This is a genomic window from Bacillus sp. ATD, from assembly GCF_050585765.1.
Lineage (GTDB): Bacteria > Bacillota > Bacilli > Bacillales > Bacillaceae > Bacillus > Bacillus stercoris.
The window spans coordinates 230,687-288,357 of the sequence record NZ_JBOBQH010000003.1 but is presented as its reverse complement, the minus strand read 5'-3'; the positions used below and the strand labels follow the sequence as shown (position 1 = coordinate 288,357).

The window sequence follows — 57,671 nt, the reverse complement described above, 5'->3', positions numbered from 1 at the left end:
CATCGATTTGTGAACCATATCTCGAACCATTCAGAAAAATCATCCCTCCGATTGCAATGCTGGATATTTCACCAATCGTAGCAATCCTTGTGCTTCGATTTGCGACTACCGGCTTGTGGGGACTTTATCGCATGATTGCGTTTTAATGTGACAGTTTGATAGGGGCTTGGCAGCAGCCAAGCCTCTTTACATAGAAGGGAAAGACGATGAGCGATATCTATCAGCACTTCAGAAAAGACGAGCGGGCCTTTATTGATCAGGCGCTCGAATGGAAAAGAATTGTCCAGGAGCAGTACAGAATGAAGCTGACCGACTTTTTAGACCCTCGAGAGCAGGTCATCCTCACTGCTGTTACGGGACAGACAGACGTTGGGCTTGCTTTTTCCGGCGGCTATGACAGAGCGGAGCGGAAACGGGCGATTCTGTATCCAGAATACATTACTCCAGAAGAATCGGATTTTGAACTGCAGGCGTTTCACGTCCGTTATGCTGACAAGTTTGTCTCAGTAGATCACCGTTCTCTGCTTGGTGCATTAATGGGCATAGGATTAAAGCGGCAAAAATTCGGTGACATCGTGTTTTCTGAATCAGCTGTGCAATTGATTGTATCAGCCGATACCGCTGATTTTGTGGCCGCACAGCTGACTCAAGCAGGCAAAGCGACGGTCAGCCTTGAGAAAATTGGCTTGTCAGACCTTAACATTCCGGCTATTGATGTCGAAATAAGAGATGACACGGTTTCTTCTTTAAGGCTTGACGCTGTCTGCGCCTCTATGAGCAGGCAATCCCGCCAGAAATCACAGACACTTGTGAAAAACGGGCTCGTAAAAGTGAACTGGAAGGTGGTTGAAGATCCTTCCTACATAGTGGCAGAAGGGGACATGCTGTCTATCAGAGGCTTTGGCCGCTGCAGTTTATCCAAAATCGAAGGAAAAACCAAAAAAGACAAATGGAGAGTTACGTTTGAACGACAAAAATAGTCGGTTTTTCAGTTTTTTTCTCCATCTGTGCGAAATTTGTTTTATAATGTGAACTAGATAACCGTACTGAAATGTAAAAATGGAGGTGGCATCATGCCATTAACGCCAAATGATATTCACAACAAGACGTTTACAAAAAGTTTTCGCGGATATGATGAAGATGAAGTAAATGAATTTCTAGCGCAAGTCAGAAAAGATTACGAAATTGTTCTCCGTAAGAAAACGGAACTAGAAGCGAAAGTCAATGAGCTTGATGAAAGAATCGGACACTTTGCCAATATTGAAGAAACATTGAATAAATCCATTTTAGTTGCCCAAGAAGCAGCTGAAGACGTAAAACGCAATTCTCAAAAAGAGGCAAAGCTGATCGTACGGGAAGCGGAGAAAAATGCTGATCGCATTATCAACGAATCGTTATCAAAATCAAGAAAAATCGCCATGGAAATCGAAGAGCTGAAAAAACAGTCTAAAGTGTTCAGAACACGTTTCCAAATGCTGATTGAGGCTCAGCTCGATCTTCTGAAAAATGACGATTGGGATCATCTCCTTGAGTATGAAGTCGACGCTGTATTTGAGGAAAAGGAATAAATTCTCTGATTATCTTGACATTTTCTTAGCTTGTCGAATATAATACGTTCATAAATTCAGATGAAAAAACGGTTGAAAGGGACAGTCATGTTTCCTTCAGGCCTTCATAGCGACCCGGAGATGGTGAGAGTCCGGGATGGCCGGAATCATGTAGATCAGCCCTTAAGTTTCCTTTCTGAACTCACAGTAGGTTAGGACGTTCATCACGTTACGATGCTCAAGAGGAAAAAGCGTATGATGGCTTTTTCTAAAAGGGTGGTACCGCGAGATAAGCTTTCTCGTCCCTTATGGGATGAGAGGGCTTTTTTTATTTTCTGAAAAAATGCAGTGGAGGAATGAAAATGGATTTTAAAGACACGCTCTTAATGCCAAAAACAGATTTCCCGATGCGTGGAAATTTGCCAAACCGTGAGCCTGACATTCAAAAGAAATGGGAGGAAGAGGATATCTATCGTCTTGTGCAGGAACGGACGAAAGACCGCCCGAAATTTGTTTTACATGACGGACCTCCGTATGCTAACGGCGACATCCATATGGGCCACGCGCTTAACAAGATTTTGAAGGATTTCATTGTCCGCTTTAAATCAATGAGCGGCTATAACGCACCGTATGTACCAGGCTGGGATACACACGGATTGCCAATTGAAACAGCTCTGACAAAAAACAAAAAAGTCAACCGCAAAGAAATATCCGTAGCGGAATTCCGCAAACTGTGCGAAGAGTACGCTTGGAAGCAAATCGAGGGACAGCGTGAGCAATTTAAACGTCTTGGTGTCCGCGGCGATTGGGAAAACCCATATGTGACATTAAAACCGGAATACGAAGCGCAGCAAATCCGCGTATTTGGTGAGATGGCAAAACGAGGCTACATTTACAAAGGTCTTAAACCGGTTAACTGGTCACCTTCAAGTGAGTCTGCTTTGGCTGAAGCCGAGATCGAATATCAAGACAAACGTTCAGCATCTATTTATGTCGCTTTTGGTGTAAAAGACGGAAAAGGCGTTCTTGAAAATGGAGAACGTATCATCATCTGGACAACAACACCTTGGACAATTCCGGCGAACCTCGGAATCTCAGTGCACCCTGATCTTGAGTACAGTGTGATTGCAGTAGGCGAAGACCGCTTTGTCGTAGCAAGTGCTTTAGTCGAAAATGTTGCGTCTGCATGCGGATTTGATCAGTATGAAGTGACAAGAACGGTCAAAGGGAAAGACCTTGAGAACATTATCGCTGAACACCCGCTATATGGCAGAGATTCTCTCGTTATGCTTGGTGAACACGTAACAACTGATGCCGGAACGGGCTGTGTTCATACAGCGCCAGGACATGGGGAGGATGACTTTATCATCGGCCAAAAATACGGCTTAGACGTGCTTTGCCCAGTTGATGCAAAAGGTGTCATGACAAGCGAAGCTCCTGGCTTTGAAGGCATGTTCTATGATGATGCAAACAAAGCGATCACACAGCAGCTTGATGAAAAAGGCGCTCTTGTGAAGCTTGAATTCATTACTCATTCTTATCCGCACGATTGGAGAACAAAAAAACCAACCATTTTCAGAGCGACAGCGCAATGGTTTGCTTCAATTAAAGATTTCAGATCAGACCTGCTGGACGCCATCAAAGAAACCAAATGGGTTCCTGAATGGGGCGAGCAGCGTTTGCACAACATGGTTCGGGACCGCGGAGACTGGTGTATTTCCAGACAGCGTGCGTGGGGTGTGCCGATTCCGGTCTTTTATGCCGAAAATGGAGAACCGGTTATTACGGATGAAACCATTGAACATGTTTCTGAATTGTTCAGACAGCACGGATCAAACATTTGGTTTGAAAAAGAAGCAAAGGATCTTCTTCCGGAAGGTTTTACACATCCTGGAAGCCCGAACGGCACATTTACAAAAGAACAGGATATCATGGATGTTTGGTTTGATTCAGGCTCTTCACATCAAGCAGTACTTGAAGAACGTGATGATCTCGTTCGTCCGGCTGATTTATACCTAGAGGGATCTGACCAATATCGCGGCTGGTTTAACTCTTCTCTTTCTACAGCAGTAGCCGTAACAGGAAAAGCGCCGTATAAAGGTGTGCTCAGCCATGGGTTCGCACTGGATGGAGAAGGACGCAAGATGAGTAAATCAATCGGTAACGTTGTTGTTCCGGCTAAAGTTATGAAACAGCTTGGTGCGGACATCTTAAGATTATGGGTATCTTCAGTGGATTATCAGGCGGATGTTCGCGTGTCTGACGCCATTCTGAAGCAGGTTGCGGAAGTATATCGTAAAATCCGTAACACGTTCCGTTTCCTTCACGGCAACCTTTTCGATTTTGATCCAAAAACAAATGCGGTGGCTGTTGAAGAACTTCGTGAAGTGGATCAGTATATGCTGATTAAGCTGAACAAACTGATTGATAAAGTGAAAAAAGCGTATGATGAGTACGAATTTGCGGTTGTGTATCACAGCATCCATAATTTCTGCACAATCGAATTAAGCTCATTCTATCTCGATTTTGCAAAGGATATTGTTTACATCGAGCATGCTGATCATCCGGATAGACGCAGCATGCAGACAGTATTCTACGAAACGCTTCTTGCATTAGTGAAGCTTTCAGCGCCTATCCTTCCGCATACGGCTGACGAATTATGGTCTCATTTAACATTTGTTGAAGAGCAGAGCGTTCAGCTGACAGATATGCCGGAAACAATCGCAGTTCCAAACAGTGAAGCGACTGAAGAAAAATTTGACCGCTTTATGGCTCTTCGTGATGACGTGCTAAAAGCATTAGAAACTGCGCGGAATGAAAAAATTATCGGTAAATCATTGGAAGCTAACCTGAAATTGTATCCAAATAAAGAAAACAAAGAGCTCTTGGCTTCCATTAAAGAAAATCTTTCTCAGCTGTTTATTGTGTCAGAACTGACAATCAGTGAAGAACAGGAAGCGCCGAACGATGCGCAAAGCTTTCCGACGGGTAAAATCGCTGTCGAGAAAGCGGAAGGCGAAATGTGTGAGAGATCACGCGTGATTTCAAAAGATGTAGGGGCAAATCCGAAATATCCAACACTTTCATTACGCAACGCTGAAATCGTTGAAAAATATTATGAAAAATAATGCAAAAGGGGCCCGGCGTAAAAGCCGGGCTTTTTTTGTGCCAAGAGTGACATCCTTTAGAACGGCAGGAAAAATCTTATGGGCTTTAGATCATCATTCATAGGCAACAATAAAGGTACTACGTTAAGAGCAGGAGTTGTGAAGAATGAATGATCAACTGACCGCAATTTACACGGAACTTCTTCTGATGAAAGAAGAATTACAGTCGAGATTATTTGAGTATTCTTGCTTTCAGGTTTCTACAAGCCCGCAAGCAGCAATCAATCATAAACAAAAAGCAACTCTGATCTATCACATTAAAGAAGAGCTTCAAGACGTTCTCCTTGCATTGTCGAAAATCGAAAACGGCACATTCGGATACTGTGAAGAAACCGGGGCCCCCATTCCTCTTTCAAAGCTGGCGGTGCTGCCGACGGCCCGAACAGCAAACGATTTTCTTTATTCTGTCCAATTCGAAAAAAAAACGCTTCCGATATGGAAATCAACGGATATCGAATATGGTCAGGCACTGTATGAATAAACAGTGTCTGACCAGTTAATATGCCTGATATTTCTTTACTCCAGTGCTTTTTATTGATAAAATGCATAATGGATTAAAGTAACCGTAAACTGGAGGAACGTTTGTGCTGTATTATATAATTGCACTACTTATTATTGCAGCCGATCAATTGACAAAATGGCTAGTCGTTAAGAACATGGAACTTGGCCAAAGCATTCCGATCATTGATCAGGTATTCTATATCACCTCCCATCGCAATACGGGTGCTGCATGGGGGATATTAGCGGGTCAGATGTGGTTTTTCTACCTCATAACAACCGCTGTTATTATTGGTATTGTTTATTACATACAGCGTTACACAAAAGGACAAAGGCTTCTTGGCGTTGCCCTCGGGCTTATGCTTGGCGGTGCCATCGGCAACTTTATCGATCGGGCTGTCAGACAAGAAGTTGTGGATTTTATCCATGTTATAATTGTGAATTACAATTACCCGATTTTTAACATCGCGGACTCTTCACTATGTGTCGGCGTAATGCTTTTATTTATACAAATGCTGTTGGACAGCGGGAAAAAGAAAAAGGAGCAATAGCATGAATCAAATTGATATAACCGCTTCAGAAGAACAAAAAAGTGAGCGGATTGATAAATTTTTGGCATCAACTGAGAATGATTGGTCAAGAACCCAGGTTCAGCAATGGGTAAAAGACGGACAGGTTGTCGTGAACGGGAGCGCGGTGAAAGCAAATTATAAAATTCAGCCGGGTGATCAGGTGACCGTCACTGTACCCGAACCGGAAGCGCTCGACGTCCTGGCAGAACCTATGGATCTTGATATTTATTATGAAGATCAGGATGTGCTGGTTGTCAATAAGCCTCGCGGAATGGTTGTACACCCAGCACCCGGTCATCTTACGGGCACACTTGTAAACGGTCTTATGGCTCATTGCACAGACCTTTCCGGAATCAATGGTGTGATGCGTCCGGGGATTGTTCACAGAATCGATAAGGACACGTCCGGCTTATTAATGGTGGCGAAAAATGATATGGCACACGAGTCACTTGTAAACCAATTGGTCAACAAAACGGTCACGCGAAAGTATACGGCTGTTGTCCACGGGCTTATTTCTCATGATGACGGCACAATTGACGCGCCGATCGGGCGGGATAAAAAAGACCGTCAAAGCATGACTGTGACACGTGATGGCAAAAACGCTGTCACTCATTTTCATGTGCTTGAGCGTTTTCAGGACTTTACGTTAGTGGAATGCCAGCTTGAAACAGGGAGAACCCATCAAATTCGTGTTCATATGAAATATATCGGATTCCCATTAGCGGGCGACCCGAAATATGGTCCGAGAAAAACAATCGACTTTAACGGCCAGGCGCTTCACGCGGGCGTTTTAGGTTTTGACCACCCGCGAACAGGAGAATATGTCGAATTTGAAGCGCCGCTCCCTGAGGATATGGCAGAATTAATCGAAACCCTCAGAAAAAACGGTTGACAGAGTGTTTCTTTTCTGAAATAATAAACGAAGCTGAATAGATTCTTTAAAACAGTCCAGAGAGGCTGAGAAGGATAACGGATAGACGGGATGCGTGTATAGTGCGCACCTTGTCCTAAAACCCCTCTATGCTCTGGCAGGAGGGGTTTTTTCTTCTATATAAACTGTGAGGTGTCACACATTGAATCAAAAAGCTGTCATTCTCGACGAACAGGCAATCAGACGGGCCTTGACCAGGATTGCGCACGAAATGATCGAACGCAATAAAGGGATGAATAACTGCATTCTTGTCGGCATTAAGACAAGAGGGATTTACCTGGCAAAACGCCTTGCGGAACGAATTGAACAGATTGAAGGAAATCCTGTTACAGTTGGTGAAATTGATATTACCCTTTACAGAGACGATCTTTCTAAAAAAACGAGCAACGAAGAACCGCTTGTGAAAGGTGCAGATATTCCGGTAGATATCACAGATCAAAAAGTCATTCTTGTTGATGATGTCCTGTATACCGGAAGAACAGTCAGAGCAGGTATGGATGCGCTTGTTGATGTAGGCAGACCTTCCTCCATTCAGCTGGCTGTGCTTGTTGACAGGGGACACCGGGAGCTGCCGATACGAGCGGATTATATTGGGAAAAACATCCCGACATCAAAGGCTGAAAAGGTTATGGTTCAGCTTGATGAGGTAGATCAAAACGATCTCGTCGCCATTTATGAAAATGAATAATAGATCACCTTTTTAAGGGCAATCCAGAGAGGTTGCAAAGAGGTGCACAACAAAGACCCAAAAAGTATTCGGCAGGTCTTTGTATGCCTCTTTGCGTAAAAATAGCAAAGAGGTTTTTTTATACAGCCATTGAGTCATCCTAAAATGAAAGTCAACAATCAGGGGGAAATCATCATGAGTAAGAAAAAAGTAAATTTAGGGGTCAGGGATGTCCCGACACCTTTCTCTTGGGTTTCATTCAGCCTTCAGCATTTGTTTGCCATGTTCGGCTCAACCATTTTGGTTCCGAAGCTCGTCGGAATGAGTCCTGCTGTGGCGTTGGTGACAAGCGGCATCGGAACACTGGCGTACCTTCTTATTACGAAAGGGCAAATTCCGGCGTATCTCGGTTCATCCTTCGCCTTTATTTCTCCGATCATACTGGTAAAAGCGACCGGTGGGCCGGGAGCGGCAATGGTCGGGGCGTTTCTTGCAGGGCTGGTATACGGGCTGATTGCCTTATTGATCAGGCAGCTTGGCACAGGATGGCTGATGAAGATTCTCCCGCCTGTAGTCGTAGGACCTGTTATTATCGTCATCGGGCTGGGACTTGCAAGCACTGCGGTAAACATGGCGATGTATGCTGATCCAAATGCGAGTGAATTGGTTTACAGCTTAAAGCACTTCAGTGTTGCAGGCGTTACGCTGGCCATCACGATTATTTGCGCGATTTTCTTGCGAGGATTCTTAAGCCTGATTCCGGTTTTGATCGGAATCATCGGCGGATACCTGTTCGCCCTTACTCAAGGGATTGTCAACTTCCAGCCGGTGCTTGACGCGAAATGGTTCGCAGTGCCTGAATTTATCATCCCGTTCAAAGACTATTCACCGTCAGTAACACTCGGCATCGCGGCCGCAATGGTACCGGTCGCGTTTGTGACAATGTCGGAGCATATCGGCCACCAAATGGTGCTGAGTAAGGTTGTTGGACAAGATTTCATTAAAAAGCCGGGACTGCATCGCTCCATTATGGGTGACAGCGTGGCGACAATTCTTGCTTCCCTGATCGGCGGCCCGCCGACGACGACTTACGGAGAAAACATTGGCGTGCTGGCCATCACAAGAGTATTCAGCGTCTTTGTCATCGGAGGCGCGGCAGTGATTGCCCTTTGCTTCGGCTTTATCGGCAAAATTTCAGCGCTGATCAGTTCAGTGCCGTCAGCGGTCATGGGAGGCGTCTCCTTCCTGCTGTTCGGAATCATTGCTTCAAGCGGCCTGAGAATGCTGATTGACAACAAAATTGATTATGAAAATAACCGAAACCTCATTATCACATCGGTGATCCTTGTGATCGGTGTAGGAGGCGCATTTATCCAAGTGTCTCAAGGCGGATTCCAAGTGTCAGGGATGGCGCTTGCCGCAATTGTCGGTGTCATCTTAAACCTGATTCTTCCGGAAGCGAAGGAAGAGCACGCAGACACATCTGAACAACATCATATTTAAAACCTTTTAATGAAAGTCCAGAGAGGCTTGGAAGGGTTATGAAGAGAAGGAAGCTTCAATGCTGCCCTCTATTTAACCATACCCCGAGTCTATCTTAGACCCGGGGTTTTTTTCAGCCTTAAGTTGAAATGAGAGGGGAAAGAACATGAAGCATTTAACGACGATGAGTGAACTCAGCACTGAGGAAATCAAAGATTTGCTTCACACAGCACAAGACCTCAAAAACGGAAAAACAGACAATCAGCTTACAGGAAAGTTTGCAGCAAACCTGTTTTTCGAACCGAGCACGAGAACGCGGTTCAGCTTCGAGGTCGCAGAAAAAAAGCTGGGCATGAATGTGCTGAACCTTGATGGAACAAGCACAAGCGTACAAAAAGGCGAAACCTTGTATGACACGATTCGGACGCTTGAATCAATCGGTGTGGACGTGTGTGTCATCAGGCACAGTGAAGATGAGTATTATCAAGAGCTTGTCAGCCAGGTGAGCATTCCGATTCTGAATGCGGGAGACGGATGCGGCCAGCATCCGACACAATCACTGCTTGATTTAATGACGATTTATGAAGAGTTCAATACGTTCAAAGGGCTTACCGTCTCCATTCACGGTGACATCAAGCATAGCAGAGTGGCAAGGTCAAATGCGGAAGTGTTGACAAGGTTGGGTGCCCGGGTCCTGTTTTCCGGTCCTGCGGAATGGCAGGATGAAGAAAATACATTCGGCACGTATGTCTCAATGGATGAAGCAGTTGAGTCTTCCGATGTCGTCATGCTGCTGCGCATTCAAAATGAACGGCATCAGTCCGCTGTCAGCCAGGAAGGCTATTTAAACAAATACGGCTTGACCGTAGAACGGGCTGAGCGTATGAAGCAGCATGCGATCATCATGCATCCTGCTCCGGTAAACAGAGGAGTGGAGATTGATGACAGCTTAGTAGAAAGCGAAAAATCAAGAATCTTCAAGCAAATGCAAAATGGCGTATTTATCAGAATGGCAGTGATACAGCGTGCCTTACAAACCAATGTGAAAAGAGGAGAAGCAGCGTATGTCATATCTCATTAAAAACGGCTGGATACTTAACGAAAATGGTGAAAAAACAGAAGCGGATATCCGAGTGACTGGAGAAACCATTACTGCAATCGGCAAGCTTGATGCAACGGATAATGAAACTGTAATTGATGCGAAAGGTTTGCTCGTTTCACCTGGGTTTGTTGATCTCCACGTCCATTTCAGAGAGCCAGGCGGAGAGAAAAAAGAAACAATTGAAACCGGGGCGAAAGCAGCGGCGCGCGGCGGCTATACAACAGTAGCAGCAATGCCGAATACGCGGCCGGTTCCCGATACAAAGGAGCAGATGGAATGGGTGCAAAACAGAATTAAAGAAACATCATGTGTCAGAGTTCTTCCATATGCATCCATTACGATCAGGCAAATCGGCGATGAAATGACAAACTTTGAAGCGTTAAAAGAAGCCGGGGCATTTGCCTTTACAGATGACGGCGTTGGGATACAGACAGCAGGCATGATGTATGAAGCGATGAAACGGGCAGCCGCAATTGACAAAGCGATTGTTGCACATTGCGAGGACAACTCCTTAATTTACGGAGGAAGCGTACATGAGGGGACATTCTCCAAAGCGAACGGGCTCAACGGCATACCTTCTGTCTGTGAATCGGTTCATATTGCCCGCGATGTGCTGCTGGCTGAGGCGGCAAACTGCCATTATCATGTATGCCATATCAGCACGAAAGAATCTGTCAGGGTTGTACGCGATGCGAAAAAAGCGGGAATCAGAGTGACAGCAGAAGTGTCGCCGCATCATTTGCTGCTTTGTGATGAGGACATCCCGGGGCTGGACACAAACTATAAAATGAATCCTCCGCTCCGCAGCGCAGAAGACAGGGCTGCTTTAATTGAAGGTCTTTTAGACGGAACAATTGATTTTATCGCAACAGACCATGCACCGCATACGGAAGAAGAGAAAAACACGGAAATGAAGCTGGCGCCATTCGGAATTGTCGGCTTAGAAACAGCATTCCCGCTTCTTTACACACACTTTGTCAAAAATGGCAGCTGGTCATTGAAGCAGCTCATTGACTACATGACAATCAAGCCATGCAAAGCGTTCGGTCTCCCATATGGAACATTACAAACGGGGCAAGTTGCTGACATGACATTAATTGATTTAGAAAAAGAAGCAGTTATAGACAAAGAGACATTTTTATCAAAAGGAAAAAATACACCATTCAATGGCATCAGCTGCACTGGCTGGCCGGTCGCTACAATTGCAGCAGGGAAGCTTGCTTATGAAGAAGGGAGACTTGTCAAATGAAGAGACGATTAGTACTGGAAAACGGAGCGGTATTCGAAGGAGAAGCCTTCGGGAGCTTAGAACACAACATGGGAGAAGTCGTTTTTAATACTGGGATGACAGGCTATCAGGAAATTTTATCTGACCCTTCTTACTGCGGGCAAATCGTAACATTGACATACCCGCTTATCGGAAATTACGGCATTAACCGTGATGATTTTGAATCCATTACCCCTTTTGTCAAAGGGCTGATCATCAAAGAATTGTGTGAACTGCCTTCCAACTGGCGTTCAGCATACACATTAGACGAGTATTTAAAAATGAAAAACATTCCCGGACTCCAGGGGATTGATACAAGGAAGCTGACAAGAATGATCCGCACGGCAGGCGCGCTAAAAGGAACATTCGCTTCATCTGATGAAGACATCGAAGCTGTGCTGAAAAGACTGAACGAAACGGAATTGCCAAGAAATCAAGTATCACAAGTATCAGCCAAAACAGCATATCCGAGCCCGGGAAGAGGCAAACGCATTGTCTTGGTTGACTTCGGCATGAAGCACGGGATTCTAAGGGAGCTCAACAAACGGAAATGTGACGTCATCGTTGTGCCTTACAACATTACAGCAGAAGAAGTGCTTCAGCTGAAACCGGACGGCATCATGCTTTCTAACGGACCTGGAGACCCGAAGGATGTGCCTGAAGCGATTGAAATGATTAAAGGTGTTCTCGGAAAAGTGCCTTTATTCGGAATATGTCTCGGCCACCAATTATTCGCGCTGGCGTGCGGGGCGAATACTGAAAAAATGAAATTCGGCCACAGAGGTTCAAACCACCCGGTAAAAGAGCTGGCTACAGGGAAAGTTGCCTTAACATCTCAAAACCATGGTTATACAGTTTCATCTATCAGTGAAACAGAACTTGAAGTGACGCATATCGCAATCAACGACGATACGATTGAAGGGCTGAAGCATAAAACATTGCCGGCATTTACGGTTCAATATCATCCCGAAGCCTCACCTGGTCCTGAGGATGCTAACCATCTATTTGACAGATTCATCGAAATGATCGAAACAACAGAGAAAGAAGGGGAAGCGGTATGCCAAAACGCGTAGACATTAACAAAATTTTAGTAATTGGATCTGGGCCGATCATCATCGGCCAAGCAGCAGAATTTGACTATGCGGGAACGCAAGCCTGTCTTGCTTTGAAAGAAGAAGGCTATGAAGTCATCCTTGTCAACTCAAACCCTGCCACGATCATGACAGATACAGAAATGGCTGATCGGGTTTACATCGAACCGCTCACACCTGAATTCCTGACACGAATCATCAGAAAAGAGCGCCCAGATGCCATTCTTCCTACGCTCGGAGGCCAAACCGGTTTGAATCTTGCGGTTGAGCTTTCAGAAAGAGGCGTTTTGGCAGAATGCGGCGTCGAAGTGCTTGGCACGAAACTGTCTGCGATTCAGCAAGCTGAAGACCGTGACTTGTTCAGAACATTAATGAATGAACTGAATGAACCGGTGCCTGAAAGTGAGATTATCCATTCCCTCGAAGAAGCGGAAAAATTCGTCAGTCAAATTGGATTCCCTGTCATTGTCCGTCCGGCATATACATTAGGCGGAACAGGCGGAGGCATCTGCTCGAATGAAACAGAGCTAAAAGAAATTGTTGAGAACGGCTTGAAATTAAGCCCGGTACACCAATGTCTGCTAGAAAAGAGCATTGCCGGCTATAAAGAAATCGAGTATGAAGTCATGAGAGACAGCCAGGATCACGCCATTGTTGTTTGTAACATGGAAAACATTGATCCGGTTGGAATCCATACTGGAGACAGTATTGTTGTCGCGCCGAGCCAAACGCTCAGCGATCGCGAATATCAGCTCCTGCGGAATGTATCGTTAAAACTGATTCGCGCGCTTGGAATCGAAGGCGGATGTAACGTCCAGCTCGCCCTAGATCCAGACAGCTTCCAATATTACATCATTGAAGTAAATCCGCGTGTCAGCCGTTCATCTGCCCTTGCATCAAAAGCAACGGGATACCCGATAGCAAAGCTCGCTGCTAAAATTGCAGTCGGCCTTTCATTAGATGAAATGATGAACCCGGTAACAGGAAAAACATATGCAGCATTTGAACCTGCTCTTGACTATGTCGTATCCAAAATTCCGCGCTGGCCGTTTGATAAATTTGAATCAGCAAACAGAAAGCTCGGCACGCAAATGAAAGCGACTGGTGAGGTCATGGCGATCGGCCGCACGCTTGAAGAATCATTGCTGAAGGCTGTGCGTTCACTGGAAGCTGATGTGCATCATCTTGAATTGAAGGACGCCGCTGACATTTCAGATGAACTTCTTGAAAAGCGAATTAAAAAGGCCGGTGATGAACGCTTATTCTACTTAGCTGAAGCGTACAGAAGAGGTTACACGGTAGAAGACCTTCATGAATTTTCCGCTATCGATGTCTTCTTCTTGCATAAGCTGTTCGGAATCGTAGAATTTGAAAAAGAATTGAAGGCGAATGTGGGCGATACAGATGTGCTGAGACGGGCAAAAGAACTCGGCTTCTCTGACCAGTACATCAGCCGCGAGTGGAAAATGAAAGAATCCGATCTATACAGCTTGAGAAAACAAACGGGGATTGCACCGGTATTCAAGATGGTAGATACGTGCGCGGCGGAATTTGAGTCAGAAACGCCATATTTCTATAGCACATATGAAGAAGAAAATGAATCTGTCGTTACAGATAAGAAAAGTGTGATGGTGCTTGGTTCGGGTCCGATTCGAATCGGTCAGGGTGTCGAGTTCGACTATGCGACTGTTCACTCTGTATGGGCAATTAAACAAGCAGGCTATGAAGCCATTATTGTCAATAACAACCCGGAAACCGTTTCAACAGACTTTAGCATCTCGGACAAGCTGTATTTTGAGCCGCTTACGATTGAAGATGTTATGCACATCATTGACCTCGAACAGCCGATGGGCGTTGTTGTACAATTTGGCGGACAAACTGCGATTAACCTTGCTGACGAGCTTTCTGCGCGCGGAGTGAAAATCCTTGGAACTTCATTAGAAGATTTAGACCGTGCAGAAGATCGGGATAAATTTGAACAAGCGCTTGGAGAACTTGGTGTTCCGCAGCCACTTGGCAAAACAGCGACATCGGTTGATCAGGCAGTAAGCATTGCGAGTGATATCGGATACCCGGTATTGGTGCGCCCTTCCTATGTACTTGGCGGCCGGGCGATGGAGATTGTGTATCATGAAGAAGAGCTGCTTCATTACATGAAAAACGCAGTCAAAATCAATCCGCAGCACCCTGTATTAATTGACAGATATTTGACTGGGAAAGAAATTGAAGTTGATGCAGTATCTGACGGTGAAACAGTCGTCATTCCGGGAATTATGGAGCACATTGAACGTGCGGGCGTTCACTCCGGAGACTCGATCGCTGTCTATCCGCCTCAATCGCTCACTGAGGACATTAAGAAAAAAATTGAACAATACACGATCGCACTTGCTAAAGGGCTGAACATTGTCGGTTTGCTCAATATTCAATTCGTCTTATCACAAGGCGAGGTGTACGTGCTCGAAGTGAACCCGAGATCAAGCAGAACCGTACCGTTCTTAAGCAAAATTACGGGTATCCCAATGGCGAATCTCGCAACAAAAATCATTCTCGGTCAAAAGCTGGCTGCGTTTGGCTATACAGAGGGCCTTCAGCCTGAGCAGCAAGGTGTATTTGTAAAAGCGCCGGTCTTCTCCTTCGCCAAGCTGAGAAGAGTAGACATTACGTTAGGGCCTGAAATGAAATCAACAGGTGAAGTCATGGGGAAAGATTCGACCCTTGAAAAGGCGCTCTATAAAGCCTTGATTGCTTCAGGTATTCAAATCCCGAACTACGGTTCCGTGCTTTTAACAGTAGCTGATAAGGACAAAGAAGAAGGGCTTGCCATTGCTAAGAGGTTCCACGCGATTGGCTACAACATTTTAGCGACGGAAGGAACGGCAGGCTACCTGAAAGAAGCTTCTATTCCAGCGAAGGTCGTCGGAAAAATCGGCCAGGATGGTCCGAACCTGCTTGATGTCATCAGAAACGGTGAAGCACAGTTTGTCATCAATACGCTGACAAAAGGAAAGCAGCCGGCAAGAGACGGATTTAGAATCAGACGTGAATCAGTAGAAAATGGTGTTGCCTGCTTAACATCGTTAGATACGGCAGAGGCGATATTGCGAGTGCTGGAAAGCATGACATTCCGCGCTGATCAAATGCCGGCAGTCAACACAAATCAGGAGGCGGCAGTCACTATATGAAAAAAGCGTATTTGACAGTATGTTCTAACCAGCAAATTGCAGACCGGGTGTATCAAATGGTTCTGAAAGGGGAGCTTGTCCAAGGGTTTACAACCCCGGGGCAGTTCCTTCATCTTAAAGTGAGCGAAGCGGTCACGCCTCTTTTGAGGAGGCCAATCAGCATCGCCGACGTCAATTTTGAAAAAAGTGAAGTCACCATCATTTATCGAGTAGATGGGGAAGGTACAAGGCTATTGTCTCTGAAACAGCAGGGAGAGCTTGTGGATGTCCTCGGGCCTTTGGGAAATGGCTTTCCTGTCAATGAAGTCCAACCCGGAAAGACGGCTTTGCTGGTAGGAGGCGGTGTAGGTGTGCCGCCTCTCCAAGAGCTGTCGAAACGCTTGATTGAAAAAGGGGTAAATGTCATCCACGTTTTAGGATTCCAATCGGCAAAGGATGTTTTTTACGAGAAAGAATGCCGGCAGTATGGAGACACGTTTGTGGCAACAGCTGACGGAAGCTACGGGGAAACCGGATTTGTCACAGATGTGATTAAACGGAAACATCTAGAGTTTGATATCCTTCTCAGCTGCGGGCCAACACCGATGCTCAAGGCGCTAAAACAGGAATATGCCCATAAAGAAGTATATCTGTCCATGGAGGAACGAATGGGCTGCGGAATCGGCGCATGCTTCGCGTGTGTGTGCCATACAAACGAAAGTGAGACATCCTATGTAAAAGTATGTCTCGACGGGCCTGTATTTAAAGCTCAGGAGGTGGCGCTGTAATGCTCAAGGTGAAATTGCCGGGACTTGATTTGAAAAATCCAATCATTCCTGCATCAGGCTGCTTCGGTTTTGGAAAAGAATTTTCACGTTTTTATGATTTGTCTTGTCTTGGAGCCATCATGATTAAGGCTACGACAAAGGAGCCTCGCTTCGGGAATCCGACGCCGCGGGTAGCTGAGACAGGTGCTGGAATGCTTAATGCGATCGGTCTCCAAAATCCGGGGCTGGATAGCGTTTTGCATCATGAACTGCCGTGGCTTGAGCAGTTTGATACGCCGATCATTGCCAATGTCGCAGGTTCTCAAGTCGAGGATTATGTTGAAGTCGCAGAGCATATCAGCAAAGCGCCTAATGTACATGCACTTGAATTGAATATTTCCTGCCCAAATGTGAAAACAGGCGGAATCGCTTTTGGCACGAACCCTGAAATGGCTGCCGATTTGACAAAAGCGGTGAAAGAGGTTTCAAATGTACCCGTTTATGTGAAGCTTTCCCCGAACGTGGCTAATATCACAGAGGTTGCATTAGCGATTGAGGAAGCGGGAGCGGACGGCCTTACGATGATCAACACACTAATCGGCATGAGACTCGATTTAAAAACCGGCAAACCGATATTAGCGAATAAAACAGGGGGACTTTCCGGCCCTGCTGTGAAGCCGGTTGCCATTCGCATGGTGTATGAAGTCAGCCAGGCGGTCAACATCCCGATTATCGGAATGGGAGGCGTGCAGACGGCCGAAGATGCCCTGGAATTTCTTCTCGCTGGAGCAAGCGCGGTCGCTGTCGGAACAGCAAATTTTGTGAATCCTTTTGCATGTCCAGAGATTATTGAACAGCTCCCATCTGTTTTGCGCCAATACGGCTATCAATCAATTGAAGAATGCATCGGAAGGAGCTGGAATCATGAAAAACAACCTGCCCATCATCGCGCTTGATTTTGCATCAGCTGAAGAAACACTTGCGTTCTTAGCGCCTTTTCAGCAAGAACCGTTATTTGTAAAGGTTGGAATGGAGCTTTTTTATCAAGAAGGGCCATCTATCGTGAAACAATTAAAAGAAAGAAACTGCGAGCTATTTTTGGATCTAAAGCTTCATGACATTCCGACCACTGTAAACAAGGCGATGAAGCGTCTTGCCAGTCTCGGCGTAGACCTCGTCAATGTTCATGCGGCCGGGGGCAAAAAAATGATGCAAGCAGCTCTTGAAGGCTTAGAAGAAGGTACGCCGGCGGGGAAAAAACGCCCGTCACTTATTGCGGTAACCCAGCTGACAAGCACATCTGAACAAATCATGAAGGATGAACTGCTGATCGAAAAGCCTCTGATCGATACGGTTGTGCACTACAGCAAACAGGCGGAAGAAAGCGGACTGGATGGAGTGGTCTGCTCTGTTCATGAAGCAAAAGCCATTTACCAAGCAGTGTCGCCTTCATTTCTGACTGTCACTCCAGGGATCAGAATGTCAGAGGACGCTGCGAATGACCAAGTCCGCGTGGCGACACCTGCAATTGCAAGAGAAAAAGGTTCATCAGCGATTGTAGTAGGGCGCTCGATTACAAAAGCGGAAGATCCGGTAAAAGCCTATAAGGCTGTCAGACTTGAATGGGAGGGAATCAAATCTTGAAACAAATCATCGCAAAACACCTATTAGACATCCAAGCTGTATTTTTACGTCCGAACGAGCCGTTCACATGGGCAAGCGGCATTTTATCACCAATCTACTGTGACAACCGCCTTACGCTATCTTTCCCAGAGGTCAGAAATGATGTCGCCTCAGGCATCAGCAAGCTTGTCAAAGAGCATTTTCCCGAAGCTGAAATGATAGCAGGAACAGCAACTGCGGGTATTCCTCATGCTGCTCTGGCGGCTGACCGTTTGAATCTTCCGATGTGTTATGTGAGGAGCAAGCCGAAAGCGCACGGAAAAGGCAATCAGATTGAGGGAGCTGTGCAGAAAGGGCAAAAAACGGTCGTTATTGAAGACTTAATCTCCACAGGAGGCAGCGTGCTTGAAGCTTGTGCAGCTTTACAAGCGGCCGGCTGTGAGGTGCTTGGTGTCGTCTCAATCTTTACGTACGGACTTCCCAAAGCAGAAGAAGCCTTCGCAAAGGCAGAACTGCCATACTACTCATTAACTGATTACGATACGCTCACAGAGGTCGCACTTGAGAACGGAAATATTCATTCAGATGATCTAAAAAAGCTGAAAACATGGAAACGAAATCCCGAGTCAAAAGATTGGTTTAAAAAATAAAAAATATATTCCAACGATGTAAAGAGGCTTCAAAGCCTTGCTGTACTTAAAAACAGGCCATGAGGCCTGTTTTTTTATTAATCCTATAAAAAAAGTCGGGTTGACTTATGTTAGAATTGTGCTAAAATTTACTACAAATCTGAAAAACTTATCAAGAGCGGCTGAGGGACTGGACCTATGAAGCCCGGCAACCTGCATAGTTTGTAAGGTGCTACTTCCAGCAAAATGAATTCCATTTTGAAAGATAAGGGCTACATGCTGTTCCTGTCTTTCTTTCCGCCGGATTGAAAGTTTTTTATTTTAAGAGGCAAAAAGGCTGTTTGAAATCACCAGCCAAGAATCACATTACAATTGGGAAAAGACAACCGGCAGGAAGCTACTGTTTGTTTGTCTCCGAAAGGAGGAAAGAAGAAATGTTAACGTATGATAATTGGGAAGAACCAACGATTACATTTCCGGAAGACGATCCTTATAAAGGAGCGCTGTCAGTTTTAAAGTGGGCATACGGCCATTACGGCAACCAGCTTGTTTATGCCTGCAGTTTCGGAATTGAGGGAATCGTTTTGATTGACTTAATTTATAAAGTGAAAAAAGACGCAGAGATTGTGTTTCTTGATACAGGACTTCATTTTAAAGAGACCTATGAAACAATTGAACGAGTGAAAGAGCGTTATCCAGGTCTTAATATCATCCTGAAAAAACCAGACCTCACCCTTGAGGAACAAGCCGAGGAATATGGTGACAAGCTGTGGGAAAGAGAGCCGAATCAGTGCTGCTACCTTAGAAAGGTCGTTCCTTTAAGAGAGGCGCTTTCAGGACATCCAGCCTGGCTTTCCGGTCTGCGCCGTGATCAAGGGCCAAGCCGTGCCAATACGAATTTCTTAAACAAAGATGAAAAATTCAAGTCAGTAAAAGTTTGCCCGCTCATCCATTGGACTTGGAAAGACATTTGGAGATACACATCACGGAATGAACTGGACTACAATCCGCTTCATGACCAAGGATACCCAAGTATTGGCTGTGCGCCTTGCACTGCTCCCGCTTTTACCGCAGAGGATCTGCGTTCAGGCAGATGGAATGGTATGGCGAAAACAGAATGCGGACTGCATGAATAAGGAGCTGCAAAATGGAACTAGCCGCTATTTTATTTAGCTTGTTTTTTGCGATGAATATTGGTGCAAGCGGCGCTGCAGCTTCGATGGGAGTTGCTTACGGCTCTGGAGCCATCAAAAAGAAAACTTACGCTTTGATCCTATGCGCAGTCGGTGTCTTGGCCGGGGCGGTCATTGGCGGAGGCGAGGTCGTAAAAACAATCAGCTCTGGCATTATCCCCGAACAGACGATTACACTGACGATTGTTTGCATCATTATTGGAGCTGCTGCGCTGTCGCTCTTTACGGCTAATCTGCTCGGCATTCCTTTATCGACAAGTGAAGTGACGGTCGGCGCGGTTGTCGGCGTGGGAGTGGCTTATAAAGTATTGTTTGTGAATAATCTTCTGATCATTGTGACATTTTGGGTTTTTGTCCCGCTGTTCGCTTTTGGCTTCACCTATTTCGTATCTAAGCTGTTTCGTTATTTTAAGATTGAAGTGAAATCTTCTAAACAGCAAAAAATCCTCGGCATTGTTTTGTTAGTTGCCGGATTTTTCGAAGCATTCTCTGCCGGCATGAATAATGTGGCGAATGCCGTTGGCCCGTTAGTGGCTGCCGGTGTGCTTGATGTCGTAAAAGGAACCTTGTACGGAGGAGCTTTTGTTGCGCTCGGCGCACTGTTATTAGGCAGGCGTGTGTTAGAAACAAACGGGAAGAAAATTACGAGATTTTCAAAGGGAGAAGGCATTCTCTTATCCGGCACAGGAGCGGGACTGGTAATAATCAGTTCTGTATTTGGGATGCCGGTGCCCTTGGCGCAAGTCACGTCATCGTCTATTATCGGCATAGGCATGGCAAAAAACGGTCCGAACGTGTTCCATAAACAAGTTGTTCAAACGATGCTGAAGGTATGGATCGTATCGCCGTTTTTATCTTTATCGATTTCTTATCTGCTTGTATCCTTGTTTTTAAAAGCGGATTATTATTCGATCTTTATCATGGTAAGTGTTCTTTTAGCGGCGGGCGGTGCCGTCAGCCTGACAAAGGCCATTCGTAAAGAGAGACGCTCAGTCCACGAACAAGGCGGGGGAATCTGAACATTAATCTGAGTAATTTTATAAGTTAACTAGGAGGAGATGGATGTTATGAGCTTAGCACCACATGGAGGAACATTAGTAAACAGAGTAAATGAATCATATGATGTGAGCAGCATTCAAAAAGAAATTGAACTTGATTTAATTTCTTTCGCGGATTTGGAATTGATCGGTATCGGCGCATACAGCCCGATTGAAGGTTTCTTTAATGAAAAAGATTACGAATCTGTTGTCGAAAACATGCGTCTTTCTTCCGGCGTTGTCTGGTCTCTTCCAATCACACTTCCGGTCGATGCGCAAAAAGCAGCGGAACTGTCAGTTGGCGAAACGGTAAAGTTAACGTATGAAGGAGACGCATACGGCGTTATCCAAATCGAAGACCTGTATGTGCCTGACAAACAAAAAGAAGCTATCAATGTGTACAAAACGGATGAGCAGGAGCATCCGGGTGTTAAAAAACTGTTCAGCCGCGGCAATACATATGTCGGCGGACCGATCACGTTGATTAAAAAAGCTTCAAAACAGTTCCCTGAGTTTACTTTTGAACCGGCAGAAACAAGACGCCAGTTTGCTGAAAAAGGCTGGGAAACGATTGTCGGCTTCCAAACAAGAAACCCTGTTCACAGAGCGCATGAATACATTCAAAAAACGGCTCTTGAAACAGTAGACGGCTTGTTCTTGAATCCGTTAGTAGGTGAAACAAAATCCGATGACATCCCAGCTGATGTACGGATGGAAAGCTACCAAGTTCTTCTTGATCATTATTACCCGAAAGATCGCGTGTTCCTTGGTGTCTTCTTGGCGGCGATGCGTTATGCAGGCCCGAGAGAAGCCATTTTCCACGCGCTTGTCAGAAAGAACTACGGATGCACACATTTCATCGTTGGCCGTGATCATGCAGGTGTAGGTGACTATTACGGAACATACGAAGCACAGGAGCTGTTTGACACATTCAAACCTGAAGAACTCGGGATTACACCGCTTAAATTCGAGCACAGCTTCTTCTGTAAAAAATGCGGAAATATGGGGACGGCGAAAACATGCCCTCATGGCAGAGAGCATCACGTCATTTTATCAGGCACTAAGGTAAGAGGTATGCTGAGAGACGGCGTGCTGCCTCCTGCTGAATTCAGCCGAAAAGAAGTCGTAGAAGTGTTAATCAAAGGGATGAAGAAAAAAGAAGAAGTAGGCGTATCTTAAGGAGGATTGGCAGTGACAAATCGCGATATTGTATGGCATGAAGCCTCTATCACAAAAGAAGAGTACCAGCAAAAAAACAAGCATAAAAGCTCCATTCTCTGGCTGACAGGGTTAAGCGGCTCAGGCAAATCAACCATTGCCAACGCCGCTGCGAGAGAATTGTTTGAGCAAGGCTACCAAGTCATTGTGCTGGACGGGGATAATATCCGTCACGGCTTAAATAAGGATCTTGGTTTTTCTGATGAAGACCGAAAAGAAAACATCCGCCGAATCGGAGAGGTGGCAAAACTTTTTGTTCAGCAGGGAACCATTGTCATTACTGCTTTTATCTCTCCTTTCCGTGAGGACAGACAACAGGTTCGCGAGCTTGTGGAAGTTGGCGAATTCAATGAAGTATACATTAAATGTGATCTTGATATTTGTGAACAAAGGGATCCGAAAGGACTCTATAAAAAAGCAAGAAACGGAGAGATCCCGTTTTTTACAGGAATTGATTCTCCTTATGAAGAACCGGAAGCGCCAGAGCTCGTTCTTGATTCAGGACAGCATGACCGTGAAGCGTGTAAAAATCAGCTGATCGAGTTTGTCAAACAAAAATTGAGCTGAATATGATCTGCTGCGTTCTTCTCAGATGCCGGAATGCAAGCGAGAACAACATCACAAGTGAATGTTCTGGAAGAACTCGAATAGATCGGGGGAAATACGATGGGAAAAGTATATATTGTAGGAGCGGGTCCCGGTGATCCTGATCTGCTGACGATTAAAGCGCTGAAAGCCATTGAAAAAGCTGATGTTATCTTATATGACAGATTAGTAAATAAAGAGATTTTACAATATGCCAAAGAGCAAGCAGACCTGATCTACTGCGGGAAGCTTCCAGATTTTCATACGATGAAGCAGGAAACCATCAATCGATTTCTTGTGAAGTATGCGCAAAAAGGGAAAATAGTTGTCAGACTGAAAGGCGGTGACCCTTTTGTGTTCGGCAGGGGAGGGGAAGAAGCGGAATGCCTCTCTGAAAATGGCATACCGTTTGAAATCATCCCTGGCATTACGTCAGGAATCGCGGCAGCCGCTTATGCCGGGATTCCTGTTACTCATCGGGATGCGGGCTCTAACGTCGCATTTGTAACGGGTCATTATAAAAGTGATGAAGATTTTGAGGAAAAGTGGAAAGCGCTGGCTACAGGAATTGATACACTTGTCATCTATATGGGTATCAAAAACGTGCAGCAGATTGAAAGAAAACTCCTTGAAAACGGCCGGGACGGTTCTACGCCGGCAGCCTTTATTCATTGGGGAACAACGGACAAGCAAAAATCTGTTTTTTGTACAGTTGACACCCTTTCAGAAACAGTGATAAAAGAAAACATTACAAATCCGAGTTTAATTGTCATTGGAAATGTTGTAAATTATCACTATAAGCTGGAATGGTTTGAATCTGAACTGAAAAAACAAGATTTAAGCGAGGCGTTGTAAAATGAAACAAGCAATTTTATATGTCGGCCACGGCAGCCGGGTCAAAAAAGCTCAGCAAGAAGCCGCAGCCTTTTTGGAAGGGTGTAAGGCACACATCTCTGTGCCAGTACAAGAAATCAGCTTTTTAGAGCTTCAGGAGCCGACAATTGAGACAGGATTTGAAGCATGTGTGAAGCAAGGCGCCACTCATATCGCAGTGGTGCCTCTGCTTCTTTTAACAGCTGCGCATGCAAAACATGATATTCCGAAAGAAATTGCGCGTGCTGCATCCCGATATCCGTCAGTCCATATATCATACGGAAAGCCGATCGGGATTGACGAAGAAGTAGTCAAGGCTGTATATCATCGAATGAAAGACATTGGTGTTCCGTATGAAAATGCCAGAGTGGTGCTCATTGGAAGGGGAAGTTCAGATCCAGATGTCAAAAGAGACGTGACTGGCATTGCTCATCTTCTTCAGGAAATGGTTCCAGTCAAGGAAGTCATTCCGTGCTTTTTGACAGCATGCGGCCCGAATTACAAAGAGGTTTTTTCAGAACTTGAAAAAGATGACGGCACAACAACCTTTATCGTTCCGTATTTGCTCTTTACGGGTATGCTGATGAATGAAATTGAACGAGAGGTTCAGACATTAAAAGCTCATAATCCGAATGTCTATCTTTCTTCTTATATCGGTTTCCACCCTTATGTGAAAAGCGCATTTTTAAACCGTGTGAAAGAAACTGCGGCAAACCCTGAGGGACAATTTGATTTTGACGGAGGTTCATATGCTTCCGCTGCACATTAGCCTGGAAAAGAAGAAGGTCGTCATTGCGGGGGGCGGCAGCATCGCTCTCAGAAGACTGAAAACGGTGATTTCTGAAGGAGCTGATATAACGCTTGTCAGTCCGGATGTTGAACCGGAAATCAAGCAAATGGCAGAAGATCAACGCATCAAATGGAAAAAACGGACGATCGAAAAAGAAGATTATCTCAATGCTTTTTTCATTATTGCCGCGACGGATGATGCGGCAGTGAACAAAGAAATTGCCCAATCCGCTTCGCCTTTTCAGCTTGTCAATTGTGTCAGTGACGCTGAGCTTGGCAATGTATATATGCCGAAAATCGTAAAAAGAGGGTATGTCACGGTGTCCGTTTCTACAAGCGGAGCCAGTCCAAAGCACACAAAAGAGCTTGCTGAAAACATGGATAAGCTGATTGACGGCGAATTTGTTGCTGAAGTGGATAGGCTTTATCAATTGAGAAGAAAGAAATAAGCCAGAGCATAATAATGCTCTGGCTTTTCTTTATGCGGCTCAGCTTTTTTTCAGCTTGATGACAGTATCAGCATCTGGCGTGACAAAGACGGTATGCTGGCTGTCATAGGTGACGAAACCGGGTTTCGCGCCGTTCGGTTTTTTGACATGCCTGATTTTTGTATAATCTACAGGCACGGAGCTTGAATCTTTAGCTTTTGAAAAATAAGCTGCAATTGTCGCGGCTTCAATGATTGTTTGCTCATCCGGTTCGCTGCTTCTGATCACAACGTGGGAGCCAGGAATGTCCTTCGTGTGAAGCCAAATATCATCTCTGGCAGCCGCTCTTGTCGTTAAATATTCATTTTGGCGATTGTTCTTCCCCACTAAAATCATCAGTCCAGAGGAGGATTCGTATGTTTCTAACACCGGGTTGTGCGTTTTTTGCTTTTTCTGGCCTTTTTGCTGTTTAGGGCGTAAATATTTGCCCTCTACAAGCTCTTCCCTGATTTCGCTGATATCCCGGGGAGAAGCGGAGGAAAGCTGCTGAATCAGCTGATCGAAGTATTCGATCTCTTCCTGTGCCAGCCTGATTTGCTCCGCTACAACCGCGACCGAATTTTTCGCTTTCTGATACTTCGTAAAGTAGGCCTGGGCATTTTCGGAAGGTGTTTTGTTCGGGTTTAAAGGAATCGTGATCGTCGGGCTTTCTTCATCATAATAGTTGATGACCTCAGCCTGTTTATCACCTTTTTTCAGCATATATAAATTAGCGGTTAAAAGCTCCCCGTAAAGCTGGAATTCCTTCGCATTTTCCGAATACTCCAGTGTTTTCTCTAATTTTTTGATTTTGTTGGCATTTTTCTTCCGTTCGTTGACAACAAACCGCTCGAGATCTTGAGCCTGCTGTTTGACCCGGTCTCGTTCAGCTTTTCCGAAATAAAAACGGTCGAGCAGGTCGCTTAATGAATCAAAACGGCGCGCTTCGCCTTTTAGATGAGTCAGCTCCAGCAGATAAAAATATTCCTTGCCGTTTACAGTCGTAATGTTGGGAATGAAACGGTGCTCTTTTACTTCGGCAAACAGTGCCAGCAACGCTTTTGGCAGTGTGATTTTGTTGGCGAGGCCAGCTCTGTGAACCGCTTCTTTGGCGAAAAGCGGAGACACCCCTGAAAAGTGGTCGACAATTTGTTTATCAAGCCGTCCTTCTTGAAAACTGAGGTGACGCAAAATATCATCTTCTGACGCCTCAAGCGGTGATATTTTGTCCTGGGCAGGCGGAAGCTTATAATCTTGGCCGGGCAGTACTGTACGGTAGCTGTTCATTGACGGCGATAAATGCTTAAGTCCGTCGATGATCACATTTTCTGCAGCATCGGTCAAAATAATATTGCTGTGGCGGCCCATAATTTCTACATAAAGCTTTCGTGCGGTTTCATCGCCAATTTCGTTTCGGCTTTTGATATGAAAAATCATAATGCGGTCTAAGCCCGCTTGTTCGATTTTCTCAATGAATCCGCCTTCGATATGCTTTCTCAGCAGCATGCAAAACATTGGCGGTTCACTTGGATTTTCATAGGCTTGTGTCGTGATATGCACCCGTGAATAGCTCGGATGTGCCGATAATAATAGTTTTTGGTTTTTTCCCTTGGCACGGATGTGGAAAATCACATCGTGCTTATATGGCTGATGGACTTTTGTAATTCGTCCACCCATTATTTTCTCGTTAAGTTCGTGTGTCATTCCGTATGTAAACATGCCATCAAACGACATATGCAATACACCCTCTCATTCTTCCTGCATTCGATAATTATAGCATGAAATGGGACGAGTCAGAATAAGCATGCTTATAGAGTGATATCTCTATAAGAGAGCAGGGGAGTGGACGAGCGGAATGAAGTTTCATGAAATGGGACAAACAGATTTACTAGAAGCAACCAATACGTCCATGAAACAAGGATTAACAGAAAAAGAAGTGAAAAAACGCCTTGACAAGCATGGGCCAAACGAGCTGCAAGAAGGGAAAAAAACGTCAGCGCTTCTCTTGTTTTTCGCGCAGTTCAAAGATTTTATGGTGCTTGTGCTTCTGGCGGCAACGTTAATCTCAGGATTTCTTGGTGAATATGTAGATGCGGTTGCGATTATTGCGATTGTGTTTGTGAATGGCATACTCGGTTTCTTTCAAGAAAGGCGAGCTGAGCAATCTCTTCAAGCTTTAAAAGAGCTTTCAACACCGCATGTCATGGCACTCAGGGAAGGAAGCTGGACAAAGATTCCTTCTAAGGAACTTGTGCCGGGGGATATTGTGAAATTTACAAGCGGGGACAGGATTGGCGCGGACGTTCGAATTGTTGAAGCGAGAAGCCTTGAAATAGAAGAATCAGCGCTCACCGGGGAATCAATCCCGGTTGTGAAGCAGGCTGATAAACTGAAAAAACCGGATGTTTCACTTGGCGATATTACCAATATGGCATTTATGGGAACGATTGTGACCCGCGGCAGCGGTGTCGGGGTTGTCGTCGGGACAGGGATGAATACAGCAATGGGGAAAATTGCCGACATGCTTGAATCGGCAGGGACGCTGTCAACCCCGCTGCAAAGAAGATTGGAGCAGCTTGGGAAGATTTTGATTGTTGTTGCATTGCTTCTGACCGTTCTTGTTGTTGCTGTCGGTGTTATTCAGGGGCATGATCTGTACAGCATGTTTTTAGCGGGTGTCTCATTAGCGGTAGCCGCCATTCCAGAGGGGCTGCCGGCGATTGTCACCGTGGCGCTCTCGCTTGGTGTACAGCGGATGATTAAACAAAAATCCATTGTTAGAAAGCTTCCTGCTGTTGAAACGCTTGGGTGTGCGTCTATCATTTGTTCAGATAAAACAGGGACAATGACCCAAAACAAAATGACGGTGACACATGTGTGGTCCGGAGGGAAAATATGGAGAGTGACAGGGGCCGGGTATGAACCGAAAGGAAGCTTCACACTGAACGAAAAAGAGGTCAGTATCAATGAACATAAGCCGCTTCAGCAGATGCTTTTGTTCGGGGCGCTCTGTAACAACTCCAATATTGAGAAAAGAGACGGTGAATATGTGCTTGACGGAGACCCGACAGAGGGGGCGCTGCTCACCGCGGCAAGAAAAGGCGGTTTTTCAAAGGAGTTTGTAGAATCAAACTACAGGGTGATTGAAGAATTTCCTTTTGATTCTGCACGGAAAATGATGACTGTCATCGTAGAGGATCAGGACAGAAAGCGCTATATCATTACAAAAGGTGCACCGGATGTACTGATGCAGCGATCTTCCCGTATTTATTATGACGGCTCAGCCGCTCTTTTTTCAAATGAAAGAAGAGCAGAAACAGAGGCGGTATTAAGACATTTGGCATCTCAGGCGCTCAGAACGATAGCGGTCGCCTACAGGCCGATAAAAGCAGGCGAAACACCGTCAATGGAGCAGGCGGAAAAAGATCTGACGATGCTCGGCCTTTCAGGTATCATTGACCCGCCGCGACCGGAAGTCAGACAGGCGATTAAAGAGTGCCGTGAAGCGGGAATTAAGACCGTCATGATTACAGGTGATCATGTGGAGACCGCTAAAGCGATAGCGAAAGATCTGCGCCTCCTTCCGAAAAGCGGAAAAATTATGGATGGGAAAATGCTGAATGAACTTTCTCAAGAAGAGCTTTCTAATGTAGTAGAGGATGTGTATGTATTTGCCCGCGTTTCTCCTGAGCATAAACTGAAAATCGTAAAAGCCTATCAGGAGAACGGGCATATCGTGGCGATGACGGGAGACGGCGTCAATGATGCCCCTGCCATTAAACAAGCTGATATCGGCGTCTCTATGGGCATTACCGGGACAGATGTGGCTAAAGAAGCATCATCTCTTGTGCTCGTGGATGATAATTTTGCGACGATTAAATCAGCGATAAAAGAAGGCAGGAACATCTACGAAAATATCAGAAAGTTTATTAGATACCTGTTGGCTTCTAATGTAGGAGAAATCCTTGTCATGCTGTTTGCGATGCTCCTCGCCCTTCCTTTGCCGCTCGTTCCGATTCAGATTTTGTGGGTCAACTTGGTGACGGACGGATTGCCGGCAATGGCGCTCGGCATGGATCAGCCGGAAGGAGACGTAATGAAGCGCAAGCCCCGTCATCCGAAAGAAGGGGTATTTGCCCGCAAGCTAGGGTGGAAGGTCGTCTCCAGAGGATTTTTAATCGGAGCTGCCACTATTTTAGCATTTATCATTGTGTACCACCGCAACCCGGAAAATTTGGCTTATGCCCAGACGATCGCATTTGCAACATTGGTGCTGGCTCAGCTTATTCACGTTTTTGACTGTCGAAGCGAGACTTCTGTTTTCTCCAGAAATCCGTTTCAAAACCTGTATTTAATCGGTGCGGTATTGTCATCCATTTTGCTGATGCTTGTCGTGATCTACTATCCGCCGCTTCAGCCGATTTTCCATACCGTAGCCATCACCCCGGGAGACTGGATGCTCGTCATCGGTATGTCCGCCATCCCTACTTTTTTGCTGGCGGGGTCACTTTTAACAAGAAAAAAATAAATCCATATGATATAATCTTAGGGGTAATAGCATGTCTATTGCCCTTTTATTATGAGAACAGGGAAGAATTGGGTGTTTTAAAATGATACGAAGTATGACAGGCTTCGGCAGTGCAAGCAAAACACAAGATGATCTCTCTGTAAGCGTAGAACTTAAATCCGTAAACTACAGATTTAAAGAAGTGAACGCTCGTTTGCCAAGGCCTTTGCTATATTTTGAAGATAAGCTGAAACAGACCATTCTGCAGCATATCCAGCGCGGAAGAATTGAGCTTTTCGTATCTGTTGACAGTGATATGCTTGTTGAGAAAAAGCTTGAGATTGATTGGCCGCTGCTCGATGAGTTTGTCGCAGCTGCGAGAGATATGAAGAAGCGGTATCAATTGTCTGCTGAGCCCGATGTGATGGATTTCTTTAAGCTTGATCACGTCGTCCAGGTTCATGAAGAACAGACGCAAAATGACAAGCTGGAGGCATTGATCACCGATGCTGCAGAGGAAGCGGTAAAAGGTCTCTGTGAAATGCGTGAAAAAGAGGGGCTGCTCTTAGCGAAAGACTGCCTGATGCATATTGATCAGCTTGATGAGCTGGTGAGAGAAACTGAATTGCTTGCTGCAGATGTCGTATCTCGTTACCGGGAACGGCTGTACGCCAGAATCAAAGAATGGACTGAAGATGTATTAGACGAGAGCCGGCTTGTAACAGAATGCGCTATTTTTGCAGACCGCTCTGATATTACTGAAGAGATTACCAGGCTGAAGAGCCACTTCGCCCAGTTTCGTGATATATTAGCTAGTGGCGGAGCTGTCGGGCGCAAACTCGACTTTCTCGTTCAGGAGCTCAATCGGGAAGCAAATACGATCGGCTCAAAAGCAAATGATCATCAGATCACAAAGCTTGTCGTTGAAATGAAAAGTTCTATTGAAAAAATAAAAGAACAAGTGCAAAATATAGAATAGTGACTGTGCGTATTGTTTACAGACGGTCTTACTAGGCTAAACTAGAGACGTCTATTTTACAGGGGGAACGTAGAAGATGACGATTAAACTGATTAATATCGGATTTGGCAATATAATCTCCGCCAATCGGATGATTTCGATTGTCAGCCCGGAGTCTGCGCCAATCAAACGAATGATCCAGGATGCAAGAGACCGCGGAATGCTAATTGACGCTACATACGGACGAAGAACCCGTGCAGTTGTCGTCATGGATAGTGATCACATTATCTTATCTGCCGTCCAGCCTGAGACAGTTGCACACAGACTTTCTGTTAAAGAAGAAATTATGGATGAAGGGCAGGGGTAATTGCCGCATGAAAGAAAGAGGGTTATTAATCGTTCTCTCAGGTCCCTCAGGAGTTGGTAAAGGAACGGTTCGGCAAGCGATTTTTTCGCAGGAAGACACAAAATTTGAATATTCGATTTCAGTAACCACTAGAAGTCCAAGAGAGGGCGAAGTGAACGGAGTCGATTATTTTTTCAAAACAAGAGACGAATTCGAGCAAATGATTGCGGACAACAAGCTGCTTGAATGGGCAGAGTATGTCGGCAATTATTACGGCACGCCTGTCGATTATGTTGAACAGACGCTTCAAGATGGAAAAGACGTCTTTTTAGAAATTGAAGTCCAAGGGGCTCTTCAAGTGAGAAATGCTTTCCCGGAAGGCCTGTTTATTTTCCTTGCGCCTCCAAGCCTTTCTGAACTGAAGAACAGAATCGTGACACGAGGCACAGAAACAGACGCTCTGATTGAAAATCGAATGAAAGCCGCAAAAGCTGAGATTGAAATGATGGATGCTTATGATTATGTCGTTGAAAACGATAATGTAGAAACGGCTTGCGATAAAATCAAAGCAATCGTTCTTGCTGAACATTTGAAGCGTGAACGTGTTGCACCAAGATATAAGAAAATGCTGGAGGTTGAATAATCAATGTTAGATCCGTCAATTGATTCTTTAATGAATAAATTAGATTCCAAATACACGCTCGTGACTGTTTCTGCGAGACGTGCCCGTGAAATGCAAATCAAAAAAGACCAAATGATTGAACATACGATTTCACACAAATATGTAGGCAAAGCTTTAGAAGAAATTGATGCAGGCCTGCTTTCGTTTGAAAAGGAAGACCGCGAATAGTAGCACAAGTAGCAACCTATATCATGTAGGTTGTTATTTTTTTCCGTGCGGTTTTGTAAAGTGCAGAGGGGGAGAATTCATTGCTTAACAATCGAAATGTGTTACTTTGCGTGAGCGGAGGCATCGCTGTTTATAAAGCCTGTGCGTTAACGAGCAAGCTGGTTCAGGCAGGAGCAAATGTGAAAGTGATTATGACTGAATCAGCTTGCCGATTCGTTTCACCGCTGACATTTCAGGCATTGAGCCGCCACGAAGTCTATACAGATACATTTAAAGAACAAAATCCAAGAGTCATTTCTCATATCGACGCCGCAGACTGGGCCGACTTGATTATCGTGGCGCCGGCTACGGCTAATGTGATTGGAAAACTGGCTAACGGCATCGCTGATGATATGCTGACGACAACATTGTTGGCAGCGACGGCTCCCGTTTGGATCGCGCCGGCGATGAACGTTCATATGTATGACCACCCGGCAGTCAAACGAAATATTTCTGTATTGTATCAGGACGGTTATCGTTTTATTGAGCCGAGTGAGGGCTATTTAGCATGCGGTTACGTCGGAAAAGGAAGATTGGAAGAGCCTGAAAATATCGTAAAACTGGCCGAAAAACATTTTGCTGATGAAACATCCGCTCCTTTAGAAGGCAAACGTGTGGTCATTACAGCCGGCCCAACGCGGGAAGCGGTTGATCCTGTCCGGTTTTTTACCAATAAATCGACGGGCAAAATGGGCTACGCATTAGCGGAGGCTGCCGTCCGGCTCGGCGCACGGGTAACCTTAATTTCAGGCCCTGTTTCACTTGATCAGCCTAAAGGACTTGCTCAGTTTATCCCTGTTCAATCGGCTGCGGATATGCACGAAGCTGTGCTCTCTGTGTATGAAGCAAGCGATATTGTCATCAAAACAGCTGCGGTAGCCGATTTTACGCCAAAAACAGTATTTGACCATAAAATGAAAAAACAAGACGGCGGTATGACCTTAGAACTGAAAAGAACGGTCGATATTTTGAAAGAATTGGGCGAGAAAAAGAAAGAGCAGATTTTAGTCGGATTTGCCGCTGAAACACAAGACATTGAACACTATGCACGTAAAAAGCTCGCCGCTAAAAATCTTGATATGATTGTGGCAAATGATGTGAAAGCAAATGGGGCCGGTTTTGGTGCTGATACGAATATTGTGACAATCTTTTTCAAAGACGGGCATAAGCGCGAACTTCCGATCATGTCTAAGCTCGATGTTTCGTTTGAAATTCTTCAGGAGATCGCAGCCCTCTCAAAACAAACCGGAGAAAGAACATGAATTTTGCAGAGGTCATCGTGGATGTCAGCACCAAAAATATAGACAGGCCTTTTGATTACAAAATCCCAGACCATCTCAAGGGTATGATCAAAACGGGGATGCGGGTCATTGTTCCGTTTGGCCCCCGAAAGATTCAGGGGTTTGTAACAGCAGTCAAAGAAGCATCTGACCTATCGGGGAAATCTGTCAAGGAAGTAGAGGATTTATTAGATCTTACACCTGTTCTGACAGAGGAGCTTATGGATCTGTCATCATGGCTGTCCGACAAAACGCTGTCTTTTAAAATAACGGCACTTCAAGCAATGCTGCCTGCCGCATTAAAGGCAAAATATGAAAAAGAATTAAAAATTGCAAACGGAGCTGAGCTTCCGCCGCAAGTGGAGCGGCTGTTTTCTGAAACAAAGACGCTGCTGTATTCAGATATACCCGATCATAATACGTTGAAACTGATTCAAAAGCATGTTCAAAAAGGGAGCATAGACGTAACCTATAAAGTCGCGCAAAAAACAAATAAAAAAATGGTGAGGCATATTCAGGCAAATGCGAGTAAAGAAGAGCTTGCTAAGCAGGCTGAGGGATTGTCCCGTCAAGCAGCCAAGCAGCAGGCGATTCTTCACTTTTTCATCTCTGAGCCAGAAGGTGTGAAAATCCCTGCGGCGGACTTGTGCAAAAGAACGGACGCGAGCTCTGCGACCATCAAAACCCTTATCCAAAAAGGGCTTTTGAGGGAAAGCTATGAAGAGGTCTACAGAGATCCCTATCAGGATAAAATGTTCAAAAAAACAGAGCCGCTGCCACTGACAGACGAACAGAGAGCTGCCTTTGAGCCCATACGCGAGACATTGGATAAGGATGAGCATAAAGTGTTCCTCCTTCACGGCGTGACAGGCAGCGGAAAAACGGAAATTTATCTGCAATCAATTGAAAAAGTACTGGCGAAAGGAAAAGAAGCCATCGTCCTCGTACCGGAAATATCGCTGACGCCGCAAATGGTCAATCGCTTTAAGGGCCGCTTCGGCTCCAAGGTGGCAGTCATGCACAGCGGTTTATCCACAGGGGAAAAATATGACGAGTGGCGTAAAATCCACCGGAAGGAAGTACGGCTTGTCGTCGGTGCCAGATCCGCAATTTTTGCTCCGTTTGAAAATCTCGGAATGATTATCATCGATGAAGAGCACGAGTCTTCTTATAAACAGGAAGAAATGCCGCGCTATCACGCTAAAGAGGTGGCAATCAAGCGGGCTGAGCATCACAGCTGCCCGGTTGTATTAGGCAGTGCTACGCCGACATTAGAGTCATATGCACGGGCGCAAAAGGGCGTGTACGAGCTTCTCTCACTGAAGCACCGCGTTAACCATCAAGTGATGCCTGAGGTTTCGCTTGTCGATATGAGAGAGGAGCTTCGAAGCGGCAATCGCTCGATGTTTTCTGTTGAATTGATGGAAAAGCTTGAAGAAACGATTGCCAAGGGTGAGCAGGCGGTGCTGTTTTTAAATAAAAGAGGCTATTCTTCCTTTGTGATGTGCAGGGATTGCGGCTATGTCCCGCAATGTCCGCACTGCGACATTTCCATGACGTATCATCGTTATGGCCAAAGACTGAAATGTCATTATTGCGGACATGAAGAGCCTGTTCCGCATACTTGTCCTGAATGCGCAAGCGAGCATATCCGCTTTTTCGGAACGGGAACACAGCGAGTGGAGGAAGAGCTGACAAAAGTGCTGCCAAATGCGAGAGTGATTCGGATGGATGTTGACACGACATCAAGGAAAGGCGCCCATGAAAAACTACTGTCAGCTTTCGGAGAAGGAAAAGCGGATATTCTTCTCGGAACGCAAATGATCGCGAAAGGACTTGATTTTCCGAATGTCACGCTTGTCGGAGTGTTAAGTGCCGATACAACACTTCATATTCCTGATTTCAGATCGGCTGAAAAAACATTTCAGCTGTTAACGCAAGTCAGCGGCCGGGCAGGCAGGCATGAAAAGCCCGGCCATGTCACCATTCAAACGTATACACCGTCCCACTACAGTATCCAGCTGACGAAAACGCATGATTATGAAACGTTCTATCAGCATGAAATGGCGCACAGGAGAGAGCAATCCTATCCGCCCTACTACTTTTTGGCTCTTGTGACGGTTTCTCATGAGGAAGTGGCGAAAGCAGCGGTTACAGCTGAAAAAATCGCTCATTTTTTGAAAGTAAACTGCGGAGCTGACACGAAAATTCTCGGGCCTAGCGCGTCGCCGATAGCCAGGATCAAAGATAGATATCGCTATCAATGCGTGATAAAATACAAACAGGAAACCCAGTTATCCGCTTTATTGAAGAAGATACTGGAACATTATAAACGCGAAATTGAACAAAAGCATGTAATGATTTCAATTGATATGAATCCTTATATGATGATGTAAGATCTCACGTCTTGGAGGGTAACAAATTGGCAGTAAAAAAGGTCGTCACACATCCGGCGGAGGTTTTGGAAACACCGACGGAAAGCGTGACTGTTTTTGATAAAAAGCTAAGAAAACTGCTTGATGATATGTACGACACCATGCTTGAAATGGATGGAGTCGGACTGGCGGCGCCGCAAATCGGCGTCTTAAAAAGAGTGGCTGTCGTAGATATCGGGGATGACAGAGGCAGAATTGATCTCGTTAATCCTGAAATTTTAGAGAAAAGCGGTGAGCAAACCGGAATTGAAGGATGCCTGAGCTTTCCTGGCGTCTATGGTGATGTTACACGTGCTGATTATGTCAAAGTGCGTGCGTTTAACCGTCAGGGAAAACCGTTCATTCTGGAAGCGCGAGGCTTTCTGGCGAGAGCCGTGCAGCACGAGATGGACCACTTAGACGGTGTGCTGTTTACATCTAAAATCAGTAAATACTATACAGAAGATGAACTAGCGGATATGGAAGGATGATTTGATGACGAGAATCGTATTTATGGGGACGCCGGATTTTTCAGTTCCTGTTTTAAGAACCTTGATTGAGGACGGATATGAAGTAGTGGGGGTCGTCACACAGCCGGACCGTCCGAAAGGCAGAAAAAAAGTGATGACACCTCCTCCGGTCAAGGAAGAGGCATTGCGTCACGGCATCCCGGTTCTTCAGCCGGAAAAAGTCAGATTGAAAGAAGAAATTGAAAAAGTGCTGGCATTAAAGCCTGACCTTATTGTAACGGCGGCATTCGGACAAATTTTGCCTAAGGAGCTTCTCGACAGCCCGAAATACGGCTGCATTAACGTTCACGCGTCTCTTTTGCCGGAACTGCGCGGCGGGGCTCCGATCCATTACTCTATTTTGCAGGGAAAGAAGAAAACCGGGGTTACCATTATGTATATGGTAGAAAAATTGGATGCCGGGGACATGATCTCAAAAGTGGAAGTGAACATTGAAGAAACCGATAATGTCGGAATGCTGCACGATAAATTAAGCGTTGCTGGGGCGAAGCTATTGTCTGAAACGGTTCCAAACGTCATTGCCGGCAGCATATCACCCGAAAAGCAAGATGAAGAGAAAGCGACGTACGCGCCTAATATCAAAAGAGAGCAAGAACTGCTCGACTGGTCCAGAACGGGCGAAGAGCTTTACAACCAGATCCGCGGATTAAATCCATGGCCTGTTGCTTATACAACTCTAAACGGACAAAACTTAAAAGTGTGGGCGTCGAAAAAAACACAAGCACCTACAACAGCTGAGCCCGGCACAGTCGTTGCAGTTGAAAAGGAAGGGATTATCGTTTCCACAGGTAATGATACGGCCCTGTTATTAACTGAGCTTCAGCCGGCCGGCAAAAAACGCATGAAAGGCGAGGACTTTGTGCGGGGCGCTCATGTTGAAGCCGGAGATGTGTTAGGAGTAAATAATGAAAAAAACTAGTGTTCGTGACATCGCCCTTGAAGCGCTCATCAAATTAGAACAAAACCAGGCATACAGCAATCTGCTGCTGAAATCGGTCATTAAATCAAATGAACTGAGTGATCAGGACAGAGGGCTTTTGACTGAACTTGTCTATGGGACATTACAAAACAAAATCGCGCTTGATTATATGCTTAAACCATTTATCAATAAGCCTCAAAAGGTAAAGCCGTGGGTGATTCAGCTTCTTCGCCTATCCTTATATCAAATGGAATATTTGGAGAAGATTCCAGATAGGGCAGCCATCCATGAAGCGGTTGAGATTGCTAAAATCCGCGGACACAAAGGCATTGCTTCTTTTGTCAATGGCGTGCTTCGTTCTATCCAGCGCGAAGGTGTTCCAACCTTTGACGCCATCGAAGATCCTGTACGTCGGCTGGCGACAGAAACAAGCCATCCGGAATGGCTTGTGAAAGAGTGGGCGGATGCGTATGGGTTTGACGCGGCGGAAAAGATTTGCCGTATCCACCTCCTACCGCCGAAGCAAACGCTGCGTGTCAATCAAATGAAAGCAGACAGAGCTGAGCTGCTTGATCAAATGGCTGCTGAGGGAATCGAAGTTGAAAAAGGCGATCTCGCTGAGGATGCTGTGAAGCTCTTAAAGGGATCAATTGCCGGAACTCATTTCTTCCAAAACGGCGAAGTATCCATCCAGGATGAGAGCTCCATGCTCGTCGCCCGCGCCCTTGATCCTAAGCCTGATGAAACAGTGCTTGACGCGTGTGCGGCGCCTGGCGGCAAATCGGCTCATATCGCAGAATTAATGAAGAACAAGGGGAGCGTTACGTCGCTTGATCTTCACAAACATAAAGTGAAGTTGATCAAAGAAGCGGCAGACCGTCTTGGCCTGACAATCATTCATGCGGAGACAATGGATGCAAGAAAAGCAGGGGAAACGTTTGAAAACGAACAGTTTGACCGGATATTGGTTGATGCCCCGTGCTCTGGTTTCGGCGTTATCAGAAGAAAGCCGGACATGAAATACACGAAAAAGCCTGATGACAGCGCGCGTCTAGCTGAAATCCAGCTGTCGATCCTGAGGGAAATCGCACCATTAGTAAAAAAAGGTGGCACTCTTGTCTACAGTACGTGTACAATGGACCGGACAGAAAATGATGAAGTAATACATGCGTTTATACAAGAACATCCTGATTTTGAACCCGATTTGTCTCTTGAAAAGCGGCTGCCCGAAAAGGCGAGACCCTTTGTTCGGGATGGAAGGCTGCAAATCCTTCCTCATTATTTCGGAACAGATGGTTTCTTTATTTGCAGCATGAGAAAGAAGGGATAAGCAATGGCAGAACTTAATAAAACAAAAGTAAGAAAAGAGTTGCGGACAGAGCGTCCGTCTATTTATTCTTTTGAATTAGATGAAATCAAACAATGGCTGACAGACAACGGGGAGAAACCGTTCCGGGCAGCTCAGATCTTTGAATGGCTATATGAAAAACGCGTATCTTCTTTTGAAGAAATGACAAACCTGTCAAAGGATCTGCGTGAGAAATTAAACACTCACTTTGTGTTAACAACGCTGAAAACGGCTGTTAAACAAACCTCTCAAGACGGTACGATGAAGTTTTTGTTTGAGCTTCATGACGGTTATACCATCGAAACCGTTTTAATGAGACACGAGTATGGCAATTCTGTATGTGTAACGACACAAGTCGGCTGCCGTATTGGCTGCACATTCTGCGCGTCAACGCTTGGAGGCTTAAAACGAAACCTTGAAGCAGGTGAAATTGTCGCTCAAGTAGTTAAAGTGCAAAAAGCTCTTGATGAAACGGATGAACGCGTCAGCTCTGTCGTGATCATGGGAATCGGTGAACCTTTTGATAACTTTAACGAAATGCTCGCTTTCTTGAAAATCATTAACCATGACAAGGGCCTGAATATCGGTGCTCGCCATATTACGGTCTCTACGAGCGGAATCATCCCGAAAATTTACGAATTTGCTGATCAGAAAATGCAGATTAACTTTGCAATTTCTCTGCACGCGCCGAACACAGAAATCAGAAGCCGTTTGATGCCGATTAACAGAGCCTATAAACTGCCTGATCTCATGGAAGCCGTTAAATATTATATTAATAAAACGGGACGTCGCATCAGCTTTGAATACGGTCTGTTTGGAGGCGTAAACGACCAGGTGGAACACGCCGAAGAGCTTGCCGACTTGCTGGAAGGAGTCAAATGCCACGTGAACTTGATTCCGGTAAACTACGTGCCTGAACGGGACTATGTGCGCACACCGCGTGATCAGATTTTCGCTTTTGAAAAAACATTGAAATCCCGTGGAGTAAATGTCACAATCCGAAGAGAGCAAGGACATGATATTGACGCAGCCTGCGGTCAGCTTCGCGCGAAGGAGCGTCAAGACGAGACGAGGTGATGAGGGTTGTTAACAGCCTTAAAAACAGATACAGGAAAAATCCGCCAGCATAATGAAGATGATGCGGGGATATTCAAGGGGAAAGATGAATTTGTATTAGCGGTTGTCGCTGATGGCATGGGCGGCCATCTTGCTGGAGATGTTGCGAGCAAGATGGCTGTGAAAGCCATGGGGGAGAAATGGAATGAAGCAGAGACAATTCCACAAGCGCCCTCGGAATGTGAAAAATGGCTCATTGAACAGATTCTTTCAGTAAACAGCAAAATATACGATCACGCTCAAGCCCACGAAGAATGCCAAGGCATGGGGACGACGATTGTATGTGCGCTATTTACGGGGAAAACGGTTTCTGTTGCCCATATCGGTGACAGCAGATGCTATTTGCTTCAGGACGATGATTTCATTCAAGTGACAGAAGACCATTCGCTTGTAAATGAACTGGTTCGTACTGGAGAGATTTCCAGAGAAGATGCTGAACATCATCCGCGAAAAAATGTGTTGACGAAGGCGCTTGGAACAGACCAGTCAGTCAGCATCGACACACGTTCCTTTGACATCGAACCCGGAGACAAACTGCTTTTGTGTTCTGACGGACTGACGAATAAAGTGGAAGGCACTGAGTTAAAAGACATCCTGCAAAGCGATTCAGCTCCTCAGGAAAAAGTAAACCTGCTTGTGGACAAAGCCAATCAGAATGGCGGAGAAGACAACATTACAGCAGTTTTGCTTGAGCTTGCTTTACATGTTGAAGAGGGTGAAGATCAGTGCTAATCGGCAAGCGGATCAGCGGGCGTTACCAAATTCTCCGCGTCATAGGCGGCGGGGGAATGGCCAACGTGTATTTAGCTGAGGATATTATTCTAGACCGTGAAGTCGCGATCAAAATCCTGCGGTTTGACTATGCAAATGACAATGAATTTATCAGGCGTTTCCGCAGAGAAGCCCAATCCGCATCAAGCCTCGATCACCCGAATATTGTCAGCATTTACGACTTGGGCGAGGAAGATGATATTTATTATATTGTCATGGAATACGTCGAAGGCATGACGCTTAAAGAATACATAACAGCAAATGGGCCGCTTCACCCTAAAGAAGCGCTGAACATTATGGAGCAAATTGTCTCAGCCATTGCTCATGCCCATCAAAACCAGATTGTTCACAGAGATATCAAGCCGCATAACATTTTGATTGACCACATGGGGAATATCAAAGTAACGGATTTTGGAATTGCGACGGCATTAAGTTCGACCACAATCACCCATACCAATTCTGTCCTGGGCTCAGTCCACTACTTATCACCTGAACAGGCCCGGGGCGGCTTAGCGACAAAAAAATCGGATATTTATGCCCTTGGAATCGTTCTATTTGAGCTTTTAACGGGCCGTATTCCGTTTGACGGAGAGTCAGCAGTCAGCATCGCCTTGAAGCATCTTCAAGCGGAAACTCCTTCGACTAGAAGGTGGAACCCGTCAGTCCCCCAAAGCGTTGAAAACATCATACTAAAGGCAACGGCCAAAGACCCTTTTCATCGCTACGAAACGGCTGAAGACATGGAAGCTGACATAAAAACCGCTTTTGATGCTGACAGACTCAATGAAAAGAGATTTACGATTCAAGAAGATGAAGAGATGACAAAAGCGATACCGATCATTAAAGATGAAGAACTCGCTAAAGCTGCTGGCGAAAAAGAAGCTGAATTGACAACCGCACAAGAAAATAAAACAAAGAAAAACGGCAAAAGAAAAAAGTGGCCGTGGGTTTTGCTCACGATATGTCTCGTTTTTATCACGGCCGGAATTCTTGCTGTCACTGTTTTTCCGTCGCTTTTTATGCCTAAGGATGTCAAAATACCTGATGTCTCCGGAATGGAATACGAAAAAGCAGCAGGCCTCTTGGAAAAAGAAGGTTTACAAGTTGATTCCGAGGTGTTGGAAATCTCAGATGAAAAAATTGAAGAGGGCCTGATGGTAAAAACGGATCCCAAAGCGGAAACCACAGTCAAAGAAGGCGCCACGGTCACCCTTTATAAGAGCACCGGAAAAGCAAAAACGGAGATCGGTGATGTGACAGGCCAAACGGTCGACCAGGCAAAAAAAGCGCTGAAGGACCAAGGGTTTAAACATGTAACGGTAAATGAAGTGAATGACGAGAAAAACGCGGGCACTGTCATTGACCAAAATCCTTCAGCAGGGACTGAGCTTGTCCCGAGTGAAGATCAAGTTAAACTCACAGTCAGTATCGGCCCCGAAGACATTACGCTTAGAGACTTGAAAACCTACAGTAAAGAAGCGGCGTCTGGATATCTGGAAGACAACGGATTGAAGCTTGTAGAAAAAGAAGCATACTCAGATGATGTTCCAGAAGGACAGGTTGTCAAACAAAAACCAGCAGCAGGTACGGCAGTAAAGCCGGGAAATGAAGTGGAAGTGACATTCTCTCTAGGACCTGAGAAAAAACCTGCGAAAACAGTGAAAGAAAAGGTCGAGATCCCCTATGAACCAGAAAATGAAGGGGACGAACTTCAAGTGCAAATCGCGGTTGACGATGCGGATCACAGCATCTCTGACACTTACGAAGAATTTAAGATAAAAGAGCCGACTGAACGAACGATCGAACTAAAGATTGAACCCGGCCAAAAAGGGTACTATCAAGTAATGGTAAACAATAAAGTTGTCAGCTACAAAACCATTGAGTATCCAAAAGATGAATAACAAGGAGGGAAAATATGCCTGAGGGCAAAATTATTAAGGCGCTAAGCGGCTTTTACTATGTACTGGATGAATCAGAGGATTCAGATAAAGTAATACAATGCAGAGGGAGAGGCATTTTCAGAAAGAACAAAATTACTCCTCTCGTCGGTGATTACGTTGTGTATCAGGCTGAAAATGACAAAGAAGGATATTTGATGGAAATCAAAGAAAGAACCAATGAGCTTATCAGGCCGCCAATTTGCAATGTTGATCAAGCGGTCCTTGTTTTCTCAGCGGTTCAGCCTTCTTTCAGCACGGCGTTGCTCGACCGCTTCCTGGTTCTCGTCGAAGCCAATGATATTCAGCCGATCATATGCATTACTAAAATGGATCTGATTGATGATCAAGATACAGAAGATACGATACAAGCCTACGCAGAAGACTATCGGAATATTGGTTATAACGTGTATCTTACCTCCTCTAAGGACCAAGACAGTTTAGCGGACATCATCCCGCATTTTCAGGATAAAACAACGGTATTTGCCGGTCAATCCGGTGTTGGAAAATCCTCGCTTCTCAACGCGATCAGTCCCGAGCTCGGATTAAGAACAAACGAGATTTCCGAGCATTTGGGCCGCGGGAAACACACAACCCGCCACGTGGAGCTGATACACACGTCCGGAGGCTTGGTTGCGGATACGCCAGGCTTCAGCTCGCTTGAATTTACAGACATTGAGGAAGAAGAACTGGGCTATACCTTCCCAGATATAAGAGAAAAAAGCTCTTCATGCAAATTTAGAGGCTGTTTACATCTAAAAGAGCCGAAATGTGCGGTGAAACAAGCTGTTGAAGACGGTGAAATAAAGCAGTACCGCTATGACCATTATGTTGAATTTATGACGGAGATTAAAGACAGAAAGCCGAGGTATTAGCATAATGATAAAGGTTGCACCATCTATTCTTTCCGCTGATTTTGCTTCTTTAGGCAATGAGATTAAAGATGTAGAAAAAGGCGGAGCTGATTATATTCATATTGATGTTATGGACGGCCATTTTGTCCCGAATATCACAATCGGTCCGCTGATTGTAGAAGCAGTCCGGCCGGTAACGGATCTGCCGCTCGATGTTCATTTAATGATAGAAGAGCCCGATCGCTATATCCCGGCTTTTGCGAAAGCCGGCGCAGATATCCTGTCTGTGCATGCTGAGGCATGTCCGCACCTGCACCGTACCATCCAGCTTATTAAAGAGCAAGGAGTGAAGGCCGGTGTTGTTCTAAACCCGCATACTCCTGTACAAGTCATCGAGCATGTTTTCGATGATCTCGACCTTGTTCTATTAATGACGGTGAACCCAGGGTTCGGCGGACAGAAATTTATTCATTCAGTCCTTCCTAAAATAAAAGAGGTTAAGCGAATGGCGGATGAAAAAGGAAAAAAAGATCTCTTAATTGAAGTAGACGGCGGCGTCAACAAAGAAACCGCTCCGCTAGTTATTGAAGCGGGCGCGAATTTACTCGTAGCCGGTTCAGCTGTTTATGGCCAGTCTGACCGCAAAAAAGCAATTTCTGAAATCAGAGGAAAATAAATAAACAGCTTTAGAAAAGAGCTGGGCATACAATAGCCTAAGCTCTTTTTCCTGTATGCAGAGAAAGGAATCAGAGATGAAAACAATTAATATCGTTGCGGGAGGCCCGAATAATCTCATTCCCGATCTAACCGGCTATTCGGATGAACACGCGCTTTGGATCGGTGTTGACAAAGGCACCGTCACTCTTTTAGATGCCGGGATCATTCCTGTTGAAGCCTTCGGAGATTTTGACAGCATAACAGAACAAGAACGCCGGCGGATAGAACAAGCCGCTCCCGCCCTTCATGTGTATCAAGCAGAAAAAGATCAAACAGATTTAGACCTCGCCCTTGATTGGGCGCTGGAAAAGCATCCGGATATCATTCAGATTTTCGGCATTACAGGCGGCAGAGCTGATCATTTTTTAGGAAACATTCAGCTTCTGTTTAGAGGTGTAAAAACGAACATAAAAATTAGGCTGATAGACAAACAAAATCATATTCAAATGTTCCCTCCTGGTGAATATGATATTGAGAAGGATGAAAATAAGCGATATATCTCCTTCATACCGTTTTCTGAAGAAATACATGAGCTGACTCTGACTGGTTTTAAATATCCTCTAAATAATTGTCATATTACGCTCGGTTCAACACTATGTATTAGTAACGAACTCATTCATTCACGAGGTACTTTTTCGTTTGCAAAAGGCATATTAATAATGATAAGAAGCACGGATTAAGCATGTGCTTTCATTCATTTGCTGAAAACAATGAACAAGGTGGTTACGGGACGTTATAGGAGGGGACAAAAAATGAAATTTTACACCATTAAATTGCCGAAGTTTTTAGGAGGAATTGTCCGGGCGATGCTGGGCTCATTTAGAAAAGATTAATGCCCAGGGGTTCAAAGCCCTCTTTCACCACATAAAAACGCCTGCCACATATTGAGGCAGGCGTTCATTTTGTTATACACGCTCAACTTTACCGGATTTCAAAGCTCGAGCAGATACATATACTTTTTTAGGTTTTCCGTTCACAAGGATACGAACCTTTTGAAGATTCGCGCCCCAAGTGCGCTTAGAAGCGTTCATTGCGTGAGAACGGTTATTCCCAGCTGTTGTTTTTTTACCTGTGATAACGCATTTACGTGCCATTTGTTTCCCTCCTCACTTGCACAAAACATCTACTTTTTAACATTCATATGATCTTAGATGCTTTCGATATGGATACTTTAAATAATTTACCACAGCTAAAAAACGTTTGCAACTATTGTTTCATCATCTTTCAAGAAAATTCACTTGACATCTTGCGGAAACAGCAGCGCTATAGTATATGTAGAGGTACGGCCAGCAATTATTGCCTGGTCTTTTCATAATGGAAACCATATAGTAGAATAGCTGTAACTCTATGCATTCGAAGGAGGAAATAGTGTGTCCATTGAATTAAGAACGAAGTACGGGCAGATTGATATATCTAATGAAGTCATCGCAATGGTTGCAGGAGGCGCGGCTGTTGATTGCTACGGCATTGTCGGCATGGCTTCTAAAAACCAGATTAAAGACGGACTGACTGAAATCCTTCGGAAAGAGAATTTCAGCAGGGGTGTCCAAGTTCGCCAAGTAGGAGAACAGATACATATCGACATGTATATCATAGTCAGCTACGGCACGAAAATTTCTGAAGTGGCACATAATGTCCAAACAAAAGTAAAGTACACAGTAAATCAAACCATCGGACTCGCAGTGGACTCGGTCAATATTTATGTCCAAGGCGTACGAGTGACGAACCCGTAGTTAGGAGGAGTAGGATTGTCTATTAGAACATTAGACGGCAGAACCTTTGCCGAGATGATTCTTGCGGGAGCGCAGAATCTGTCTCAAAACGCCAGTGCAGTTGATGCGCTGAACGTGTTCCCTGTGCCGGACGGTGATACGGGAACAAATATGAACCTGTCGATGACTTCCGGAGCAAGAGAAGTTGAACAAATGGATACGGATGATATCGGGAAGGTGGGCACCGCGTTATCTAAAGGACTGCTCATGGGAGCGCGTGGAAATTCAGGAGTCATCCTGTCCCAATTGTTCCGCGGATTCAGCAAAAGCATTGAATCGAAAAAAGAAATTAATTCGCTGGAATTTGCAGCTGCACTGCAAGCAGGTGTAGACATGGCGTATAAAGCTGTCATGAAACCTGTAGAGGGCACCATTTTAACAGTTGCAAAAGACGCTGCGAAAAAAGCGATGGCCTTAGCAGAAAAAGAAACCGATATCACTGCACTGATGACTGCAGTGACAGAAGAAGCGGAGGCGTCTTTAAACCGCACCCCTGAATTGCTTCCTGTTCTAAAGGAAGTAGGAGTTGTCGACAGTGGGGGCAAAGGTCTGCTTTGTGTGTATGAAGGTTTCCTTGCTTCATTAAAAGGTGAAGCTGTACCTCAGAAAGCAGTTCTTCCGTCACTTGACGACATGGTCAACGCGGAGCATCACAAGAGCGCCCAAAGCATGATGAATACCGAAGATATTGAATTTGGTTTCTGTACCGAAGTGATGGTGAGGCTTGATCAGGCAAAAAGAGAATTCGATGAAGGTACGTTCAGACAAGACCTCAGCCAGTTCGGTGATTCACTGCTCGTGATTGCGGATGAATCGCTGGCGAAGGTTCATATTCATGCTGAAGAGCCTGGGAACGTGTTAAACTACGCCCAGCATTACGGTGAATTGATCAAAATAAAAATAGAAAATATGAGAGAACAGCATACCTCTATCATCAGTCAAGAAAGCAAGCCCGCTGGCAACGAAAAAACGCCGGCAAAACAGCCGTATGGCATTGTAACTGTGGCGATGGGGGAAGGAATTTCAGACCTATTCAAAAGCATCGGCGCTTCTGTTGTGATTGAAGGCGGTCAGACGATGAACCCGAGTACTGAGGATATCGTCGAAGCCGTGAAGTCTGTAAATGCAGAAACGGTGTTTATCCTGCCGAACAACTCTAACATTATTATGGCTGCTAACCAAGCGGCCAGCGTAATGAATGAACAGGTTTTAGTCATTCCGGCCAAAACGGTTCCACAAGGGATGTCAGCACTGCTGGCCTTTAACCCGGATCAAGAAGCTGAAGCGAACAAGGCCAATATGCTCAGCGCCATTCAGCAAGTAAAAAGCGGACAGGTGACGTATTCAGTCAGAGATACTCATATTGACGGTAAAGATATTAAAAAAGGCGACTTTATGGGCATTCTAAATGGAACGATTATCGGCACTTCTGAAAATCAGCTGTCAGCCGCGAAAATGCTGCTGTCAGAAATGATCGGAGAAGACGATGAAATCGTGACCATTCTATATGGTGAGGATGCGTCTCGGGAAGAAGCCGAGCAGCTTGAAGCATTTCTCAGTGATAAGTACGAGGAGATTGAGGTTGAGATCCACAATGGGAAACAGCCGCTGTATTCGTATATCGTTTCTGCAGAATAGAAGGGCAAATTGCCCTTCTATTCTTATGTCTGCTTTTAAATGCGGCAGCGCTGTAACGCGCCCGCTTGCCATTTTATATCTGATCAATTAGTCTAGAAGCAAAGCGCTAATAAGCTCTGGTTCATAAGGAGGAATAGCATGAAATACAGAAGCGTTTTTGATATTATCGGTCCGGTTATGATCGGTCCGTCCAGCTCTCATACAGCGGGAGCTGCCAGAATCGGGAGAGTGGCCAGAAGTTTATTTGGCAGAGAGCCTGAGCGCATCCTCGTATCTTTTTACGGGTCTTTTGCGGAAACGTATAAGGGCCACGGCACAGATGTCGCGATTATCGGCGGATTGCTTGATTTTGATACATTCGACGAACGGATTAAAACCGCTATACAAATTGCAGAAGATAAAGGAATTCATATAGAGTTTCGGGTTGAAGACGCAGTTCCGGTCCATCCGAACACAGCCAAAATCACCATTTCTGATGAAAAGGGAGAGCTTGAGCTGACGGGTATTTCGATTGGCGGAGGAAAGATCGAAATCACAGAATTGAATGGTTTTGAACTCCGGCTGTCAGGAAATCATCCGGCCATATTAGTTGTTCATAATGACAAATTTGGCACCATCGCCGGTGTTGCCAATGTTCTGGCGAAATTTTCAATCAACGTAGGACATATGGAAGTAGCCCGGAAAGATATCGGCCAGCTTGCGCTGATGACAATAGAGGTCGATCAAAATATTGACGACCATATTCTCGACGAGCTGTCAAAGCTGCCGAATATTATTCAAGTGACAAAGATTGCTGACTAGCGAAAGGGTCAGGAGGAGCCAGTTATGTTTCGTAATGTAAAGGAATTAATTGAGATTACTAAAGAAAAACAAATATTGATCTCTGATGTGATGATCGCTCAAGAGATGGAAGTAACAGAAAAAACAAAAGAGGACATTTTTCAGCAGATGGATCATAACCTGTCTGTTATGGAAGCGGCGGTTCAGAAAGGACTCGAGGGAGTGACGAGCCAAACGGGTTTAACGGGCGGAGACGCCGTTAAATTACAGGCTTATATTCGATCAGGAAAAAGCCTGTCTGGCCCGCTGATTTTAGATGCTGTATCGAAAGCCGTGGCAACAAATGAAGTAAATGCAGCTATGGGAACCATCTGTGCGACACCGACTGCAGGTTCTGCCGGTGTGGTGCCCGGCACGTTATTTGCTGTAAAAGAAAAGCTGAATCCAACGAGAGAACAAATGATCCGCTTTTTGTTTACGGCTGGAGCCTTCGGATTTGTCGTCGCGAATAACGCAAGTATTTCCGGTGCTGCCGGAGGATGTCAGGCAGAGGTTGGATCAGCTTCAGGCATGGCGGCTGCGGCCATTGTTGAAATGGCAGGAGGAACACCCGAACAAAGCGCGGAGGCCATGGCCATTACATTAAAAAATATGCTAGGCCTCGTGTGCGACCCTGTAGCGGGGCTTGTTGAGGTGCCCTGCGTGAAACGGAATGCGATGGGCGCGTCAAATGCGATGATCGCCGCTGATATGGCATTGGCGGGCATTACTAGCCGTATTCCATGTGATGAGGTTATCGATGCCATGTATAAAATAGGCCAAACGATGCCAACTGCGCTTAGGGAAACAGGCCAGGGCGGTTTAGCGGCCACACCGACTGGAAGAGAGTTAGAGAAAAAAATTTTCGGAGGAGCGCTAGGTTCACGTGAAACAACATCAGCAAACTAGTATAGCTAACATTAAGGGTATTGGGCCGGAAACAGAAAAAACATTACACGAACTCGGAATTTATGACATTTCTGATCTTCTGAATTATTTCCCTTATCGCTATGATGACTATGAGCTGAGGGATTTAGAAGAAGTAGCGCATGATGAAAGAGTGACAGTCGAAGGGAAGGTTCATTCAGAGCCTTCTCTTACCTATTACGGAAAAAAACGAAACAGGCTGACATTTCGGGTTCTTGTCGGCAACTATTTAATCACAGCCGTATGTTTTAACAGGCCTTATTTGAAGAAAAAGCTTTCGCTCGGCTCTGTTGTGACGGTCTCAGGTAAATGGGACAAGCACCGCCAAACGATCTCTGTACAAGAGTTGAAAAACGGGCCGCATCAAGAAGATAAAAGCATTGAACCAGTGTATTCTGTGAAAGAAAATGTTACCGTCAAAATGATGAGGCGCTTTATTCAGCAGGCGCTGACCCAATATGCAGAATCACTTCCTGATCCTCTTCCGGAAAAGCTAAGAAAAAGCTATAAACTGCCTGACTATTATCAGGCGTTAAAAGCAATGCACCAGCCTGAAACAAGGGAAGCATTAAAGCTTGCCAGACGACGGTTTGTTTACGAAGAATTTTTGCTGTTTCAGTTGAAAATGCAGGCGTTCCGAAAGGCGGAAAGAGAGCAGACACAAGGGATACGGCAGGTTTTTTCAAACGAAGAACTCATGAGATTTATCAAAAGCCTCCCGTTTCCCCTCACAAATGCCCAGTCACGCGTTCTTCGCGAAATAACAGCAGACATGTCTTCTCCATACAGAATGAACCGTCTTCTTCAAGGGGACGTTGGATCAGGAAAAACAGCAGTCGCTGCGATTGCGCTGTATGCCGCGATCTTATCCGGATACCAAGGAGCGCTCATGGTGCCGACAGAAATTCTGGCCGAACAGCATGCTGACTCGCTTGTTTCACTATTTGAAAAATGGGATGTCAGCGTGGCTCTTTTGACAAGCTCCGTTAAAGGGAAGCGGCGAAAAGAATTGCTTGAACGTCTTGCGGCGGGAGAGATTGATATTCTTGTAGGAACCCACGCTTTAATCCAAGATGAGGTGGAGTTTAAGGCGCTGAGTCTTGTTATTACAGATGAACAGCATCGTTTTGGGGTTGAGCAGCGCAAAAAGCTTCGGAACAAAGGGCAGGATCCCGATGTTCTCTTTATGACAGCCACTCCGATTCCAAGAACGTTAGCGATCACAGTGTTCGGTGAAATGGACGTATCAGTTATTGATGAGATGCCGGCTGGACGAAAGGAAATCGAAACCTATTGGGTAAAACATGACATGCTGGATCGCATTTTGGCATTTGTCGAAAAAGAATTAAAGCAAGGCAGACAGGCTTATATCATCTGTCCGCTGATTGAAGAATCAGACAAGCTTGATGTGCAAAACGCCATTGACGTGTACAATATGCTTTCTGATATTTTTCGGGGGAAATGGAACGTCGGCCTTATGCACGGAAAGCTGCATTCAGATGAAAAAGACCAGGTCATGAGAGAATTCAGCGCAAATCACTGTCAAATTCTCGTATCCACCACTGTCGTTGAGGTCGGCGTGAATGTTCCGAATGCAACGATTATGGTGATTTATGACGCCGACCGTTTCGGTCTGTCACAGCTTCACCAGCTGCGCGGCCGAGTCGGACGGGGGGAACATCAATCTTTCTGTATTCTGATGGCTGATCCAAAATCAGAAACAGGGAAAGAACGGATGAGGATCATGTCGGAGACCAATGACGGGTTCGAGCTGTCTGAAAAGGATCTGGAACTGAGGGGTCCCGGTGATTTCTTTGGGAAAAAACAAAGCGGAATGCCGGAATTCAAGGTGGCGGACATGGTTCATGATTACAGAGCGCTTGAAACGGCAAGGCAGGATGCTGCGAATCTTGTGGCTTCCGACGCGTTCTGGAAGGAGCCGGAATACGCTGCGTTAAGAGAGCATTTGCTGAAGAGCGGAGTAATGGACGGGGAAAAATTAAGCTGAGCATCAGAAGTTTTTGGTGTTCAGCCAGAAACAATCGTTGCATTCCAATCTATGAAATTATATACTACTATTAGTACCTAGTCTTAATTGTCCGGATGGTGTTTAGATATGAGAAGAAATAAGAGAGAACGCCAGGAATTACTTCAGCAGACGATTCAAGCAACCCCTTTTATTACAGATGAAGAATTAGCTGGTAAATTCGGGGTGAGCATCCAGACGATACGTTTGGACCGCTTAGAGCTTTCCATACCGGAGCTGAGAGAAAGAATTAAGAACGTGGCAGAGAAAACACTTGAGGACGAAGTAAAGTCCCTGTCACTTGATGAAGTTATCGGAGAAATTATTGACCTTGAGCTGGATGATCAGGCGATATCCATTTTAGAAATAAAACAGGAGCATGTGTTCAGCCGGAATCAGATTGCGAGAGGACACCATTTATTTGCACAGGCGAATTCTTTGGCCGTTGCAGTCATTGATGACGAGCTGGCGCTGACTGCAAGTGCAGACATCCGCTTTACAAGACAGGTAAAGCAGGGAGAACGCGTCGTAGCGAAAGCGAAAGTAACGGCTGTCGAAAAAGAAAAAGGAAGAACGGTTGTCGAAGTGAACAGCTACGTTGGCGAAGAAATTGTTTTTTCTGGACGCTTTGATATGTATCGTTCAAAACATTCATAAAGGTGGAGCATGCATGAGAATAGCTGTAGATGCAATGGGGGGAGACCACGCTCCCAAAGCTGTTATTGACGGAGTTATAAAAGGTATAGAGGCATTTGATGATCTCCATATCACACTTGTCGGTGACAAAACAACGATAGAATCACATTTAACAACAACATCAGATCGCATCACGGTGCTGCACGCAGATGAAGTGATTGAGCCTACGGATGAACCGGTCCGCGCCGTGCGAAGAAAAAAGAACTCATCAATGGTTCTTATGGCGCAGGAGGTTGCGGAAAACAGAGCTGACGCCTGCATTTCAGCAGGGAATACCGGTGCGTTAATGACAGCCGGTCTCTTTATCGTCGGAAGAATTAAAGGAATTGACCGTCCGGCGCTTGCCCCGACACTTCCGACCGTTTCGGGAGGCGGATTTCTTCTGCTTGATGTCGGCGCCAATGTCGATGCCAAACCGGAGCACCTCGTTCAATACGCCATCATGGGCTCTGTTTATTCTCAGCAAGTGCGCGGTGTCTCTTCACCGAGAGTCGGGCTTTTAAATGTCGGAACAGAAGATAAAAAAGGAAACGAACTGACGAAACAAACGTTTCAAATGTTAAAAGAAACAGAGAACATCAATTTTATCGGAAACGTGGAAGCGCGAGACCTATTAGATGATGTGGCGGATGTTGTAGTAACAGACGGCTTTACCGGGAATGTTACACTCAAAACGCTGGAAGGCTCTGCGTTGTCTATTTTTAAAATGATGAGAGAAGTAATGACGTCTACTTTCACATCCAAGCTTGCAGCAGCTGTGCTGAAGCCAAAGTTGAAAGAAATGAAAATGAAAATGGAGTACTCGAATTATGGCGGAGCAAGTCTTTTTGGCTTAAAAGCCCCTGTGATCAAGGCGCACGGCTCATCAGATTCTCATGCAGTATTTCATGCGATTCGGCAAGCAAGAGAGATGGTCAGCCAAAATGTGGCTGAACTCATTCAGGAAGAAGTAAAAGAAGAAAAAACAGATGAGTAGTCTGGAGGTTTTTACATCATGAGTAAGATTGCATTTTTATTCCCGGGTCAGGGTTCACAATTTATCGGCATGGGAAAAGAGCTTTATGAGCAGGTGCCTGCTGCAAAGCGTCTGTTTGATGAAGCCGATGAAACGTTAGAAACAAAACTCAGCTCGCTTATTTTTGAGGGTGCTGCTGAAGAATTAACACTTACATACAATGCGCAGCCTGCTTTGCTTACGACAAGCATTGCAGTTCTTGAGAAATTTAAAGAATCTGGCATTACACCTGATTTCACAGCAGGGCACAGCCTTGGTGAATATTCTGCACTGGTTGCGGCTGGCGCCCTGTCCTTCAAAGATGCTGTTTACACCGTCAGAAAACGCGGAGAGTTTATGAATGAAGCGGTACCGGCTGGCGAAGGAGCAATGGCTGCGATTCTCGGCATGGATGCTGAAGCGTTAAAGCAAGTAACTGATAAAGTCACGAAGGAAGGCAACCTTGTGCAGCTTGCGAATCTCAACTGTCCTGGACAAATCGTTATTTCCGGAACAGCTAAAGGGGTTGAGCTTGCATCTGAACTGGCAAAAGAGAATGGTGCAAAACGCGCGATTCCGCTTGAAGTAAGCGGTCCGTTCCATTCCGAACTGATGAAACCGGCAGCTGAAAAGCTGAAAGAGGTATTGGATGCCTGTGACATAAAAGACGCTGACGTTCCGGTCATCTCAAATGTTTCTGCTGACGTGATGACTGAAAAAGCTGAAATCAAACAAAAACTCATTGAGCAGCTTTACTCTCCTGTTCGTTTTGAGGAGAGCATTAACAAGCTGATTGCAGAGGGCGTTACGACTTTTGTTGAAATCGGTCCCGGAAAAGTGCTTTCAGGCCTTGTGAAAAAAGTAAACAGACGATTAAAAACAATTGCTGTATCAGATCCGGAAACGATCGAGCTGGCAATTCAAACGCTTAAGGAGGAGAATGATAATGCTTAATGATAAAACGGCTATTGTCACTGGCGCATCCCGCGGAATTGGCCGCTCAATCGCCCTTGACCTGGCAAAAAGCGGCGCGAATGTTGTCGTGAACTACTCCGGCAATGAAGCGAAAGCAAATGAAGTGGTTGATGAAATCAAATCAATGGGCAGAAAAGCAATTGCTGTCAAAGCGGATGTATCAAATCCCGAAGATGTACAAAACATGATAAAAGAAACGCTTTCTGTTTTTTCTACGATTGATATTCTGGTTAATAATGCGGGAATTACAAGAGACAATCTCATCATGAGAATGAAGGAAGACGAATGGGATGATGTCATTAACATTAACCTGAAGGGTGTTTTCAACTGCACAAAAGCTGTGACAAGACAAATGATGAAACAGCGTTCAGGACGTATTATTAACGTATCGTCTATCGTAGGCGTCAGCGGAAACCCTGGACAAGCCAACTACGTGGCTGCAAAAGCCGGCGTCATCGGTTTAACCAAATCTTCCGCTAAAGAGCTGGCCAGCCGAAATATTACGGTAAATGCGATAGCGCCAGGATTTATCTCAACTGATATGACAGATAAACTTGCAAAAGACGTTCAAGATGAAATGCTGAAACAAATTCCGCTCGCGCGCTTTGGCGAACCCGGCGATGTCAGCAGTGTTGTCACGTTCCTTGCTTCAGAGGGAGCACGTTACATGACAGGCCAAACACTTCATATTGACGGCGGAATGGTGATGTAAGTTTTTTCTCGAAAATTTCATCATAGTTTCTCTAGTTTTTTAAAAACGAATCCACTATAATACTTGAGGGGAGGTGAATTGCTATGGCAGATACATTAGAGCGTGTAACGAAAATCATCGTAGATCGCCTTGGCGTTGATGAAGCAGACGTCAAACTTGAAGCTTCTTTCAAGGAAGACTTAGGTGCTGATTCCCTAGATGTAGTTGAGCTTGTTATGGAACTTGAAGACGAGTTTGATATGGAAATTTCTGACGAAGATGCTGAAAAGATTGCAACAGTCGGCGACGCTGTGAACTACATACAAAACCAGCAATAAGCTGATGCTAAAAGTCCCGCCGAAACGCGGGGCTTTAGCCCTTTATTCGTGCAGTTATTACAGCATGCCGCTTTTACGCGCGCTGTATCCGGTTTAGTCAGAGAAGCGCGGTGAACCTGATGTGCCTATGGAGGTTACTATGTCAAAACACTCACATTATAAAGATAAAAAAAAGTTCTATAAAAAAGTAGAACAATTTAAAGAGTTTCAAGAACGGATTTCGGTTCACTTTCAAAATGAAAAGCTTTTGTATCAAGCATTTACACATTCATCTTATGTGAATGAGCATCGGAAAAAGCCGTATGAAGATAATGAAAGGCTTGAATTTTTAGGTGACGCTGTTTTGGAACTGACGATCTCCAGATTCTTATTTGCCAAATACCCGGCTATGAGTGAAGGAGATTTGACGAAATTGAGAGCCGCAATTGTTTGCGAACCGTCTCTCGTTTCATTGGCTCACGAACTGTCATTCGGCGACCTTGTCCTGTTGGGGAAAGGTGAGGAAATGACAGGCGGAAGAAAGCGTCCTGCTCTATTGGCAGATGTTTTTGAGGCATTTATCGGAGCCTTGTATCTTGACCAAGGATTAGAGCCGGTCGAAAGTTTCTTAAAAGTTTATGTGTTCCCTAAAATTAACGATGGTGCTTTTTCTCATGTGATGGATTTCAAAAGCCAGCTGCAGGAATACGTGCAGCGGGACGGCAAAGGCTCTCTGGAGTATAAAATCTCCAACGAAAAAGGACCTGCGCACAACCGTGAATTTGAAGCCATCGTATCTCTAAAAGGTGAACCACTCGGAGTCGGAAACGGCCGTTCAAAGAAAGAAGCCGAACAGCACGCTGCTCAGGAAGCTTTAGCTAAATTGCAAAAACACCATACGAAACAATAAAATCCCCCTTATAATTCAGGGGGATTTCAGTATGTATGCCGTCTTATTTCACCAATGTTTATGATAGAATTGAAATACTTATTACATAAGGAGGATCGCTATGTTCCTCAAACGTTTAGACGTTATAGGATTTAAATCATTTGCAGAACGGATTTCCGTAGACTTCGTGAAAGGCGTGACAGCGGTTGTCGGCCCGAACGGAAGCGGAAAAAGCAACATCACGGATGCCATTCGCTGGGTTCTCGGCGAACAATCGGCACGCTCTCTTCGCGGCGGAAAAATGGAAGATATTATTTTTGCCGGCAGTGATTCAAGAAAGCGATTAAATCTAGCTGAAGTTACGCTTACTCTTGATAATGACGATCATTTCTTGCCAATTGACTTCCACGAGGTTAGTGTCACAAGACGTGTGTACAGATCAGGCGAAAGTGAGTTTCTGATTAACAATCAGCCATGCCGCTTAAAAGATATTATTGATTTATTTATGGACTCCGGCCTTGGTAAAGAAGCATTTTCTATTATCAGCCAAGGGAAAGTGGAAGAGATTTTAAGCAGCAAAGCAGAGGATCGCCGCAGTATCTTTGAAGAAGCGGCCGGGGTGCTTAAATATAAAACGAGAAAGAAAAAAGCAGAAAATAAACTGTTTGAAACACAGGACAACCTAAATCGGGTAGAAGATATATTACATGAGCTTGAAGGACAGGTTGAACCTCTTAAAATTCAAGCTTCAATCGCGAAAGATTACCTTGAGAAAAAGAAAGAACTGGAGCATGTTGAAATTGCGCTGACTGCCTATGATATCGAAGAGCTGCATGGCAAATGGTCAACGCTTAAAGAGAAAGTGCAGCTTGCAAAGGAAGAAGAGCTCGCTGAATCGTCTGCGATTTCTGCGAAAGAAGCGAAAATCGAAGATGCGCGGGATAAAATTCAAGCGCTTGATGAATCAGTAGATGAGCTCCAGCAAGTTTTACTGGTAACAAGTGAAGAGCTGGAAAAGCTTGAAGGCCGTAAAGAAGTCCTGAAAGAACGAAAGAAAAACGCTGTGCAAAACCAAGAACAGCTTGAAGAAGCCATTGTTCAGTTCCAGCAAAAAGAAACGGTGCTGAAAGAAGAGCTTGCGAAGCAGGAAGCTGTCTTCGAAACACTTCAAGCAGAGGTGAAACAGCTAAGGGCTCAAGTAAAAGAAAAACAACAGGCTCTAAGTCTTCACAACGAAAATGTCGAAGAGAAAATCGAGCAGCTGAAAAGTGATTACTTTGAGCTGTTAAACAGCCAGGCTTCGATTCGCAACGAGCTCCAGCTCCTAGATGATCAGATGTCCCAATCTGCTGTCACATTGCAGAGACTCGCGGACAACAATGAAAAGCACTTACAGGAACGGCGTGATATTTCTGCGCGAAAAGCAGCATGTGAAACGGAATTTGCCCGAATTGAGCAGGAGATTCACAGCCAAGTTGGTGCATATCGTGATATGCAGACAAAATATGAGCAGAAAAAACGCCAATACGAAAAAAATGAATCCGCTCTGTATCAGGCATACCAATACGTTCAGCAAGCGAGAGCAAAAAAGGACATGCTTGAGACGATGCAGGGGGATTTCTCCGGCTTTTATCAAGGTGTTAAAGAAGTGCTGAAAGCGAAAGAGCGCCTTGGCGGAATTCGCGGAGCGGTCCTTGAGCTGATCTCGACAGAACGGAAGTATGAAACTGCCATTGAAATAGCGCTCGGCGCTTCTGCTCAACACGTCGTGACCGACGATGAACAGTCTGCCCGCAAAGCGATTCAATATTTAAAGCAGAATTCCTTCGGCCGGGCGACGTTTTTGCCTCTTTCTGTTATTAGAGACCGCCAGCTTCAAAGCCGTGACGCGGAAACAGCCGCTCGGCACTCATCATTTCTCGGGGTTGCCAGTGAACTTGTCACATTTGATCCTGCATATCGAAGCGTCATACAGAATCTTCTTGGGACCGTGCTGATCACAGAGGATTTAAAGGGTGCAAACGAGCTTGCGAAGCTTCTCGGGCACCGGTACCGCATCGTAACCCTTGAGGGAGATGTTGTGAACCCTGGTGGCTCAATGACGGGCGGCGCGGTTAAAAAGAAAAATAACTCCCTTCTCGGAAGAAGCCGGGAGCTAGAAGATGTGACGAAACGGCTCGCTGAAATGGAAGAGAAAACTGCTCTGCTTGAACAAGAGGTCAAAACCCTTAAGCACTCCATTCAGGATATGGAGAAAAAACTGGCTGACTTAAGAGAAACCGGAGAAAGCTTAAGGTTAAAGCAGCAGGATGTGAAGGGCCAGCTGTACGAACTTCAAGTTGCCGAGAAAAATATTAATACCCATTTAGAGCTCTATGATCAAGAAAAATCTGCTCTGTCAGAAAGCGATGAAGAGAAAAAAGCGCGCAAACGCAAGCTTGAAGAAGAGCTCTCTGCCGTATCTGAAAAGATGAAGCATCTTGAAGAGAACATAGACAGACTGACAAAACAAAAACAATCGCAATCCTCAACGAAAGAGTCTCTCTCCAACGAGCTGACTGAGCTGAAGATCGCAGCAGCCAAAAAAGAGCAGGCATGCAAGGGGGAAGAGGACAACCTTGCCAGATTGAAGAAAGAGCTCACAGAAACTGAGTTTGCGTTAAAAGAAGCAAGAG

Annotated in this window: 55 protein-coding genes, 1 riboswitch and 1 other annotated feature (2 of these 57 running past the window's edge); of the genes, 53 read left to right on the top strand and 2 right to left on the bottom strand. The window is 45.2% G+C overall.

Annotation, left to right across the window (positions count from 1 at the left end):
* From ACQXR1_RS09725 to sirC, 24 genes are all read left to right on the top strand, one after another.
* A protein-coding gene (locus ACQXR1_RS09725; protein ID WP_003221463.1) for a YggT family protein crosses the window boundary here: on the top strand, window positions 1–146 show its 3' portion. 127 nt of this gene lie to the left of the window's left edge; 146 of the gene's 273 nt are visible here — the last part of the coding sequence; the start codon falls outside the window, past its left edge; it ends in the stop codon at window positions 144–146.
* 60 nt (window positions 147–206) lie between these two features.
* On the top strand, window positions 207–980 hold the full coding sequence (locus ACQXR1_RS09720) for an RNA-binding protein (RefSeq protein WP_014663903.1): 774 nt from the start codon (window positions 207–209) through the stop codon (window positions 978–980).
* Window positions 981–1,073: 93 nt separating this feature from the next.
* The gene (gene divIVA, locus ACQXR1_RS09715) at window positions 1,074–1,568 is read left to right on the top strand and encodes a septum site-determining protein DivIVA (RefSeq protein ID WP_003221468.1); all 495 of its coding nucleotides are present in this window, start codon (window positions 1,074–1,076) and stop codon (window positions 1,566–1,568) included.
* 62 nt (window positions 1,569–1,630) lie between these two features.
* Window positions 1,631–1,857, top strand: a binding site (T-box leader).
* Window positions 1,858–1,909: 52 nt separating this feature from the next.
* Window positions 1,910–4,675: an isoleucine--tRNA ligase gene (gene ileS, locus ACQXR1_RS09710; RefSeq protein WP_430772042.1), complete on the top strand. Its 2,766-nt coding sequence runs from the start codon at window positions 1,910–1,912 to the stop codon at window positions 4,673–4,675.
* Between the two features lie 145 nt (window positions 4,676–4,820).
* Window positions 4,821–5,195 carry a sporulation-related RNA polymerase-binding protein YlyA gene (ylyA, locus tag ACQXR1_RS09705; RefSeq protein ID WP_014476755.1) on the top strand — a complete coding sequence of 125 codons (375 nt, stop codon included), beginning with the start codon at window positions 4,821–4,823 and terminating at the stop codon, window positions 5,193–5,195.
* 103 nt (window positions 5,196–5,298) lie between these two features.
* Entirely contained in the window at window positions 5,299–5,763 is a 465-nt protein-coding gene (gene lspA, locus ACQXR1_RS09700; protein ID WP_014663906.1) for a signal peptidase II, read from the top strand.
* 1 nt (window position 5,764) lies between these two features.
* Window positions 5,765–6,676, top strand: coding sequence for an RluA family pseudouridine synthase (locus ACQXR1_RS09695; protein ID WP_014476756.1), 912 nt, complete (start codon window positions 5,765–5,767; stop codon window positions 6,674–6,676).
* Between the two features lie 181 nt (window positions 6,677–6,857).
* Window positions 6,858–7,403, top strand: coding sequence for a bifunctional pyrimidine operon transcriptional regulator/uracil phosphoribosyltransferase (pyrR, locus tag ACQXR1_RS09690; protein WP_003221477.1), 546 nt, complete (start codon window positions 6,858–6,860; stop codon window positions 7,401–7,403).
* 174 nt (window positions 7,404–7,577) lie between these two features.
* Window positions 7,578–8,885 carry a uracil permease PyrP gene (gene pyrP, locus ACQXR1_RS09685; protein ID WP_014663908.1) on the top strand — a complete coding sequence of 436 codons (1,308 nt, stop codon included), beginning with the start codon at window positions 7,578–7,580 and terminating at the stop codon, window positions 8,883–8,885.
* 145 nt (window positions 8,886–9,030) lie between these two features.
* Window positions 9,031–9,945, top strand: a complete 915-nt coding sequence (locus tag ACQXR1_RS09680; protein ID WP_430772041.1) for an aspartate carbamoyltransferase catalytic subunit — start codon at window positions 9,031–9,033, stop codon at window positions 9,943–9,945.
* On the top strand, window positions 9,929–11,215 hold the full coding sequence (locus ACQXR1_RS09675; RefSeq protein WP_430772040.1) for a dihydroorotase: 1,287 nt from the start codon (window positions 9,929–9,931) through the stop codon (window positions 11,213–11,215). The genes ACQXR1_RS09680 and ACQXR1_RS09675 overlap by 17 nt, the downstream gene beginning before the upstream one ends.
* A complete protein-coding gene (locus ACQXR1_RS09670) occupies window positions 11,212–12,306 on the top strand; it encodes a carbamoyl phosphate synthase small subunit (RefSeq protein WP_014663911.1) in 1,095 nt (364 codons plus the stop codon). The genes ACQXR1_RS09675 and ACQXR1_RS09670 overlap by 4 nt, the downstream gene beginning before the upstream one ends.
* Entirely contained in the window at window positions 12,291–15,506 is a 3,216-nt protein-coding gene (gene carB / locus ACQXR1_RS09665) for a carbamoyl-phosphate synthase (glutamine-hydrolyzing) large subunit (protein ID WP_227098523.1), read from the top strand. Before ACQXR1_RS09670 ends, carB begins: the two co-directional genes overlap by 16 nt.
* A complete protein-coding gene (pyrK, locus tag ACQXR1_RS09660) occupies window positions 15,503–16,273 on the top strand; it encodes a dihydroorotate oxidase B electron transfer subunit (protein ID WP_095431274.1) in 771 nt (256 codons plus the stop codon). Before carB ends, pyrK begins: the two co-directional genes overlap by 4 nt.
* Window positions 16,273–17,208 (top strand): dihydroorotate dehydrogenase, encoded by a 936-nt coding sequence (locus ACQXR1_RS09655; protein ID WP_430772039.1) that lies wholly within the window; start codon window positions 16,273–16,275, stop codon window positions 17,206–17,208. The genes pyrK and ACQXR1_RS09655 overlap by 1 nt, the downstream gene beginning before the upstream one ends.
* Window positions 17,177–17,896, top strand: a complete 720-nt coding sequence (pyrF, locus tag ACQXR1_RS09650) for an orotidine-5'-phosphate decarboxylase (protein WP_430772038.1) — start codon at window positions 17,177–17,179, stop codon at window positions 17,894–17,896. The genes ACQXR1_RS09655 and pyrF overlap by 32 nt, the downstream gene beginning before the upstream one ends.
* Entirely contained in the window at window positions 17,893–18,525 is a 633-nt protein-coding gene (pyrE, locus tag ACQXR1_RS09645) for an orotate phosphoribosyltransferase (protein ID WP_040083202.1), read from the top strand. The genes pyrF and pyrE overlap by 4 nt, the downstream gene beginning before the upstream one ends.
* A 145-nt stretch (window positions 18,526–18,670) precedes the next feature.
* Window positions 18,671–18,776: riboswitch (SAM riboswitch) on the top strand.
* A 162-nt stretch (window positions 18,777–18,938) separates the two neighbouring features.
* Entirely contained in the window at window positions 18,939–19,640 is a 702-nt protein-coding gene (locus ACQXR1_RS09640; RefSeq protein ID WP_003238646.1) for a phosphoadenylyl-sulfate reductase, read from the top strand.
* Between the two features lie 11 nt (window positions 19,641–19,651).
* Window positions 19,652–20,716 carry a sulfate permease gene (gene cysP, locus ACQXR1_RS09635; RefSeq protein ID WP_040083201.1) on the top strand — a complete coding sequence of 355 codons (1,065 nt, stop codon included), beginning with the start codon at window positions 19,652–19,654 and terminating at the stop codon, window positions 20,714–20,716.
* A 48-nt stretch (window positions 20,717–20,764) separates the two neighbouring features.
* Window positions 20,765–21,913 carry a sulfate adenylyltransferase gene (sat, locus tag ACQXR1_RS09630; protein WP_069838791.1) on the top strand — a complete coding sequence of 383 codons (1,149 nt, stop codon included), beginning with the start codon at window positions 20,765–20,767 and terminating at the stop codon, window positions 21,911–21,913.
* Between the two features lie 12 nt (window positions 21,914–21,925).
* Window positions 21,926–22,519, top strand: a complete 594-nt coding sequence (gene cysC, locus ACQXR1_RS09625; protein WP_014663920.1) for an adenylyl-sulfate kinase — start codon at window positions 21,926–21,928, stop codon at window positions 22,517–22,519.
* 99 nt (window positions 22,520–22,618) lie between these two features.
* Window positions 22,619–23,392, top strand: a complete 774-nt coding sequence (gene cobA, locus ACQXR1_RS09620) for a uroporphyrinogen-III C-methyltransferase (protein ID WP_014663921.1) — start codon at window positions 22,619–22,621, stop codon at window positions 23,390–23,392.
* 1 nt (window position 23,393) lies between these two features.
* Window positions 23,394–24,179, top strand: coding sequence for a sirohydrochlorin chelatase (gene sirB / locus ACQXR1_RS09615; protein ID WP_430772037.1), 786 nt, complete (start codon window positions 23,394–23,396; stop codon window positions 24,177–24,179).
* Complete coding sequence (gene sirC / locus ACQXR1_RS09610; protein WP_205440620.1) at window positions 24,160–24,648, top strand: precorrin-2 dehydrogenase; 489 nt, start codon at window positions 24,160–24,162, stop codon at window positions 24,646–24,648. Before sirB ends, sirC begins: the two co-directional genes overlap by 20 nt.
* A gap of 39 nt (window positions 24,649–24,687) precedes the next feature.
* On the opposite strand, the gene rqcH is transcribed toward sirC, so the two are convergent.
* Entirely contained in the window at window positions 24,688–26,400 is a 1,713-nt protein-coding gene (rqcH, locus tag ACQXR1_RS09605; protein ID WP_430772036.1) for a tRNA modification protein RqcH, read from the bottom strand.
* A 121-nt stretch (window positions 26,401–26,521) separates the two neighbouring features.
* On the opposite strand from rqcH, the gene ACQXR1_RS09600 reads away from it, so the two are divergent.
* The 17 genes from ACQXR1_RS09600 to spoVM all read left to right on the top strand — a co-directional run bounded on the left by ACQXR1_RS09600 (window position 26,522) and on the right by spoVM (window position 44,085).
* Window positions 26,522–29,194, top strand: a complete 2,673-nt coding sequence (locus tag ACQXR1_RS09600; RefSeq protein ID WP_430772035.1) for a calcium-translocating P-type ATPase, SERCA-type — start codon at window positions 26,522–26,524, stop codon at window positions 29,192–29,194.
* Window positions 29,195–29,276: 82 nt separating this feature from the next.
* Window positions 29,277–30,152, top strand: coding sequence for a YicC/YloC family endoribonuclease (locus ACQXR1_RS09595; RefSeq protein ID WP_069838787.1), 876 nt, complete (start codon window positions 29,277–29,279; stop codon window positions 30,150–30,152).
* Window positions 30,153–30,228: 76 nt separating this feature from the next.
* The gene (remA, locus tag ACQXR1_RS09590; RefSeq protein WP_003154355.1) at window positions 30,229–30,498 is read left to right on the top strand and encodes an extracellular matrix/biofilm regulator RemA; all 270 of its coding nucleotides are present in this window, start codon (window positions 30,229–30,231) and stop codon (window positions 30,496–30,498) included.
* A 7-nt stretch (window positions 30,499–30,505) separates the two neighbouring features.
* Window positions 30,506–31,120, top strand: a complete 615-nt coding sequence (gene gmk / locus ACQXR1_RS09585) for a guanylate kinase (RefSeq protein ID WP_003232083.1) — start codon at window positions 30,506–30,508, stop codon at window positions 31,118–31,120.
* A gap of 3 nt (window positions 31,121–31,123) precedes the next feature.
* Window positions 31,124–31,327, top strand: coding sequence for a DNA-directed RNA polymerase subunit omega (gene rpoZ, locus ACQXR1_RS09580; RefSeq protein ID WP_003221520.1), 204 nt, complete (start codon window positions 31,124–31,126; stop codon window positions 31,325–31,327).
* An 80-nt stretch (window positions 31,328–31,407) separates the two neighbouring features.
* Entirely contained in the window at window positions 31,408–32,628 is a 1,221-nt protein-coding gene (coaBC, locus tag ACQXR1_RS09575) for a bifunctional phosphopantothenoylcysteine decarboxylase/phosphopantothenate--cysteine ligase CoaBC (RefSeq protein ID WP_168780906.1), read from the top strand.
* Complete coding sequence (gene priA / locus ACQXR1_RS09570) at window positions 32,625–35,042, top strand: primosomal protein N' (protein WP_430772034.1); 2,418 nt, start codon at window positions 32,625–32,627, stop codon at window positions 35,040–35,042. Before coaBC ends, priA begins: the two co-directional genes overlap by 4 nt.
* A gap of 26 nt (window positions 35,043–35,068) precedes the next feature.
* Window positions 35,069–35,551 (top strand): peptide deformylase, encoded by a 483-nt coding sequence (gene def, locus ACQXR1_RS09565; protein WP_430772033.1) that lies wholly within the window; start codon window positions 35,069–35,071, stop codon window positions 35,549–35,551.
* Window positions 35,552–35,555: 4 nt separating this feature from the next.
* Window positions 35,556–36,509, top strand: coding sequence for a methionyl-tRNA formyltransferase (gene fmt, locus ACQXR1_RS09560; RefSeq protein WP_430772032.1), 954 nt, complete (start codon window positions 35,556–35,558; stop codon window positions 36,507–36,509).
* On the top strand, window positions 36,496–37,839 hold the full coding sequence (rsmB, locus tag ACQXR1_RS09555; protein WP_326273985.1) for a 16S rRNA (cytosine(967)-C(5))-methyltransferase RsmB: 1,344 nt from the start codon (window positions 36,496–36,498) through the stop codon (window positions 37,837–37,839). The genes fmt and rsmB overlap by 14 nt, the downstream gene beginning before the upstream one ends.
* A 3-nt stretch (window positions 37,840–37,842) precedes the next feature.
* The gene (rlmN, locus tag ACQXR1_RS09550) at window positions 37,843–38,934 is read left to right on the top strand and encodes a 23S rRNA (adenine(2503)-C(2))-methyltransferase RlmN (RefSeq protein WP_014663932.1); all 1,092 of its coding nucleotides are present in this window, start codon (window positions 37,843–37,845) and stop codon (window positions 38,932–38,934) included.
* 6 nt (window positions 38,935–38,940) lie between these two features.
* Complete coding sequence (gene prpC / locus ACQXR1_RS09545) at window positions 38,941–39,705, top strand: protein-serine/threonine phosphatase PrpC (protein WP_014663933.1); 765 nt, start codon at window positions 38,941–38,943, stop codon at window positions 39,703–39,705.
* The gene (prkC, locus tag ACQXR1_RS09540) at window positions 39,699–41,645 is read left to right on the top strand and encodes a serine/threonine protein kinase PrkC (RefSeq protein WP_069840341.1); all 1,947 of its coding nucleotides are present in this window, start codon (window positions 39,699–39,701) and stop codon (window positions 41,643–41,645) included. Before prpC ends, prkC begins: the two co-directional genes overlap by 7 nt.
* Before the next feature lie 14 nt (window positions 41,646–41,659).
* Entirely contained in the window at window positions 41,660–42,556 is an 897-nt protein-coding gene (gene rsgA / locus ACQXR1_RS09535) for a ribosome small subunit-dependent GTPase A (RefSeq protein WP_014663935.1), read from the top strand.
* A 4-nt stretch (window positions 42,557–42,560) separates the two neighbouring features.
* Window positions 42,561–43,211, top strand: coding sequence for a ribulose-phosphate 3-epimerase (gene rpe / locus ACQXR1_RS09530; protein WP_069840339.1), 651 nt, complete (start codon window positions 42,561–42,563; stop codon window positions 43,209–43,211).
* 76 nt (window positions 43,212–43,287) lie between these two features.
* Entirely contained in the window at window positions 43,288–43,932 is a 645-nt protein-coding gene (locus tag ACQXR1_RS09525) for a thiamine diphosphokinase (protein ID WP_041521333.1), read from the top strand.
* Window positions 43,933–44,004: 72 nt separating this feature from the next.
* Window positions 44,005–44,085 (top strand): stage V sporulation protein SpoVM, encoded by an 81-nt coding sequence (gene spoVM / locus ACQXR1_RS09520; RefSeq protein ID WP_003221545.1) that lies wholly within the window; start codon window positions 44,005–44,007, stop codon window positions 44,083–44,085.
* A 72-nt stretch (window positions 44,086–44,157) separates the two neighbouring features.
* Here spoVM and rpmB read toward each other — a convergent pair whose 3' ends face one another.
* The gene (gene rpmB / locus ACQXR1_RS09515) at window positions 44,158–44,346 is read right to left on the bottom strand and encodes a 50S ribosomal protein L28 (RefSeq protein ID WP_003221548.1); all 189 of its coding nucleotides are present in this window, start codon (window positions 44,344–44,346) and stop codon (window positions 44,158–44,160) included.
* Window positions 44,347–44,622: 276 nt separating this feature from the next.
* On the opposite strand from rpmB, the gene ACQXR1_RS09510 reads away from it, so the two are divergent.
* The 12 genes from ACQXR1_RS09510 to smc all read left to right on the top strand — a co-directional run.
* Complete coding sequence (locus tag ACQXR1_RS09510) at window positions 44,623–44,985, top strand: Asp23/Gls24 family envelope stress response protein (protein ID WP_014663939.1); 363 nt, start codon at window positions 44,623–44,625, stop codon at window positions 44,983–44,985.
* A gap of 15 nt (window positions 44,986–45,000) precedes the next feature.
* Window positions 45,001–46,662 (top strand): DAK2 domain-containing protein, encoded by a 1,662-nt coding sequence (locus ACQXR1_RS09505; protein ID WP_430772031.1) that lies wholly within the window; start codon window positions 45,001–45,003, stop codon window positions 46,660–46,662.
* A gap of 138 nt (window positions 46,663–46,800) precedes the next feature.
* Entirely contained in the window at window positions 46,801–47,463 is a 663-nt protein-coding gene (gene sdaAB / locus ACQXR1_RS09500) for an L-serine ammonia-lyase, iron-sulfur-dependent subunit beta (RefSeq protein WP_304592715.1), read from the top strand.
* 24 nt (window positions 47,464–47,487) lie between these two features.
* Window positions 47,488–48,390 carry an L-serine ammonia-lyase, iron-sulfur-dependent, subunit alpha gene (gene sdaAA, locus ACQXR1_RS09495; protein WP_003232049.1) on the top strand — a complete coding sequence of 301 codons (903 nt, stop codon included), beginning with the start codon at window positions 47,488–47,490 and terminating at the stop codon, window positions 48,388–48,390.
* Window positions 48,368–50,416, top strand: a complete 2,049-nt coding sequence (recG, locus tag ACQXR1_RS09490) for an ATP-dependent DNA helicase RecG (RefSeq protein WP_430772030.1) — start codon at window positions 48,368–48,370, stop codon at window positions 50,414–50,416. The genes sdaAA and recG overlap by 23 nt, the downstream gene beginning before the upstream one ends.
* 108 nt (window positions 50,417–50,524) lie before the next feature.
* Entirely contained in the window at window positions 50,525–51,091 is a 567-nt protein-coding gene (gene fapR / locus ACQXR1_RS09485; RefSeq protein WP_003232044.1) for a transcription factor FapR, read from the top strand.
* 13 nt (window positions 51,092–51,104) lie between these two features.
* Window positions 51,105–52,106: a phosphate acyltransferase PlsX gene (gene plsX, locus ACQXR1_RS09480; RefSeq protein ID WP_071580703.1), complete on the top strand. Its 1,002-nt coding sequence runs from the start codon at window positions 51,105–51,107 to the stop codon at window positions 52,104–52,106.
* A gap of 18 nt (window positions 52,107–52,124) precedes the next feature.
* On the top strand, window positions 52,125–53,078 hold the full coding sequence (gene fabD, locus ACQXR1_RS09475; protein ID WP_069840334.1) for an ACP S-malonyltransferase: 954 nt from the start codon (window positions 52,125–52,127) through the stop codon (window positions 53,076–53,078).
* On the top strand, window positions 53,071–53,811 hold the full coding sequence (gene fabG / locus ACQXR1_RS09470; RefSeq protein ID WP_014113766.1) for a 3-oxoacyl-[acyl-carrier-protein] reductase: 741 nt from the start codon (window positions 53,071–53,073) through the stop codon (window positions 53,809–53,811). Before fabD ends, fabG begins: the two co-directional genes overlap by 8 nt.
* A gap of 83 nt (window positions 53,812–53,894) precedes the next feature.
* On the top strand, window positions 53,895–54,128 hold the full coding sequence (gene acpP, locus ACQXR1_RS09465) for an acyl carrier protein (protein ID WP_003154310.1): 234 nt from the start codon (window positions 53,895–53,897) through the stop codon (window positions 54,126–54,128).
* Window positions 54,129–54,267: 139 nt separating this feature from the next.
* Window positions 54,268–55,017 (top strand): ribonuclease III, encoded by a 750-nt coding sequence (gene rncS, locus ACQXR1_RS09460; protein ID WP_003232030.1) that lies wholly within the window; start codon window positions 54,268–54,270, stop codon window positions 55,015–55,017.
* Between the two features lie 100 nt (window positions 55,018–55,117).
* Window positions 55,118–57,671, top strand: the 5' portion of a protein-coding gene (gene smc, locus ACQXR1_RS09455; RefSeq protein ID WP_430772029.1) for a chromosome segregation protein SMC. Its footprint extends 1,007 nt past the window's final position; only the first 2,554 of its 3,561 coding nucleotides appear in the window; the start codon lies at window positions 55,118–55,120; its stop codon lies off the right edge, out of view.

What these genes read in the sequence shown, in the direction of transcription:
- ACQXR1_RS09600 (WP_430772035.1), top strand. Translation starts at nt 26,522, where the DNA reads ATGAAGTTTCATGAAATGGGACAAACAGATTTACTAGAAGCAACCAAT.
- carB (WP_227098523.1), top strand. Translation starts at nt 12,291, where the DNA reads ATGCCAAAACGCGTAGACATTAACAAAATTTTAGTAATTGGATCTGGG.
- cobA (WP_014663921.1), top strand. Translation starts at nt 22,619, where the DNA reads ATGGGAAAAGTATATATTGTAGGAGCGGGTCCCGGTGATCCTGATCTG.
- ACQXR1_RS09655 (WP_430772039.1), top strand. Translation starts at nt 16,273, where the DNA reads ATGCTCAAGGTGAAATTGCCGGGACTTGATTTGAAAAATCCAATCATT.
- divIVA (WP_003221468.1), top strand. Translation starts at nt 1,074, where the DNA reads ATGCCATTAACGCCAAATGATATTCACAACAAGACGTTTACAAAAAGT.
- fapR (WP_003232044.1), top strand. Translation starts at nt 50,525, where the DNA reads ATGAGAAGAAATAAGAGAGAACGCCAGGAATTACTTCAGCAGACGATT.
- gmk (WP_003232083.1), top strand. Translation starts at nt 30,506, where the DNA reads ATGAAAGAAAGAGGGTTATTAATCGTTCTCTCAGGTCCCTCAGGAGTT.
- ACQXR1_RS09720 (WP_014663903.1), top strand. Translation starts at nt 207, where the DNA reads ATGAGCGATATCTATCAGCACTTCAGAAAAGACGAGCGGGCCTTTATT.
- fmt (WP_430772032.1), top strand. Translation starts at nt 35,556, where the DNA reads ATGACGAGAATCGTATTTATGGGGACGCCGGATTTTTCAGTTCCTGTT.
- ACQXR1_RS09675 (WP_430772040.1), top strand. Translation starts at nt 9,929, where the DNA reads ATGTCATATCTCATTAAAAACGGCTGGATACTTAACGAAAATGGTGAA.
- cysP (WP_040083201.1), top strand. Translation starts at nt 19,652, where the DNA reads ATGGAACTAGCCGCTATTTTATTTAGCTTGTTTTTTGCGATGAATATT.
- sirB (WP_430772037.1), top strand. Translation starts at nt 23,394, where the DNA reads ATGAAACAAGCAATTTTATATGTCGGCCACGGCAGCCGGGTCAAAAAA.
- sdaAA (WP_003232049.1), top strand. Translation starts at nt 47,488, where the DNA reads ATGTTTCGTAATGTAAAGGAATTAATTGAGATTACTAAAGAAAAACAA.
- sdaAB (WP_304592715.1), top strand. Translation starts at nt 46,801, where the DNA reads ATGAAATACAGAAGCGTTTTTGATATTATCGGTCCGGTTATGATCGGT.
- ACQXR1_RS09595 (WP_069838787.1), top strand. Translation starts at nt 29,277, where the DNA reads ATGATACGAAGTATGACAGGCTTCGGCAGTGCAAGCAAAACACAAGAT.
- rqcH (WP_430772036.1), bottom strand. Translation starts at nt 26,400, where the DNA reads ATGTCGTTTGATGGCATGTTTACATACGGAATGACACACGAACTTAAC.
- pyrF (WP_430772038.1), top strand. Translation starts at nt 17,177, where the DNA reads ATGAAAAACAACCTGCCCATCATCGCGCTTGATTTTGCATCAGCTGAA.
- rsgA (WP_014663935.1), top strand. Translation starts at nt 41,660, where the DNA reads ATGCCTGAGGGCAAAATTATTAAGGCGCTAAGCGGCTTTTACTATGTA.
- ACQXR1_RS09525 (WP_041521333.1), top strand. Translation starts at nt 43,288, where the DNA reads ATGAAAACAATTAATATCGTTGCGGGAGGCCCGAATAATCTCATTCCC.
- fabD (WP_069840334.1), top strand. Translation starts at nt 52,125, where the DNA reads ATGAGTAAGATTGCATTTTTATTCCCGGGTCAGGGTTCACAATTTATC.
- ACQXR1_RS09670 (WP_014663911.1), top strand. Translation starts at nt 11,212, where the DNA reads ATGAAGAGACGATTAGTACTGGAAAACGGAGCGGTATTCGAAGGAGAA.
- remA (WP_003154355.1), top strand. Translation starts at nt 30,229, where the DNA reads ATGACGATTAAACTGATTAATATCGGATTTGGCAATATAATCTCCGCC.
- pyrP (WP_014663908.1), top strand. Translation starts at nt 7,578, where the DNA reads ATGAGTAAGAAAAAAGTAAATTTAGGGGTCAGGGATGTCCCGACACCT.
- ACQXR1_RS09680 (WP_430772041.1), top strand. Translation starts at nt 9,031, where the DNA reads ATGAAGCATTTAACGACGATGAGTGAACTCAGCACTGAGGAAATCAAA.
- sirC (WP_205440620.1), top strand. Translation starts at nt 24,160, where the DNA reads ATGCTTCCGCTGCACATTAGCCTGGAAAAGAAGAAGGTCGTCATTGCG.
- rncS (WP_003232030.1), top strand. Translation starts at nt 54,268, where the DNA reads ATGTCAAAACACTCACATTATAAAGATAAAAAAAAGTTCTATAAAAAA.
- plsX (WP_071580703.1), top strand. Translation starts at nt 51,105, where the DNA reads ATGAGAATAGCTGTAGATGCAATGGGGGGAGACCACGCTCCCAAAGCT.
- ACQXR1_RS09640 (WP_003238646.1), top strand. Translation starts at nt 18,939, where the DNA reads ATGTTAACGTATGATAATTGGGAAGAACCAACGATTACATTTCCGGAA.
- sat (WP_069838791.1), top strand. Translation starts at nt 20,765, where the DNA reads ATGAGCTTAGCACCACATGGAGGAACATTAGTAAACAGAGTAAATGAA.
- ylyA (WP_014476755.1), top strand. Translation starts at nt 4,821, where the DNA reads ATGAATGATCAACTGACCGCAATTTACACGGAACTTCTTCTGATGAAA.
- fabG (WP_014113766.1), top strand. Translation starts at nt 53,071, where the DNA reads ATGCTTAATGATAAAACGGCTATTGTCACTGGCGCATCCCGCGGAATT.
- acpP (WP_003154310.1), top strand. Translation starts at nt 53,895, where the DNA reads ATGGCAGATACATTAGAGCGTGTAACGAAAATCATCGTAGATCGCCTT.
- rpe (WP_069840339.1), top strand. Translation starts at nt 42,561, where the DNA reads ATGATAAAGGTTGCACCATCTATTCTTTCCGCTGATTTTGCTTCTTTA.
- rpmB (WP_003221548.1), bottom strand. Translation starts at nt 44,346, where the DNA reads ATGGCACGTAAATGCGTTATCACAGGTAAAAAAACAACAGCTGGGAAT.
- pyrK (WP_095431274.1), top strand. Translation starts at nt 15,503, where the DNA reads ATGAAAAAAGCGTATTTGACAGTATGTTCTAACCAGCAAATTGCAGAC.
- ACQXR1_RS09695 (WP_014476756.1), top strand. Translation starts at nt 5,765, where the DNA reads ATGAATCAAATTGATATAACCGCTTCAGAAGAACAAAAAAGTGAGCGG.
- priA (WP_430772034.1), top strand. Translation starts at nt 32,625, where the DNA reads ATGAATTTTGCAGAGGTCATCGTGGATGTCAGCACCAAAAATATAGAC.
- rlmN (WP_014663932.1), top strand. Translation starts at nt 37,843, where the DNA reads ATGGCAGAACTTAATAAAACAAAAGTAAGAAAAGAGTTGCGGACAGAG.
- ileS (WP_430772042.1), top strand. Translation starts at nt 1,910, where the DNA reads ATGGATTTTAAAGACACGCTCTTAATGCCAAAAACAGATTTCCCGATG.
- rpoZ (WP_003221520.1), top strand. Translation starts at nt 31,124, where the DNA reads ATGTTAGATCCGTCAATTGATTCTTTAATGAATAAATTAGATTCCAAA.
- spoVM (WP_003221545.1), top strand. Translation starts at nt 44,005, where the DNA reads ATGAAATTTTACACCATTAAATTGCCGAAGTTTTTAGGAGGAATTGTC.
- rsmB (WP_326273985.1), top strand. Translation starts at nt 36,496, where the DNA reads ATGAAAAAAACTAGTGTTCGTGACATCGCCCTTGAAGCGCTCATCAAA.